We start from the raw sequence: 45,680 nt of genomic DNA, 5'->3' as shown, positions 1-45,680 counted from the left end.
TGGTCTTGGCTCAAAAGTCGAATTTGCAAGCAACTCGACCAATTTGATTGTCTACGTGATGCGATGGAGTATGTCTTGCACCTGGCGTCCTAACCCTATTGGCGGTTGCTATACAAAGAGGAAGATATGCAATTTTTGGAACAAGAAGTCACTCTTCAATTAAATTCACGTCCCCTCCGCCTCGTTTATTTGGTTCGCAGTAGAGAAGATTTAATCAACGCAGTAACTCTCTACACTCACGTATGGGGAGGTGCTGCGAACGCTATACTGCCCATACCTGAAAACGATGTAGAAGCCGATACTTTCAACCTTGCTCTAAGGTGGATAGATCCTGATTATATTTTTATCCCAAGGCAAGGAATTCCTCCCTATATAGACCAAGTTCTACATCAGTTACCAGCCTTGCAGCGTCCTATTTCGCTTGAAGAAATTCAAGAACATATTCATGGATATAATTTGATTTATTTGCATAAGGGAACACTTTCTCACATAGGTCTAATACTTGAAAGTTTATACCCCAATTCTTTGGAAAACAGTAATATTCGTCTTGTAGAGCCGAGTAACATTTTTAATTTAGAGCTTGCATTGCAAGGTGGCGTTCCGACTCAGCTTTACCGTAACTACCTTGTACAAAACCTAGCGGCAGATGTTTTTTCTCCACCCCACACTATTGAACAGCTAATTAAACTGAGCTTGCTATTATCACAAGGAAACAACCCAATTTCTCTAACAATGAGTAAGACTAGACGGAAATGGGATGCTTTCGAGCCTTATAATATGTGGACAAATGATGCAGAAACCCTTTGTCTCTTTTTGGACGACGATCAAAATATTGGTATAGCTACCGCTTTTTGGAACTGTAGCTGGCTCTTTCCAAAAAATAAACTTTTTCTTCCAAGAGAAGCGTTTTTGAAAGATATTGAGCATCATGCTTCCCTAATTGTAGAAGTCCTTCCTACCATCCGCGCATTATTTGTTACAAGTCCGATTGACCCTGAAGGCGCACTTGCTTTGTGCAGTCACCTTAAAAATGCCTTTGCAGCAGCGGGTCGGGAAGTTTTAGTAAAGGTATCATATCGTGATTTCCGTTTTGATTGGATCAAGGGTGCTGTTTCTTTTGGGAACGTGGTCAATTTTACTCGGATAAGGAATCCAGATGGCTCCATTCGTTTTGATCTACCTGTGCCTTTCGGACATGAAAATACAGAGTTCGCGTTTGGTTACAATGCGGAAGTGAAGTTTGCATCAGGTAAACTATTTTCTATCCCAGCTACCCCAGCCGCATCTGTTTTACTCAGAAATGAGCTATGGCGGATTGAGCGTGCAGAGAATAATCAAGACGGTATAGGTGAGCTGTGGTTAAGACAAGACTCACCTGTACGAGCAGCAGCTAAGGGGATTACTGGAACAGCACTGGCAGGAAAGGAGTGCCATTTTTACGTTCACCCAGATGATGTAGTAATCATCCGACAACTTAAAGACGCTGGCTTTAAGATTAACCCTAACAAACATACCCGGTATGCACAAGGTTTTGTTAAGCGCTTTGGGGGATTTGAAAAGACCAGACATCTTGTCAATCAGGGTGGATTAAATATTATTTCAGTTTTGAGACATCCTCAAGCAAAAGAGGGAGGTCTGAATTTTCAGCAAACAGTTGAGTTTATGAGTCAGCGTGGCATAAGTAAGGACGAAGCACGAAATTTACTTGAGCAGCAACTACCACTTTTGCTATCATCCAGGCTTGTGCGTCGTGGTTATTCCTTGCGCTGCTGCCATTGCGATCTTACTGAATGGTATTCAATTGAGGATGCAGGGGAATTTGTTGAGTGCATGGGATGCGCTGAACCTTTCCAGCTAAGCTTGAAAAATCCTGTGTTTGCCTATAAACCTAACGAACTAGCTGCCCGCTTTGTGGAGGAAGGGGGACAGGCGGTACTGATGACTGCTGCCCTTCTTTATCAGATAGAACCTTCAGCCTTCATTAAATTTGGGGGGATCTTCTACATAATGGTGACAAAAAGAATTTTTCAGAAGTTGATTTGTTGTGGCTTACTGGACGTGCTTTCATGATTGCAGAGTGCAAATCTTATCATAAGATTGACAAGGAAGGGATTGCGCGGATTAAAGACTCGTTAGACAAGAATGTACAAGCGGCTATCTTAATTGATGCACAGGTAGTTGTGCTAGGCGTAGTCACTAACTCATCTAATCTATCTGAGCTATTTGCTACCGTAGCTGAGGTTGCAAATAGGGCTAAAGATAAAAAAATCGGTGTGCATCTAGCCATTAACGGAAAACTTCACCTCTGGGGAAGTGTGACGGGGACTGAGCCTCACAAAGCGAGTCTTGAAGAGCTACAGGTTGATAACCCCCCTCCACAAGAGGAATGGAGCCTTGGAGAGTCGCCTACCCAGTATGGTGGTTTTATTAGGGGTTCAAGAGAATCTTTCAATAACGAAGTTTTGCGCCGTTGGCAAGAGGAAATGGGCATTGGAAGACGCTGACACCTGGTAATCAAATAATTTTTGGTAACAATAGGCACAATCAGTAAGCCTACGATTTTGTAGTTTTCTTGGCTACAGGATCAGCGGCGGGTGGCACCGGATCGTAACCGCCAGGATGGAAGGGATGGCAGCGCAAGATGCGCCGAATCGCCATCCAGCCGCCGCGCCAAGGGCCAAATCTCTCTACCGCCTCTAAAGCATATTTGGAACAAGTCGGCTGAAACCGACACGCTGGGGGAAAAAGGGGAGAAATTAGCACTCGGTATCCCCGAATTAGCCAAATTAGTAATATTTTCATTACTGTGCCCTGGATCTAATAGATTGGTAAGGAGAGCTTTTTTTTATAATTCAATCTTTGCGTAAATCCGTGTTGTGGTTAGAATCAATTCCGGATCTATGGCTCCACATTGGGTTAGTTGGGGCTTGCCTGGGCATTCTTGTGTTACTGGCAGAAGGGCTGCATCGCTACACTTCTACCGAACCGGAAAAGGTGCGGAAGGTGGTTCACATTGGCACGGGCAATGTGATTTTGCTTGCCTGGTGGCTGAACCTTCCCGCTTGGGTGGGGATTACGGCTTCGATTTTCGCGAGTGCAGTGGCTCTTTTGTCATACAAATTTCCGATCCTTCCAGGCATTAACAGCGTTGGGCGCAAGAGCTGGGGGACATTTTGCTATGCCCTCAGTATTGGCATTTTAATCGGTTGGTTCTGGCCTCTAAACCAACCCCAATATGCAGCACTGGGAATTTTGGTGATGACTTGGGGGGATGGCTTAGCTGCCCTCATTGGTCAACGATTTGGTAAGCATCGCTATGAATTTTGGGGCATCCGTAAAAGTTGGGAAGGCTCGCTGACGATGTTCCTGGTTAGCTATGGGGTTAGTAGCTTGATTTTTCTGGGAGTCCAGGGCAATATCTGGCAAACGTGGGTAGTGCCGATTTTCGTTGCTTTCTTTGCTACTCTCTTAGAAGCTTTCTCCTGGTTCGGCATCGACAATCTGACGGTTCCTGTAGGCAGTGCCGCGATCGCTTTTTTCTTGACTCAGATGCTTTTACTTAGCTAACACTTTCGATAACTAGCAAACAGTTAGTTTGGTTGCAATATCCGTAGAATCCCAGATTACAAATTTTCTGCTTCCATTAAGATAGTTGAAGAAGCCTATCTAGCGACATACTCCCGCTTTATTCAATTTATCTCCAAAGATGGATGTCAATGACTTTTTTTAATCCTGCTGAACCGCTTGTCCGTAGCAAACAGGAAGCCCTTGATTTTCAGGATCGTCAGGGGCTTTTACGTATTCACTTGCAAGTTGGAAATAAAACGCTGATTTCGAGCTTTTATTCTCGAATCGATCAGGCGTTTATTGTTTGGGGTTGGATTACCGCTGCAATTTTTATCAATGCTCAGTTTTTACCTGTTAGCTGGTACGTGCAAGCGATGTTTTGGTCAGCACTTACCTTAGTCGGTACGGTGGGGATGGTGGTGTTGACTCACTTTTGGGTGAAAGTAGAACGCCTGCGCTGGCTGCTTTATAGCTGGGTTGCACTGATGTTATTCGGGATGGTGCTAACTGACTTGGGTATTTTTCTGGGTTGGGGGTTGGTGCTGATGAACCTGTGTCAGTTTTGGCTGGGTTTAAGTACCATTGGCTACTTTTTTACGGGGATGGGAATGCGATCGCGTACTTTCCTGATTAACGGGTTCGTTCATCTATTGGGGATTGCGATCTTGCCTTATGTCGGTGGCTGGCAATTTCTCACCACGGGTCTTGTGATGGCGGGGACTTTACTGCTATTGGCAGAAGTGCAGTGGGATATGCGATCGCCCATTGATTATGACGTATTAACCCCCGAACAAAAGCAGTTTAACCAGGAACAACATCAGCTACGTCAAATGAGTATTTAGAACTTTAAATAAGCTCTAACTTTTGTATTAAATTCCATACAATTTTATAGAACGCTTGTCACTATAGAACTATGCAATATTCGGTGCGTGAATTTTCCTCATCCACCGAATATTGCCCGACCATAGCAGGCGTTTTGCTGTTTGTCCTGCGAATTGCCCCACTTAGGAGAACGGCGTCTAGGCGGCGAGTGGTCATTCATTGCCCATTCTCAGGATATGGGCTAACCAAGCCAGTTGAGCGCCAGTTGAGCGTTAAGTAGTGGTACAGGGTTTTTGTCGTTTCCCCTGCTTTGCAGCCACCAAAGGGATGTTAAACCATCCAACAGAGCAGTCTGAGGTGACTGACACATTAAAAGACGTTCTGGCGGGACTTTTTAGCCATATCAGAAGAATAATTTTTAAAATCATTTCATAAAATTTGGTGGAGAAAGAGCCTCTTTCTCCACCAAATTTCTTATTTTTGACTCCAACGATATAGAAAAAAGCATTTAGGCTGACTACCAATCTTCTCCGCGATGTTCTCTGAACGGTTCCCCTGTAAAGGGCTGCACGCCAGTTACCGGATACGCATCGTCACTTAGTCCAAAGATGCGAGCGATCGCGCCAGAAAAATATTGGATGATATTGTCAAACGTTCGGGTAAGACTCATATCTTTACTCTCCAGATTCCTTTGGGGATTCGATGAAATGTATATTAGTCTTTGATACTTTTATTATGAATATGGCTGGATAGTTTGAGGTAATTTGCAATACTTGTTTGATTAGGTTTGCAATACTTTGCTTAGACTTGAGTTGGCGGTCAGTTCACTTAAGATTTCTACATACTTTAAAATTTATTTAGATTTTGCACAATTAACTCTAAAAACTGATGGTGAGTGGTTAATCACTAATGAGTAACGCCGCCCCTCTCCCTTTTTCACTCTCCTGTGTCCTTCTGACATTAATTGCCCTTTTCTGTAGCTTTTAAGTCAAAATACTATTAAGAATAATGTATATAACCTAAGAATGACCTGAAGATGGCAGTACAGCTCTTTTCAACAGCCCTCTTCTTCAAGCAATCATCAAAATGCCTTGACACTATTATGGTAAATCTTACTATAATTGAAAAGCCCACTCTCTCTGGCTAGGAAGCAAGATGATGAGAACTTCCGTGGACGGACTTGTAAAGCATCCTGCTAACCTGCTTCAGGAGCCGGTTAGGGTAGAAGATCGAGAATTGGCGATCGCTTCTGAAGATTACAGTCTCTTGACCGACCTGTATCAGCTGACAATGGCAGCTTGTTACACCGGCGAAGGTTTAGATCAAACACGGGCAAGCTTTGAGCTATTTGCGCGGCGTCTACCCGCTGGCTTTGGCTATTTGATTGCGATGGGGTTGGAACAGGCGCTGGACTATCTGGAGAAATTTCGCTTCAGTCCCAGCCAGATAGCGGCTTTGCAAGCGACCGGAATTTTCGATCGGGCACCAGAGCGTTTTTGGTCGCTCTTAGGAGATGCTCGGTTCACCGGTGATGTTTGGGCAGTTCCAGAGGGAACCGCCGTATTCGCTAACGAACCGCTGCTGCGGGTGGAAGCGCCGCTTTGGCAAGCTCAGCTGGTGGAAACCTACCTGCTGAATACAATTAATTATCAAACTTTAGTTGCCACACGAGCGGCGCGGATACGGGATGTCGCGGGGACAGAAGCGACGCTGCTGGAATTTGGCACCCGGCGCGCTTTTAGCCCCCAAGCGTCTCTGTGGGCAGCCAGGGCGGCATTGGCGGCTGGATTGGACGCGACTTCTAATGTACTGGCAGCGATCAAGTTGGGTCAAAAGCCCAGCGGGACGATGGCTCATGCTTTGGTGATGGCGCTGACAGCAACGGCTGGGAGTGAGGGAGAGGCTTTTACCGCCTTCCATCGATATTTTCCGGGTGCGCCGTTGTTGATTGATACCTACGACACAGTTGCCGCTGCCCAAATGCTGGCAGAAAAGATTGACGCCGGAAAAATGCAATTGTCTGGGGTGCGGTTAGATTCTGGTGATTTGGTAGGGTTATCCAAACAAGTGCGATCGCGCTTACCGGATGTTCCCATCTTTGCGAGTGGCGATTTGGATGAGTGGGAAATTGCCCGATTGCAAGCAGAGGGTGCTTGCATTGACGGTTATGGATTGGGAACTCGATTGGTTACAGGAACTCCAGTCAATGGAGTGTATAAACTGGTTGAAATTGATGGCATTCCTGTGATGAAACAGTCGAGTGGCAAGTTAACTTATCCCGGTCGCAAGCAGATTTTTCGCTGCTTTGAAGGGAGTTTGATGAAAGGAGATCGATTGGGATTGGTGACGGAAAGTCCGCAGTTTGAGCAGCCTTTGTTGCAGCCGATGTTTAAGCAAGGCGAACGGGTGTTTCTACCAGAATCTTTAACCCAAATTCGAGAACGGACTGCGATTTCGGTCGCTAGTTTACCAGCGGAGACTCGCCAATTGGATTCGCCTGTGTCGCCGTCGGTGGAGGTTTCAGATGCACTGCTGGAGTTGATGGAAAAAACTCGTCGCGCTGCTTAAGGGATTTGGGAACGAACCGCAAAGACGCCCTAGCGAAGCCATGCGCGTTAGCGCTATAGAGCGCGAAGAAAGAGGAAAGAAGAGGAAGTAAGAGGAAGTAAGAAAATAATGAGAATTGCTTTGTTTGGTACGAGTGCTGACCCGCCAACTTCTGGGCATCAAGCGATTTTGAAATGGCTGTCGCAACACTATGATTGGGTGGCGGTTTGGGCTTCAAATAATCCGTTTAAATCGCATCAAACGCCGCTAGAACATCGCTCAACAATGCTACGGTTGCTGATTGAGGAAATTCATCCGAGTTGCCACAATATTGGGCTGTATCCGGAATTCAGTAGCCCTAGAACTCTGGAGACGGTGCAGAAGGCTAGGCAATGCTGGGGGATGTCGGCAGATTTTACCGTCGTCATTGGTTCGGATTTAGTAAACCAGATGCCGCGTTGGTATAGAGTTGAAGATTTATTGCAGCAAGTGCATCTACTTGTGGTGCCTAGACCAGGATATGCGATAGATGACTCTGATTTGGAAGCGCTGAGGCAACTAGGGGCGCAGATTGCGATCGCTGACATCAAACCACCGGCGGTTTCTTCCACAGCTTATCGTGAGAATGGCAACAGACAAGCCTTGACGACGACCGTTGAGGATTATATTCACAGAGAACGTTTATACGAATGCGAGGACGCAGCTCGAAAAAGATAGGAGATTCGGTAAAAAAACCGGCATTAGCGGATTTTAAAGTCGGAGTCGATAACGTGATTTTCTCAGTTGATACGGCGCAAAACCGACTATTAGTTTTGTTAGTAATGCGGCAGGACGAACCTTTTTCCGATCGGTGGAGTTTGCCCGGTACTTTAGTGCGGCAAGGGGAATCTTTAGAAGATGCCGCCTATCGGATTTTGGCTGAAAAGATTCGCGTGAAAAATCTGTACCTAGAGCAGTTATACACCTTTGGCGGGCCTGGACGAGATCCGAGGGAATGCGAAGAAAGCTACGCAGTTCGTTATCTGTCGGTCAGTTATTTTGCTTTAGTGCGATTTGAAGAAGCTGAATTAATTGCCGATGGGGTTAGTGGAATTGCCTGGTATCCTTTAGAGCAAGTGCCACAATTAGCCTTTGACCATCATAAAATCTTAGAGTATGGTCATCGGCGTCTGCGAAATAAATTGGAATATAGCCCAGTCGCCTTTGAAGTGTTGCCGGAGTTGTTTACTTTGAGTGACTTGTATCAGCTTTACACGACCGTTTTAGGTGAAAATTTCTCGGATTATTCTAATTTTCGCGCCCGACTCTTGAAGCTGGGTTTTCTTTACGATACCAAAGTCAAAGTCTCGCGAGGGGCGGGGCGTCCGGCGAGTTTATATCGATTTGATGCTGAAGCGTTTGCTCCGTTTAAGGATAAACCGTTGGTATTTATTTAAACGCAAAGGTAGCGCTGTCGCGCCGCTTCGCTAACGCAAAGGTTCGCCAAGTTAAAAAAAATAATTTAATTTTATCTTTCTTTGCGTTACTCTGCGTTACCCTTTGCGAACCTTTGCGTTAATAATAAAAAATTAGATAAGGAAAGCCAATTATGAAACAAACCAAAGGTTGTTCAAATATTGAAGAAATTCGTCTGGAGATTGATGAACTTGACCGCCAAATTATTACCGCTTTTGGTAAACGATTTGAATATGTAAAAGCGGCGGCAAAGTTTAAAACAAACGAAACTAGTGTAAAAGCCCCGGAAAGGGTTCAGTCGATGTTGCAGCAAAGACGTCTTTGGGCTGAAGAACAAGGTTTAAATCCAGATGTAATTGAAAAGCTATATCAAGATTTGATTAATTATTTTATGACTGAAGAATTAAAACATTGGCAATCTAAATCCTAATTGCTGCGATTGAAAAATTAGTTTAAATAATCAGAACGACGCAGGTGATAACTGAATATGAAAATTGCGATCGCTCAACTCAACCCCACAATTGGCAACCTCACCAGCAATGCCCAACACATTCTGGAGGCGGCAAGACAGGCAACTCAGCAAGGTGCCCGTTTGTTGCTGACGCCGGAACTCTCTTTGTGCGGCTATCCGCCACGAGATTTGCTGCTGAATCCCGGCTTCGTCGAGTCTATGGCAACGGTGTTGCAGCAGCTAGCAGAGGATTTGCCACCCAATTTAGCGGTGTTGGTGGGTACGGTAGACCCAAATCCGGAGGCGCACGCCGCTGGAGGTAAACCGTTATTTAATAGTATTGCCTGCTTAGAACAGGGCAAAATACAGCAAATTTTTCACAAGCGACTGTTGCCCAGCTACGATGTTTTTGACGAATATCGATATTTTGAACCGGGACTTCAGCCAAATTCTTTTACGCTCGATAATCTCCGCATTGGCGTCACAATCTGCGAAGATTTGTGGAACGATGAGGAATTTTGGGGAAAGCGTAGCTATGCAGTGAATCCGATTGCTGACTTAGCTCAATTGGGTGTAGATTTGGTGGTGAATTTGTCAGCTTCTCCCTATAGTGTTGGCAAGCATCACTTGCGAGAAGCAATGTTGCGTCATAGTACTGTCCGTTACCGCCAACCAAGCATTTACATCAATCAGGTTGGAGGAAATGATGACTTAATTTTTGATGGTAGCAGTTTCGCTTTGAATCACGCCGGGGAAGTCGTGTGTCGTGCCCTTCGTTTTGAGACGGATTTGGTACTGCTGGAATTTGATGAGGAAAAGCGGGATTTGATCTCCCCCTCAGCAACCGGGGATAACGGGGGAGCCGCACCGCTTGCAGCTAGTGAAGACGAAGAAATTTGGGCGGCGTTGGTGTTGGGAGTGAGAGACTATGCCCGCAAGTGTGGCTTTTCCAAAGTTACGCTTGGCTTGAGTGGTGGAGTGGATTCGGCGTTGGTAGCAGCGATCGCATCCGCCGCATTAGGGGCAGAAAATGTATTCGGCGTCCTTATGCCTTCGCCCTACAGTTCCGATCATTCTGTCGAAGATGCGCTGAAATTAGCCCAAAAGCTGGGGATTGCTACTCAAACCTTAGCGATTGGGCAGCTGATGCAGGGTTACGACCAAACTTTAGAACATCTGTTTGCTGGAACAGCTTTTGGACTTGCGGAAGAGAATATTCAATCGCGGATTCGGGGCAATTTATTGATGGCGATCGCGAACAAGTTTGGCTATCTCCTCCTTTCTACGGGTAACAAGTCAGAAATGGCGGTTGGTTACTGTACGCTTTATGGCGATATGAATGGGGGATTAGCGGTGATTGCTGATGTGCCGAAAACTCGCGTTTATTCTCTATGCAATTGGCTGAATCGTAACGGTGAAATTATTCCGACGAATATCCTCACCAAACCGCCAAGTGCCGAACTAAAACCCGGTCAAGTCGATCAAGATTCTCTGCCCTCTTATGACATTCTGGATGATATTTTGCAGCGGCTAATTCACGAACATCAATCAACCGCTCAAATTATCGAAGCTGGTCACGATCCAGTCGTTGTCAATAAAGTGATGCAATTAGTCGCGCGTGCCGAATTTAAGCGGCGACAAGCACCGCCTGGACTGAAAATTACCGATCGGGCTTTTGGCACCGGCTGGCGAATGCCGATTGCGAGTCGTTGGAGTGCGATCGCATGACGTGGAGTGGATTTTTAGAAACGGCAATGTTGGCTCGTTTTAGCGGCTGATATAGCCCCACTGACTGCCAATTCTTACGGGTGCCAGCCCCTCTTGAAAGGAACCAGCCGCATCAAATTGTGGCTGAATAACTGTTTTGCCAGTCTTGTCCATATATCCATACTTCCCACCAATTTCTACCGCGATTAGCCCTTCGGAAAAACCACCGTGATCGCGTACTTCATTAAACTGCGGCGGAATCACAATTTTTCCGGTTTTGTCCATATAACCATATTTACCCCCCATTGAGATGAGTGCCACTCCATCCTCGAAACTCCCCGTATAATGAGACTGTGGCGGGAGAACTAGCTTGCCAGTTTGATCGATATAGCCAATCTTTTTGTCAACTGTTACTGCTGCTAGGTCTTCGTTTGGGTAAAAGGGAGAAGCATACTCAAATTGCGCCTGGATGACAAACTTCCCAGTTTTGTCAATATAACCCCAACGCTGAGGAATTTTACTGCCCATTGCTACGGGTGCTAGCCCTTGGGAAAAACCATCATTTATCCCATCGAATTGTGGCTTGATGAATAGACTTCCGTTTGTGTCAATAAAGCCTATCTTTAACTTATTATCAAATACTGCTGCCCGCCCTTCTTTAAAGGGATAAGCTTGTTTATACTGCGGTTTAATAACTATCTTGCCCGTCTTATCAATATAGCCTTCTTGATTGCCAATTCTGACGGATGCCAACCCTTCTGAAAAGTTATGAGCAGCGGCAAACTGCGGTTTAATAACCAGATTGCGGTTCGTGTCGATATAGCCCCACTTGCCGCCAATACTGGTTGGCGCAAGTCCTTCTGAAAATTGTAAAACTTGCTCAAATGGTGGATTGATAATGACCATTTTTCCAGTCTTATCAATATAGCCGAACTGATTGCCGATTTTTGCGGCTGCCATCCCTTGTTCAAATTTTTCAGCAAAATCAAACTGCGGCTTAATGACAATATTGCCAGTCTTATCGATATAACCTTTTTTTCCGTTACTCGTGACGACTGCTAGACCTTCTGAGAAGTTTTCAGCAGCCTCAAATTGCGGCTTAATAACGCGATCGCCTGTTTTGTCATTTTGGGGCGCTAAAGACGGTGAAGAAGCTTGAGAGGATTGCTGGGTGGATTTTAGGGAACTGACACAGGCGGTAAGAGGAACGATGCCCAAGGCGATCGCGATTAATCCCAGTCTAATTAACTGACTAAAATTCTTATCTTCTAACTTTTTAAATAGCATAGGGTTTCTAGTAGGTAAATATTGGCGTTAATCTCAACCAAGTTTATTTGGTATTTATTTGGTACTCAAGAAATTTAAGCTGAGTACGGCTCGCTCGAATATGGCGCTGGATTTAGGGGAGTGTGGAGATGGCTGGATGAATCTCTCGCAGAGATTGAAATCATTTCCCGACCGAGAGCCAAGAGTAACCTTGAATCCTTATCAGAAATTGAAATACAGTAGACTGGTTGGCTATAGCTGCTACGGCTCCTCATCAAAAATGTTTACTGGATCGGAAACTACGGCGACAGTTTTAATTGTGCTGGTGGCTTTAGGCATCCTGGGTTGGGGCTTCTACCGTGCCAAGTCATTCGGCAAACTCGGCATCTTAGCTTGGTTGCAGTCAGTGGTGTTGATGTCTCCCTGGCTGTTGTTTTTTGGATTGTTCGCGGCGGGGATTTATCTCAACCTGGTGAGCATCTTGTTTATGTTGATAGCCTCCGCTGGGTTGTACATCTTCATCGGAAATAAACTGCGAGCAGCCGGTCAGGATGCCATACTGCGGGAGCGAGTCTTGAAAATGGTGCAAGAATCCAACCCGATAGAAGATACTGCTGAGGAAAATGGGGGAGAGACAGCAGCGGCGACGCCAAAAGAGGCGAAAAATGCCGTTACCCAAGAAGTGGTTCCCATTCCAGATGAAGACTTAAAAAACATCCAAGGAATTTTTGGCATCGATACCTTCTTTGCCACCGAAAGCATTCCTTATCAGGAAGGAGCCATCTTCAAGGGCAATCTGCGGGGAGAACCTGCGGCGGTTCATTCCCGCTTGTCTGCGAGTTTGCACGAGAGATTGGGCGATCGCTATCGGCTATTTTTAGTAGAAAATCCGGAAGAGAAGCCGGTGGTGATTGTTCTCCCCAGCACCAACGATCCGAAACCAGCAACCTTACCGCAGAACATCTTGGCAGGCGTTCTCGTCGTCGCTACCATTGCCGCTAGCTTAGAGACGGCGGGAATTTTCCTCGGCTTTGATTTCTTCAGCAATCCAAGCCGCTTTGGAGAAGTTCTGCCCATCAGTGCCGGAATCTGGGTGATTTTAGTGACTCACGAACTCGGTCACTGGTTCCTAGCTCGTCGTCACAATATTCGCCTAAGTTTTCCTTTTTTCATCCCATCCGCACAGATTGGCTCGTTTGGGGCGATTACTCGGTTTGAATCGCTATTACCCAATCGCACAGTGCTGTTTGATATCGCTTTAGCTGGCCCTGCTGCTGGTGGCATTGTTTCCCTATTGATGCTAATCGTCGGTTTAATTCTTTCCCACGAAGGCAGTCTATTTAAGGTGCCATCGGAGTTTTTCCAGGGATCAATTTTGGTGGGTACTCTAGCACGGGTTGTCCTTGGTTCTAGTCTTCAGCAAACCCTGGTTGATGTCCACCCCCTGACGATTATCGGTTGGCTGGGTTTGGTGGTAACAGCGTTCAACTTGATGCCAGCGGGAATGCTCGATGGGGGTCGAATCGTCCAGGCAATCTACGGACGCCAAATTGCTCGACGCGCTACCGTTGCCACGTTAGTTTTGCTAGGAATTGTCTCTCTAGTAAATCCGACGAATCCTTTGCTGCTGTACTGGGCGATTGTAATTCTGTTCTTGCAACGGGGTCTAGAACGCCCTAGCTTGAATGAGATTTCCGAACCCGATGATGCGCGAGCTGCTTTGGGGCTGTTGGCTCTGTTTTTAACAGTGGCAACTCTCCTCCCTCTCACTCCAGGCTTAGCGGGACGCTTGGGCATTGGGGGATAGGCATTGGGAATGAGCGAATGGGGAATTGGGAATTGGGAATGGGGGAATATTCTCTCCTCACCTATTCCCTGTCTCCCACTCAGTCCTATCTGGAGGAATGCAAAGAAGTTTAAACAGTCCTAGAGGGGATTTAACATTTCTTAAAGAATTTCCCTAAAAACGATTAAACTTCATTGCAAAATTAGAAGAGACTAGGAACGGTGTGATAACTTCGTTAAGGTTGACAAACGGCTGAGAGATAACGATGGAGAACACAATAAACGTGCCTTTACAGCAATCCTCAACTCCTTCATTTCGTGAAGATTTTAGTGAGTACGTGGCGCATCTACAGCTTCACATGGCGTTACAAGCGCGCAACCTAGTTCCCACTCTCACCAAGGCTGTTGATAGCCGCGAGCAGCTATTGCAGCAAACTCAGGCGGATATTGAAAAGCTGATTTCTCGTCAAGGCATCTAATTCGGCTAATTTTGATTGATTGGCTGATAAATTGATAGCCGCGCAATTATTTCTAACAATTTTTTGAAACTCCACTGAACTTAGTTTGACAATCAGAGCTTTATCGCTCTGATTTTTTTATGGATTAAATTGCTAAGTAGAGGCATGGCAGGCATGATAGGTATGCCTTTAGGGGCGTGTTTGTGCCATGCCCCTACAAAACGTAAATTTTTTACCAGTTAATTTAATCCAGATAAATCAGAGAGACGCGATCGCTTTACTGAGTTATCAGCACGCACATTATTCCGATTCAGCGCAATTACCGATTCTGCCTGTTGGAGTGCCGATTGCCAAACTTCATATCCTCGACCGCTCAAATGTAGCCCATCCGTCGTTAAGTCCACACGCAAATTTCCTTCAACATCGCTAAAGCGAGAGTGAATATCTAGATAGCCTGCACCCTGTTGTTGAGCAAGGATAGCCAGTTGTTGGTTAAGGTTACGAATTCGGCGGTTTGGGATGGTGTTGATCCGGGTGGGAAGAATGGATTGCACGATGACTGAGCTGCGAGGATGCTCTTGTCGTAAGCGGCGAACAATTTGGCGAAGATTATCGAGAATTGTTTCATCCGTTGCACCTTGGCGTAAATCGTTGATGCCAGCTAAAACGTAAATAACATCGGGACGAGTTTGGGAAAAAGCAGACAATCTTTTCAAGATGCCACGGGAATTATCCCCAGAAATTCCCTGATTCAGCCACAAACTCCCCCCAGGAAGACGTTCTTGGGGAAACCACAATGAGAGAGAATCTCCCACTAATACGGAAAGACGGTTGGAACCTTGACCTTGAGAAACTGCTCTCGCTTCCTTTGCCAGTAGGCGTTTCCACTGTTCATAGCTAGGTTTTTGTAAAGCCAGTGCTTTAGTACCTGCTTGGTTCGCCCAGTATGACTGAAAGCTATCAACAGGTAGACGAGTATAAATCTTGCCTGCTTTCAGAGCAGCTAATCTTTGGTAAAAAAGTTGACTGCCAGATGCCGGTTTTGTCGTTGCTGTATCCGGTTTCAGCTTCGCTTGTAGGGAGGGTTTCAGTTCTGTCGCGGCTTGAGCTGCTGTCGGTGCTAAGGCTGTAGTAATGGTTAGTGTGTCAGTCCCCTGGAAAGGATTAGTCTGCGAAATCAACTGCTGGCTAAATTCCGGAGAGGTGATTTCAATGGTCGGGACGATTTTCTGAGCCACCAGTGGCTCAAAGGTACTCGACTCACTGGAATGCCATAACGCTAACAGGTTGTCAGGCTGTGGAGGTAGCACGGGTGGGGGCGGGGCGGCTATTTGCCCGCCGCTTAACAAACTTACCGCCAACAGATAAGGATCGCCCATTGTGTCTCTACTCCTTCACTTGTGCCTTCCTTTCCCTTTGACAGGGATTATTGGTTGGAGTCAGGAATTTTTAAAAGAAGCGATCGCTTTCTGTTGGCAAGACGCAGGAGCGATCGCGTTTAAACTCCTCTAAAGTGACGGCATACACGAGTCATTTGTCAAGGGCATTCAAAAATAAGCCAAAAAAATAAGTCAAAAGTGGATTTGTGCGTCCTAGGAATCCACGTTTGACTATCTACTTGCAAGCAAGCCAGACTGGGGAATGCGATCGCATTCCGGTTACGAATACTGCGATATCATTGGCAGTTCCTGATTGAGAACCCAATTGCCAATATCTCGCAGCTTGTAGTCCACTGGGTCATGCAGGGTAAACGTCCGCAAATCGCGCCAGTAGCGGTCGAAGCCGTATTTCGCAGCAGTCGAACGAGCGCCCATGACTTCAAAGATGCGGGTGGTGATATCCAAGCCAACTTTAGTGGTAAAAGCTTTAGCAGTATAAACAGCGATCGCAACTTCACCCCGTTCCTCATGAGTGAGCGCCTGTCCCTTTTCCCATGCCGTCTGTACTTGCTGCGCTGCCTGACGGCAGAGCGCGATCGCTGCCTTTAGCTCAGTCCATAGCTCACCATAGTGCTGCAAAATGTAGGGATCTTTCGATGCCCGATCGACGCCTGAGGTCATCCAGGGTCGAGTCATCGTCGTCGTGTAATCCCTTGCCGCTTCCAAGGCACCCTCGGCAATTCCTAGATAGACATGGGTTTTCGCCAACTGATTCACCACGAATAGCAAGGTGGAAAAGGCACCCTCTGGAGATGGCGACGGGCCGAGAATTTCATCCGGGTTCACCAGGACATTGTGGAAGGTGAAACTACCGCTAGCAGTGCAGCGTTGTCCCATATTGTCCCAGTCGTTGTTGTAGACAATACCTTCTCGATCCTTGGGAAGGATGAAGACAATTGGATGATCGACCCCGTCTTGCACCGCGGCGAATACACGGATATCCGCTGCTGCCACTCCGGTGCCAAAAGTCTTAGTTCCATTTACCCGGAAGCGATCGCCTTCTGGCTCAATTTTGAGGCGAGTGTCCCGCGTGTTAAATGCATTGCCCCAAAACAAGTGATTCTGGGCAGTGGCTCGATAGTAGTGTTCGGCTTGAGCAGGGGTGCCGCTCACCTGACCCACCACTGATAAGATTAGCTGATTGCAGTAGAGTTGCCCCGTAGAACCATCTGCTTTAGCAATTTCCTGAAGAACCTTGTAAGCTTCTACCCAGGTTGCGCCAATACCGCCATATTCTCGCGGTACAACCAGAGGTAACAGTCCCGATTCCCGCAACCGTCGTACTTCTTCATGGGGAATAGCGGCTTGGCGATCGCGCTCAACGGCACTCGCTGCCAATTCTTGGGAGAGAGCAGTTGCGATCGCTGCATAATCTTTCAATTCGATGCGGTTTAGTAATGTAGTCATGGTTTTTTCTCCTTTTTACTTGTCTTTTGTAGTAGATAATTTCTGAACTGGTTGCGAGGCTTGATTTAAAACAACCAGTGAAGAGAACTGTTTCGTAGTTAGCAATAGCGAGTCACTGCTACCAGGTTTTTGGTAACGCCAAGCAAATGCACAGAGTTTGCACATAGGATTTTCTAGCTTTCAATGGTTTTCAGAAGTGAAGGTTGGTGTTACATAGTTTTTTAGCGATTCACTTTCTGGCCGCTACATTTGTGATTTTTTCTGTATCCCCCCAATTGATGGCAGGGATTTAATCCAGACAATTCGTAAAACGGGTTTAATTCTTCCGCACAATGTAGTAATTGTTCTGAAAATCATGAGCGAGTTGCTTGATTTCCACGCTAGTGAAACCGGCATCTTCCAGCATTTCCAATGCTTTCTCCTGACCCCACATGGCACCAAGCCCCATGCCTCCTGCGGCAAGCGATACAGTCATGCAGTGCATACAAGAAATGGTGTAAAGTAACGGCCCTGCCGGATGATCGAGATTGCCATCAACATAACCGGAGGCACGAATATCCTGCATCAAATAAATGCCATCCGGACGCAGTGCTTGGGCAATTCCTCGCAACACTAGATCGGGCTGAGCTTGGTCGTGAATGGCGTCAAAGGTAGCGATGAAATCGTAGTTTTCAACTTCATCCAGGGTGGCAGCATCTTTTACTTGAAAGCGGATATTCGCAAGATTGAGGCGTTGGACTTCGGTTTGCGCGATCGCGATCGCTTCTTCTGAGAAGTCGTAGCCTGTAAACCGACTATTCGGAAATTCTTTCGCCATTTTAGTGATAGCACGACCGCTACCACACCCTACATCCAGCACATTAATTCCCTCCTCAAGTGCCTCAATCAGTCCGGGAATTAAGGGCAGAATGTGGTCATTGAGCGCCGAAACCACCGTTTGACCGCTGTCTTCCGCCATCACTTGATGAAAACGCTTGAAAGCAGAATAGGGAACCCCACCACCCTTGTAAAAGCAGTCGATGATTTGCTCCTCAACACTTCCTAACAAAGGGATGTATTGGGAAAATGCCGCAATGTTGTCAGGACTGGAAGCCCGCGTTAAGAATGCGGCGTGTTCTAGAGGCAAATCGTAGGTATTCTTAGCTGGATTGTATTCCACAAAGCCACCCGTAACCATTGCTCCCAACCATTCGCGCACGTACCGCTCATTCAACCCCGCTGCGTCTGCAATCTGTTGGCTTGTAGAAGGCGGTAGTTCAGCCATCCTGTCAAATAGCCCAGTTCTGTGACCGATAGACGTCATCAGAGCGATCGCGCCACTGTTGAGAATGTTAAGCATCCGTTCGGCAAATGCTTCTGCTTTGGTTTGGTCTAGGGTAAGTGTTGTCATAAAATCCTCGTCATGATTTTCAAGTTTGAATGTGTTATTCAGAGTGCGATCGCAAAAACTTAGATTTCTGTTGCACTCTTAAGCGGAGTTAGAGGAGCTGATAGGTAGCATTCCGAAGAGAAATAGATATAAGAAAAACGGAGGGTATTCGCAGGAATTCAACCCAAGCTGTGTGTCTCTTCAGGATTTATTCGATATCCTCTATGAATGTTTTTTGGTATATGAACAAGCTATCAAGGCAAGCGTTCCGATAGCGTTCTGGAAGCGTTCGCTCCCCCCAAACCCTTACCTAGGCTATGTATGCATATAACCACTGTGAAATAGATGCGCTCGCGTACAGCCCTTTGGGCATGAAAACAGCGTCAGCGTAGCGAAGGCTAACACTACTAGGTAGTTGTTCGTTCGTCGTTCCTGATAACGGATTGCGGCTCGTATACACTGCTTGAGACGGTTAATACAAGATCGGAAAAATAGACTTATGCTGTTGCTTGCTGCACAATCCTAGAAAAATTTATATAGAATTTGCGAGTTACCAAAAAGATTGTTATCGGGCATCTTCGCTTTAACACGAGCGCCAGTGATTTGAGTCACAAAAATGTAAGTTTCCGATCGCATTTAATTGAACGCTTCGCGAACGCTGCTTTGAATAACTTGGTATTTAGGTGAAGCAATTCACTAATTAACAACGCAAATACCAAGGAGCAACTTCTATGACGTCCAACATGAAACGTACAAAAGTAGCGATCGCATTTTCTGCCACTCTATTATCCACTGCTGCCATTCCCACCGCAGCATTAGCTGGAGATAATAAAGTCTACGCTGGAAGTATGTGTCAGCCTGAGACTTCCGCTTCTAATCAGCAATTTAGTCGTGCAGCTGGACAGTTTTCAGTTCAAGGTACCACATCCATTAATCTACATTGTCCTGTTGTTCGGGACATTACATCAGGGACTGAAAATGGCAGCGCAGGACCTCTTGCTTTTGTGCATGTATTCAGTAGAAACGCTCAGTCTACAACCCTACAGTGCGAGCTGCGGGCTAACCAGCCGAACTCTCTAAGTTTTCAATTCCAGAAATTAACAATCGCACTTAGCGGTGGTGCTACAGGTACTCCGAAGAAGCATGTGTTCAACTTCACGGGACCTGTAGCTCAAACTGCTAACGGAGCTTATGAGGTTGTTTGCTCACTACCACCAGGTACTGGAGTTGCGAGTTACTCCATTGCTGAGTAACTGGGTACATTTGCGAGTCGATTTCCAATGCTCTAATACCATTTTGTTTTCTGTTTGCAACATATAGACTTCTTGCCCCCCGATAAATTGGGGGGCTGGAAGGATCGTTAATGTAGCACCTCACTAGCACCTCACAACCCAAATGAGATAACTAGTAACCTGGGTTAGCAAGGCATTGGAATTTTCTCAACTGCCTTAGCCAAGAGATTACTTTTTATTCCCTCACTATGGCTAGGGATTTAACACCGGGCGAGCCAATACTGGGTGTTTGGAAAAGCCCAACACTCAAGCTCTGAACTTAGAATTTAGCCTTGAATACTGCCTTGAATTAAATTCAGGCCATCACTCAAATCTGTTGAGACAGGTTGAAATTTTGTTATGTTTTTACCAACTGTTAACACTATGCAAAAAAACCTTACTTTAACAATTTCCTTCTGGATTGCTTCGATTTTCTTTGGCAATCATCAATCTTCTGGCAATTCATGGATTACCAATTTACAAGCTGCGAGTGCCTCATCTTCCGAGATCGATATGCCCTTTTGCTATATGCAGACATCAGATGGCAGAACCTTAGACCTCACCCAACTATGCGGTCAAAAACCACAAGTCATCATCGCAGACCAAACATCTGATGGAGATATTTTGACAGGTCGCATCATCAACGAAACCCAAAAAACAGTTCATTCGATTGAAATCACCTATAACGTTGTTGGATTAGATGGCAAGGTGATTAAAAGTAGTTCTGTCAATGCAGAACCCTCTACCCTCAGTCCAGGACAAAGCGGCTCTTTCAAAGTTCACACGATTATCGGTGATGGCAAATTGAGAGCAACATCTGTTAATTGGAAAGAGTAACAAGAATGGTGGTGTGCAAATGAAACCACGCAGTTATTTAACCTCAGCGATTGATTGGGTTGAAAACAACAATGCAGGCAAAACTCAGAAATCAGAAAATTTCTGATAGGTTTGCTCTAAAAGTAGTCAATAAGCAAGGGATAGTAAAACTAAATGGTCTGGACGCAGATATCAGCGATCGCTTTTTCGGGTATTCTCTGAATCCAAGACTTTACTTTTACTGATTCTGTTGTTGCTGTGGTGCAACTGTTACTAAGAGGGTAGTCCAGTTGCACTTTCTTCCCCAAGCCATCATAGAGTTGAGCGATCGCATAAGCACCACCAATATCAGAAGACTCTCTAGGAGGTAGGGTAAACCTACGGAATGGAGGGTCTTATCGTTATCTCCTCGTGGTTGTCTAAATGGGGATGGCTGTTATTGTGCATTCTGTAGCTCAGAACTAGGAAAATCTGTCCGAGTCAGTCTTAGAGATCCCTTAAGCTTGTCGCAGACAGCGCCAGGAGGCTGGTCTTGTCAAGAGAGCCGAAATGATGACTAAATACTTACAGGAGAATGGTCAGTAGTTTGTCAGCTTTCAAGCATCGAATTTTTCAATTTTTTATGCCATCTTGGGGTAATTACAGATGAGCTAACCGATAGGTCGGCGCTAGGCTAACGCCTCGCTTCGCTGTTTTCATGCCCAAAGGGCTGTACGCGATCGCAGCAGGATTCCATCTGCATATTGCCAAGCCTGGAGAATCGGAAAAACTGGTTGAAGCGATTGCTACTCTAGTTAAATCTAGCAGATGAGTCTGAAGCACCATTGGCCTCTGACTATTCTGACGAAGCACGGCTATAGGATCTGTTGACATGACCTTGAAGTTACCCGGATTTACGATTGTCACTTTGCTCAAAGAAGGGATAAAAGCCGTCCTATACCGTGGAATCAGAGTCGAAGATCGGCGTCCGGTGATTATTAAAGAGCTACGTCCAGAGTGCTGTACGCCCAACAATATTGAGCAACTCAGACATGAGTATGCGATCGCCCAACGGTTGAACACCCCCGGAGCAGTTAAAGCCTACGCCTTAGAGGTGCATCAGGGCATTCCTTATCTGATTTTGGAGGATTTTGGCGGGCGATCGCTCGATCGGCTTCTAGACCACTTTCGGGAGCCGATTCCGTTTTTAAAAATTGCCATTCAAATCAGCAATGCGATCGCCCAAATTCATAGCCATAGCATTGTCCATAAAAATATTAAGCCGCAGAACATTCTCATTAATCTGGAAACGCATCAGGTCAAAATCGCTGACTTCGGGATTGCTGCTTTTATCCCCTACGAACAGCAAATGGTCAGCAGTTCCAGCCAGATTGCAGGCAGTTTGGCTTATCTGTCGCCAGAGCAAACTGGGCGAATGAATCGCGGGATTGACCATCGCAGCGATTTATATTCCTTGGGAGTCACCTTCTATGAAATGCTGACCCGTCAGCTACCGTTTCAGGGCAAAGACCCTTTAGAGTGGGTGCATTGTCATATTGCCCAATCGCCACCACCACTTACAAAGGTAAGACCGGAGATTGGGCGATCGCTATCTGACATCATCATGAAACTGCTCTCAAAGGTTGCAGAAGATCGCTACCAGAGTGCCTTGGGTTTGCAGTTCGATCTGGAACGATGCCTAAAACAGTTGGAGACAATTGGACAAATTCAATCTTTCCCTTTAGGCGAACAAGATATCTCAGAGCGGTTTCAAATTCCCCAAAAATTGTATGGGCGAGAGCGAGAAATTACACAGCTTTTACAAGCATTTGAGCGAGTTGTTAGCCAAGGTACGCCAGAACTTATATTCGTCGCTGGATATGCTGGGATTGGTAAATCTTCTCTCGTGAACGAGATCCAAAAACCCATCGTAAGAGAACGTGGGATTTTTATCTCTGGTAAGTTCGATCAGTACAAACGAGATATTCCTTATTCCACCCTTGTTCAAGCTTTTCAGACGCTCGTTCGGCAAATTTTGACGGAACCTGAAGATAAACTTGCCACTTGGAGAAAGCGAATCCAAGCCGCATTCGGGAACAATGGCAGACTGATTACCGATGTGATTCCAGAAGTTGAACTCATCGTCGGCGAACAACCTCCTGTACCAGACTTGGGACCCGCTGAATCCCAAAATCGATTCAATCTGGTGTTTCAAAACTTTATCAGTATCTTTGCTCAAAAAGAGCATCCATTGGCTGTCTTTTTGGATGATATGCAGTGGGCAGATAGCGCCACTTTGAATTTGATTCAAACCATCGTCACGGGATCAAGTCTCCAGCATCTTTGCTTTATTCTGGCTTTTCGAGATAATGAAGTCGATTTGCTCCATCCCTTCAGTCTGATGATGGAGCAGATTCGTCAAGGTGGGGCAAAAATAACCGAAATTGTTCTCACTCCTCTCAACCTTACTTATGTGAATCAGCTCATTGCTGAAACCCTACATTGTGAGCCGGGACGGTCAGAATCTCTTGCCAAATTAATCGTCCAGAAAACCGATGGCAATCCCTTTTTTGTCAACGAATTTCTCAAAACGCTGTACCAAGAAAATCTGCTGACGTTCGAGCGCAACCATCGCGTCTGGCAATGGGATCAAGCCCAAATTGAAGCCCAAGGCATTACGGATAATATTGTCAATCTGATGATTGGGCGGATGCAAAAACTGCCGCCCGAAACTCAACAGTTGCTCAAGTTAGCTTCCTGTATCGGGAATCGTTTTGATTTAGAAGTTTTAGCAATCGTCGGTGAAATATCTCCTCAGCAAACAGCCAACACACTTTTGGAAGCGGTTCTGAGAGGATTCATCATCCCAACAGAGGCAACTGAAAGCATTGAGAAAAGCTATCGCTTTTACCACGATCGCATTCAACAAGCTGCCTATGCCTTGATCGATGATGAACAAAAGCAAGCGGTTCACCTCACGATTGGGCGACTTTTACTTAAAAGTTTCAATTCTGATCAACTGGAAGAACAGATTTTTGATTTAGTGAATCAACTTAATCTAGCTGTTGGTTTGATTACTGAGCGGACAGAAAAAGACGAATTAATTCGCCTAAATCTAAGTGCTGCTAAGAAGGCAAAAGCCTCCACTGCGTACACACCTGCAAAAAAAATGCTTACTGTCGCTGCAAATCTTTTAAATGAAGATTCTTGGCTTGACCATTATGAACAAACATTTACTCTAGTTAAAGAACGAGCTGAATGCGAATTTTTAACGGGTAATTTAGAGGAGGCGGAAGCTCTATTTAAGCTTCTATTTATCAAAGCCAAATCTTATATAGACAAAGCGAATATTTATATACTTCAGCTCAGACTTTATCAAGTTGCAGGTAGGTATGAGGAGGCACTAGCACTCGGATTAGAAGCTTTAAAAATTTTTGGGGTGACTTTCCCGGATTCAGAGGAGCAAGTGCAGGTTGCGATCGCTATCGAAAAAAGCCAGGTATTGGGAAATTTAGGTGACAGACAAGTCTCCGATCTACTCAACGCCCCAACGCTCCAAGATCCAAATCTTAAGACACTCATCGGTCTGCTGACAACTGTAGGGCCGCCTGCTTATCTCGGCAGACCCAGTATTTTTCCGCTAGTTGTACTCAAAGCAGTCAATTATTCCCTGAAGTATGGTAATACGGAAGATTCCTGTTTTGCTTATAGTATGTATGCGATGTTGTTGGTTTCGATCTTTCGGGATATTCCTACGGGCTATGCATTTTCTGAGATGACGATTCAACTGAATGAGAAGTTGAATGACTCAAAACTCAGAGGAACAGTTCTACACATTCATGGCAGTCATATCAACGTTTGGCGGAACCATATTGCTACCGACATTCCATTTTTAGAGCGAGGATTTATCGGCTGTGTGGAAGCAGGCGATGTGACGATGGCTAACTACAACGGCTATCAAGGCTCTTGGCAGATTATTCAGGTAGGAAGTCCACTTCCCGAAACGTACAATTTAATTCAAAAGTACGTTAACTTTGCCCAGCAATCTAAGCATGAGGCGGCCTATCAGACGATTAGATTGCAGCAGCAGTTTCTCATAAATTTACGCGGACTTACCTACCACAGCCTGACCCTAAGTGATGATAATTTCGATGAGTCGCACGCCTTTTCCATCCTTATGGATGCAGGCTTCGTAAGTGGAATTATCTTTTATCAAATCATCAAATTAATTTTGTATTTCACCTACGAACAGTATGAAGAGGCGCTGAATTCTGCCTTACAAGTGTCCGTGTTTCCAGTTACAACCCTGGCATTACCAATCGAAACCGATTATGTTCTGTATCACTCGCTGACCTTAGCGGCTCTTTATCCAACTGCATCTTGTGAAGAGCAGGAAGGGTTTTTAGAAACCTTGGAAATCCATCAGCGACAATTACAGGATTGGGCGAGCCACTGCCCTGCTAACTTCTTACATAAGTCTCAATTAGTGGGGGCGGAGATAGCTCGAATTGAGGGTCGGGACATGGAAGCAATGCGCCTGTATGAGCAATCAATTCGCTGTGCCCGCGAGCAGAAATTTGTGCATTATGAAGCCTTGGCGTATGAGTTAGCAGCTAAGTTTTACTTAGAGCGGGAGTTTGAAGCGATCGCTAAAACCTATCTGCAAGAAGCCAGGAATGCCTATCGGCGCTGGGAGGCGCTCGGCAAAGTCAAGCAGCTTGAGCAGCTCTATCCGACCTTATTGCCGCAACCGTTGCCGCAACAGCCCCCTGCCTCCAACGAAACGTTTTTAAGCACGGGGGAGCAACTTGACTTTCTATCGGTTGTTAAGGCGTCTCAAACTATTTCTAGCGAAATAGTCTTCTCTCGACTTTTGAAGACATTGATGCAGATTGCGCTTGAGCAAGCAGGAGCCGAACTGGGTTATTTGCTGCTTTTTCACGAGCAGAATCTAGTGATAGAAGTCGAAGCGAAAATAAATTCCCAAGCAGAAAAACTTAATGTTTTTCGACCTGAATTGGCGGGTGAAATTGCATTGCCTCAGTCAGTGCTGAATTATGTGCAGCGAACTCAATCAACTGTGATTTTGCCCGATGCCACAGAGCAGAATCTATTTTCGGAAGACGAGTATGTGATTCAAAAGCAACCGAAGTCTGTACTTTGCTTACCAATCGCCCGTCAGTCAAACTTGCTGGGAATTTTATATTTAGAAAACAACTTTATCCCAGGCGCTTTTACACACGACAAGCTTTCCGTGCTGGAAATTTTAGCAGCTCAAATTGCCATTTCCCTGGAGAATGCTCGTCTCTATCAAGGGTTAGCACAAAGTCAAGAACAACTTAACCTAGCGTTGAAATCCGCCCAAATCGGTGTTTGGATTTGGGACATTCTCAACGATCGGTTTGACTGGGATGAGCAGGTTTATCAACTATTTGGAGTCACTCCTGCAACGTTTGTTGCCACCTCAGAAGCCGTGTTGGCTCGTCTGCACCCAGAGGATCGGGAATCGCTCGCCCAATCTTTGAGCCGAGCGATTCACGAAGGCGTGGAACACGATCTGGAATATCGAATTATCCGGGATGACGGCAGCATTCGCTACGCTGCTTGCCGGGGAAGAGCCTTTTTCAACGAAGCGGGCACAGCGACTCGCATGAGTGGTGTTGTAATTGACATCACGGAGCGCAAACAAACTGAAGAATCTCTGCTGATTTCTAAGGCTGCTTTGGAGCAAATGCCCGATGCTGTTGTGTTAACCGATCTGGAGGGAAATATTCAACGTTGGCTGGGCAACGCGGAACAGATTTTCGGCTATACAGCGTCCGAAGCGATCGCTAAACCCCTGAATTTCTTACATCACCCTGACATTGCAGCAACGATGACCGCCCAAATGATCCAGTCTATTCAGGAAACCGGAGGATTTTGTGGTGAAGTTCCCTGTGTGAGAAAAGATGGGTTGAAAGTGTTGATTGAAACAACATCAAAGCTTGTTTACGACAAGGCTGGCAAGCCGCTCTTTTTTGTGGGCATCAACAAAGATATTAGCGATCGCAAACAGGCTGAAGCGAAACTTGCCCAACTGTACGCAGAGCAAACCGCCCGCCAGGAAGCAGAAGCCGACCGACAGCGAGCCGCGTTTTTGGCTCAAGTCAGTGCCACCCTCGCCTCTTCCCTCGATTACGAAAGCACGCTCTCCAGCGTGGCAAACCTAGTTGTGCCCTACTTCGCCGACTGGTGCGGCGTTGACCTCCTGCAAGACAACCAATCAATTAATCGGGTCGCCGTTGCCCACCGAGATCCGGAGAAAGTGAAACTCGCCTGGGAACTCCATCAGCGTTATCCTAGACCGTTGAATGCACCGGAAGGTGTACCAAAGGTGCTGCGTACTGGGCAAACAGAAATGGTGACGGAAATTTCAGATGCAGTCCTGGCAGAAGCAGTCAAAGATACCGAACATCTGCGAATTCTGCGGGAACTGGGTTTAAAGTCCTATATTATCTCACCGTTGATGGCACGGGGGCGGATTCTCGGTGCCATTTCGTTTGTCACGGCTGAATCTGCTCATCGTTTCAACACCGGCGACCTCTCGCTGGCGGAAGATATTGCTCATCGGGCAGCGATCGCTATCGATAATGCCCGCCTCTATCGGGAAGCGCAGCAGGCGCAACAGACGGCGGAGCGGGCAGCAGAGCGAATTGCCCGTCTCCAGTCCATTACCGCTGCCCTTTCAGAATCGCTCACACCCACCCAAGTGTCTGAAGTCATCGTCGAACAGGGCATGGCTGCCTTGGGTGCCAACTATGCTCTAGTGGCATTGCTCAATGAAAGGGGTACTGAACTGGAAATTGTGCGGGCGGTTGGCTATGAAGTGAATCAAATCGATGGCTGGCAACGTTTTTCCATCGATACCGCAGTCCCTCTAGCAGAGGCGGTACGGACTGGGCAACCTGTTTGGGGTGAAACGTCACAAAAACGAGCTGCTCGTTACCCTCACCTGGCTGAAGCCTATAGTCAATTTAACTTTGGGACGTGGGTTTCGATTCCGCTGATGGTAGAGGGTCGGGCAGTTGGAGGGTTGTCTTTGGGCTTTACTGAGCCACAAGAACTTAACGAGGATGACCAAGCTTTTATCTTGGCGCTTGCCCAACAATGCGCCCAAGCAATCGCTCGTTCCCATCTCTACGAAGCAGAACGAACCGCGCGAAGTGCGGCGGAAGCGGCAAACCGCGTCAAAGATGAATTCTTAGCCGTTCTCTCTCACGAACTGAGAACGCCGCTTAATCCGATTCTGGGTTGGGCAAAACTCCTGCGTAGCCGCAAGTTCGATCCGGCAACCAGCGATCGCGCCTTAGAAACTATTGAGCGCAACGCCAAGTTACAAACCCAATTAATTGAAGATTTGCTTGATGTCTCCCGCATCCTGCAAGGGAAGCTGAGCCTCAACGTCTACCCGGTTGACTTGGTATCGACGATTGAAGCCGCAATCGAGACGGTGCGTTTAGCAGCCGAAGCCAAGTCTATCCAGATTCAGACCATCCTCGAACCGGGCGTAGGACAGGTTTCTGGTGATGCCAATCGATTGCAGCAAGTCGTTTGGAATCTCCTTGCCAATGCGGTTAAGTTTACTCCGGCTGGGGGACAGGTCGCGATCGCATTAGAGCAGGTCGAAGCGCAGGCTCAAATCCGCGTAACTGACACAGGCAAGGGGATTGCACCTGAGTTCTTACCTTATGTCTTTGATTATTTCCGTCAGGAAGATGGTACCACCACCCGAACCTTTGGGGGATTGGGTCTAGGGCTGGCAATCGTCCGCCATCTCGTAGAACTTCACGGCGGCACCGTAAGTGTATCAAGTCTGGGGGAAGGACAAGGTGCAACTTTCCTAATTAAGCTTCCCTGTTTGCAGAATGATAGAGAAAGGCAGTCGGATGAAAAAGACAACCTCTCAGTTCTGACTTTTGACTCCTTACCTTTGTCTGGCTTACAAATTCTCGTGGTGGATGATGATGCAGATATGCGAGAGTTTTTGTGCTTCCTGTTGGAGCAATATGGTGCAACTGTGACCTCCGTAGCCTCAGCCGTTGCAGCGCTGACAACACTAAGCCAATCCCAGCCAAATGTCATCATCAGCGATATTGGAATGCCAGAAATCAATGGCTATATGTTGATGCGACAGGTGAGGAGTCTGAAACCAGACCAAGGAGGAAACATTCCAGCGATCGCGCTGACTGCCTATGCTGCCGAGATGGATTACCAACAAGCAATCGCCGCAGGATTTCAACAGCACATTTCTAAGCCTGTGGAACCAGAGGCATTGGTGAAGGCGATCGCATCATTACTGTTTCTTCAACCTGAAAGTGAGACTACAAAGGTTTTTTGATTAAGAGCAATTAGACAGGGTTGATACATTTGATCCAACAGATGGTTCTAAAATATCAACTGTCCAGATCCGGGCGAAGGGTAAGCCAGCTTTCCGAAAAGACTTCCGCACAGTCTCAGCATCAGGTGCCTCAAATTCGCAAATTACTTTAGCGCGATCGCGTGCCATCATTGAGCGAATCCAATGAACATTGTGTGCCCTGTGACAAGGTATTCCGATCTCAAGATCGTGGTTCCACTTCTGTTCGGTGATCGGTGGCTCAAATATCTTTTCTACAAGGACACGAACCATATTTTCCTCCTGATTGATTGAGCAATTTAGGTTTTTAAATACAGGACTTACCCACTGAAAACTTGAAGCCTAGATTCCTCTAACCCCCCGATAAATTGGGAGGAACTGGAAAATTCCCCTTTTTTAAGGGGGACGCAAGGGGGATCTCTGCGTTAGTCCTCAGCTCCTGCGGTAAGCGATTGATGGCAGTTTGGGCACGAACGCTCAAGACGCGAGGGTCAATTTGGTACTGTAAGCTTTGAAATAGCTCTGCTGCACGCTTTTGTTCGCCTAAAGCTAACTTTCCCCGAATGAGTGCAGCCCAAGCTAGGGCAATTTCACTGGGATGATCTACAATTTGCGCGGCATGAAGTGCTTCTTGAGCGCGGGCGATCGCTAATTCAACGCGACCCCTTTCCAAATCCCTTGCCGCTGCAAAGCTCAGGATATAAGCTAGCATTCGGTTCGCATCGATCCGACGCAGGGTGGATAATGCTGGCTCAAGTGCATCTTCAGCGCCCATTTCTCCGATAACATAACGGGCGAGCGAACTCAGGGCAACGGCGAATGGGCCTTCGCTGCCTTCACCACTAATTTTTGTGGCAACTGCTGCCAGTTCTTCGGAGTAAGCGATCGCCTCTGTCGGATTGCCCGCTTCTAACTCGGTCATCGCCAGATAAGTCAAACAAGCAGACTCTCGCCAGCGATCTTGTTCCGCCTGCGCCATTCGCCATGCTTGTTCCAAAAGAGAACGCGCCGCCGGGAAATCTGCTGCATGACGGCGCACGCATCCCAGACCACAGGGAATATCGATAATTTCTAGCCCCACTCTCGCGGCAAGCGGCTGTGCTTCTAGCAACAGCGCCTCAGCACGGGGCATCTCGCGTTCGGTTTCGGCGAGGCACCAACCGCTGTGAGCTAGCATTCGGGCGGTGGTCGCCGGACTTGCCAATCGTCCTCGTTCCACTGCTTGGAGGGAGTGTTCGCGAACACCCATGAGATTACCTCGCTCGTAGTTCAGCACGATCAAAGCTTCTAGCGCGATCGCTTCTTCATCCTTCAAACCAAGGGCGCTGGCTTCGGCAATCAATTGATGCAGGTTATTTTCGAGTTGGGGGATTTGATTTCTGGTAACTCCTGCCAGAACGTAGACCTTTAGCAGTCCGATGTGAAGCCGCACCCGTAAAGTCTTCTCAAGGTTCCGGCAATGCTGAATTCCCCGTTGAGCCAGTTCCGATGCTTCTGAGTAGGCGAACTGGCGCAAGCAACGTTCGGCAGATGCCTGGAAAGCTGAGGCGGCTAAGGAATCATGACCGCCCAATGATGCATGATGCGCGACATCGCTGGCTAGGGCGTTGTCAGGAACCGAGAGACGATTCAAAGCCTGGGCAATCTGCAAATGCACTAATTTACGGCGGGGTTCTGACAACTGGTGATAAGCGACTTTCCGCACAACATCATGAGCAAAGTCATAGCCAGTTTCGTTATTTAATAAAGCTCCTGGACGGATAATCCCCTGCCGCTCCAGTTCTTCCACGGCTAAAAGTAATTTAGAGAGCGGATAGTCGGCAACCCGTGCCACGATTGTCGGATTGAAACTTCGTCCCAATGCAGCTGCCCAAGGTAAAAGTTCTCGCGCCGGTTCGTCGAGTTGCCGCAATCGGTCTTGAATCAAGGCTTCCAGATTGTCGGAGTAAGCCGTGTCATGCTGGGCTAGGGCACGAGCCACTTCTAGAGCGAATAGGGGATTCCCGCCACTATCCACAAAGACGCGGTTGCCATCAACATCGATATTCACCGAGCGAGTCAGCTGAACCACTTGCGCTTGATTTAATAGTGGCAGTGAGATGGTTTGCACCCGCTCCTCCCGCCGTAGCGCTTGCACCAGCTTACACACAGGCACATTATCTGATAACTCGCGTTGACGAGCCGAGAGGGCAAACCGAACGGAGGAATGACCCAGCAGGCGGATTGCATAATGCAGGAGTGCCGTAGATGCCTCGTCCAGCCACTGAATATCATCTAGGATGATAACGATTCGTTTGCCATTACTCGAAAGTTGGGAGAGCAGGTTCACCACCGCATCAAATAGCTGAGAGCGATCGCCCGGATCTCTTCTTCCCTCCATTTCTGGAAATAGGGAACTCAGTTCTGCTGGCAATTGCGATCCTGAATCACGAGCGATCGCCCGCAGTGCATCGATCCAGACTCCATAAGGTCGCAGCATTTCCGCCTCAAATCCGCGTCCCCAGAGTACGCGACCGTTGCTCGTGACAACGGCAGCAAGTTCTTCCAGCAGGCGCGTCTTCCCAATTCCCGATTCGCCAACCAGTAAAAGGATTTCTGAAACGACCATCCGGGTATCGGATGCCATCCAATTACAGATGGTCGCCCATTCCCGCTCTCGCCCGATTAGGGGAGCCAAGAATCGGGGCTGATTCTCTCCTTGGCTCCCCTTTTCCACTGCTCCCAGCGCCTTCAAAGCAGCCTTTTGGGCTTCTGTTAATCCGGTGACTCCGGTGATGTTCATTCCCTCATAAGGTCGATCCGCCCTTAAGGTTTTTACACACTCACCCGTCTGCACATCCCAAAGCTTAATCGTTTCATCCTGGCTGCCACTCGCGACCCTGCGGCTATCCTGGCTGAAGATAACTGACCAGACTAAATTGGTGTGTCCCTGCAAGGTATGAAGACAAGAACCGTTTTGGACATCCCAAAGCTTTACTGTCTGGTCGCTACTGGCACTAGCAAGGATTTGACCATCTGGACTAAAGGCAACTGACCACACTCGGCTGGTATGTCCTGCCAAGGTGCGTCGGCACTCTCCTGTCCGCACGTCCCATAACTTAATACTGTGGTCGCCACTTCCACTCGCCAAGGTTTGACCATCTGGGCTAAAGACAACTGACCAAACCCAATTGGTATGTCCCTGGAATGTCTGAGCGCATTGTCCCGTCTGGACATCCCAAAGTTTCACTGTTTGGTCGTAACTGCCACTCGCCAGAGTCTGACCATCCGGACTGAAAGCGATCGCGCAAACCCAACTGGCGTGTCCCTGCAAGGTACGTTGGCATTGTCCCGTCTGCACGTCCCAAAGCTTCACCGTCTGGTCATCGCTGCCACTGGCAAGGGTTCGACCATCGGGGCTGAAGGCAACTGACCAAATCCCGCAAGTATGCTCTTGCAAGGTTTGGCGACAACGTCCGGTGTCAAGATCCCAAAGCTTCACCATTTGGTCGCCGCTCCCACTAGCGAGAGTCTGACCATCTGGGCTAAAAGCAACAGCCGAAACTGAGCTAGTGTGACCTTGCAAGGTTTGAACGCATTTCCCGGTGCCCAGATCCCACAATTTAACGGTGCGATCGTCGTTCCCACTTGCCAAAATGCGACCATCCGGACTCAACGCCAGCGATCGCACTCGGTTCGCATAACCCTGTAGCGTTCTGCGACATTTACCTGTAGGGGCGTGCCACAACTTAACGGTATGATCGCCGCTACCGCTTGCGAGGATTTCTCCATTCGGGCTGAACGCCACCGACCGCACCCAATTTTGGTGCCCCCATAATGTTTGGTAGCATTCCCCAGTCCGAACTCGCCACAGCTTCACACTGCGGTCTTCGCTGCCACTGGCTACCGTTTGACCATCCGGACTGAAAGAAAGCGATCGCACCCAGTTTCCATGCCCTTTGAGAGTTCGGCTGCATTCACCCGTCTTAAAATTCCAAAGTTTAATGGTGCGATCGCTACTACTGCTGGCTAAGGTTTGACTATCCGGGCTAAAGGCGACCGACCAAACTCGCTCAGCGTGTCCTTGCAGGGTTTGATAACATTGACTCGTTTTTAGATCCCACAGTTTAATCGTCCGATCGTCGCTGCCAGTTGCCAGGGTTTTTCCGTCAGGGCTGAATGCTACCGATCGCACCCAATTTTCGTGACCCTGAAGCGTTTGGCAGCACTGTCCTGACTGGACATCCCACAACTTGACCGTTCGATCCTCACTCCCACTGGCTAAGGTTTGACCATCCGGACTAAAGGCGACCGACCAGACCTGATGGGCGTGTTCTTGCAAAGTCTGGAGACATTGTCCTGTCTTGAGATCCCACAATTTAATAGTCTTATCATCGCTACCACTCGCCAGGATATTCCCTTGAGGACTAAAAGCGACCGACCAAACCCAATTGGTATGTCCTTGGCAGGTCAGTAAATTTTTCCCATCTGCTACTCTCCACACCCGCACCTCGCGGTTAGTATCCCCAGTCGCCAGAAGTTCTCCGTCTGGACTAAAAGCAACGGCGAGGGCGAAGCTCAAGGGTTCTGTAAACACTGTTTTAGAGAGGTCGGCATCAGCAAGATTCACCTGATGTAAATTCACTTCTCGTAAATCAGCCTGCCAGAGGGTGAGATGGGAGAAGTCATAACCTGTTAAGTCTTTTTGCAATTGAACCAGCAGATTGAGGATATTGCCACCTGCATATCCGGGTTGTCGTGACCATTCATTTCGCAGTTTTGAAAGCAGTTGAGTCAGCTGCCGCTCAACGTTGTACTGCCCATACAATCGGGTAATTAAAGTGTTTAAAACGGGTTTAACAATTTGTTGGCGCTGAATCTCTCTGATGTAATCTTTGCCCTGAGGCTTGAGCAAGGCGTGGCTGTGCAGGATGGAAATTAGGGGTGCCTGGTTTTCGGCTAGCAATTCCCCATTTCCGACTTCTAAGTGTTGAATTTCTTCACAGACTTGGGCAATCAATCGCTCAGTCATGTACTCCATCACCACAGGTTGCTGAGTATAGCTGCCCGACTGCTTTTCGATCAGCGATCGCCAACTGAGCGAACCCAACGCTTCCAGTAGGTCTGCACGAGAAACGGTGGGAACGATATCCTCTGCAAATTCCGAGAAGGTTGTCCATTCTCGATTGATGGCAAGCCAAAACATAATTGTTTTTTCTAGGGGAGAACATCGCTGACACTGCTGGTCTAGTAGTCTGTGAATCCCATTAAAAATCGTGGTATTTTGAGCGAGAAAATCTTGGATCTTGCCATCAAAAACATCTTGAATGGAAGTGGCAACAATCTTCAATGCCAAAGGATTACAGCCGTAGAACTGACACAAATGCTGTTGCTGTGCCTCAGAACCGATTAATCCTTTTGCTTGAATGAGTGCTTGCGCTGCCTCTGGCGAGCCGCTCAGTTGCAAGGTTCGCACAGGTAAAGCTGAATTCCCATCAACTACACCTTCTAAGATGCCCACCTCAGCAGGCTTCTCCCGACTGGTCAGCACCAGGCAACTTTGATGAGCGGTTTCTGCGATCGCTCGCAGCAGTTCCCCGTAGCCTTCATATCCCGGACGATACTGCCCCGGACAACTGACCTGAAAAAGGGTTTCTGCATTGTCTAGAACGATTAGGCAGCGAGAATTTCGCAGCCAATATATCAGTCGTTCAAGCTCACTGCCTGTCTCTTGTTGTTCCGACAGAAAAGAGATCGAGTCGTGCAAAAGAGTTTCTAGGGTGGGAGCATTTCGTAGCGATCGCCAAATTACAAAGTCAAATTCGCTCTGGATTTCCTGCGCTAGTTTGGCGGACAAGGCAGTTTTCCCAATTCCACCCATGCCTAATAAGACAACTAACCGACAGCGATTCTGTAAGATGCACTGCTTGAGCGTGTTTAGCTCTTCTGTCCGTCCGTAAAATAGGCTTACATCGATGATTTCACCCCAGTCGCAACGAGGTTGCCTGTCGTTTTGAGGGGGTGTATTTAATTCAGAATTTGTATTGAGTAATTCAGAGCTTTTTTCTCGACTGATTATCCCTTCAGAATCTTCATTCAGCAGGCGATCGTAGAGGTCGCGGGTAATCGGACTAGGATCGATTCCTAACTCTTCCCGTAAAAGCGTCATGCAGCGGTGGTAGATTCGCAAGGCACTCGCGCGATCGCCATTAAGCGCGTGCAGTTGCATCAAGTCACCATAAGTTGCTTCGTTGAGCGAGTCAACTTCTAACAACTGCTGGGCATAGCGCATCGCCGTCCGGATATCCCGTTGCTCCTTTAACAGGCGAACCAACCATTCCAATCCTTGGATAAAAATTTGTCGCAGTCGTTCCTGTTCCGGAAAAATCCATTCGTCGTAACAGTTGGGCAGTAAATCCCCCTGATAGAGGGCTACCGCCTGTTCTAACAAGGTTCGGACGGTTTTCCGGTCAGCCGCTCGTTCTGCCTCCTCCGCTTGAGCTACTGTCCGCTCAAACTCTGCAACATCTAACGTAAAAGGTGCATCTGAGCGCCACTGTAGCGTTTTTGTATCTACTTCAATGAATCGATCCGCGTCCGGCAAAACCCGCCGTAAGTGGTGCAGTTCTCTTCTTAGGTTCGTTCGGGCTTGCTCGTCTGTTGAGTCAGCCCAAAACAGGGAAGCCAGCCGCTGACGAGGCTGAGGCGTGCCCCTGTGCAGCACCAGATATGCCAGCAACGATTGCGATCGCTCCCCGCTCACGTCTGTCACCGGCTTTTCGTCATAAGTTAGGCGAAAGCCACCTAGCAATACGATCTCTAAAGTAGGCAGCATCATATTTTTACTCTGCCCGTCCATTTGGTACTCAGTCTATAACTTTTCGCAGTTTACTGACAGCTGCTTGCGATCGCGGTTAATATTCATCAACTTATAACTGCTATTTGTCAGTGTTGTTAGAAATAAATTATTAAATTCCGAGAAAAAGCCGTTTGGGGCAGTCTTGTCTTAAACCTCAACTTTCCAGTAAGGGTTGCTATTTACCTAAAAATAATTGACCGCTCCCTTCATTGATTATTGTTGGGATATCCTCTTTTGATACTTTTGTGTTCATACATAATACAATATCTGAAAAATTTAAGTTATTTTTTATCTAAGTTTATTTTACCTATATTTAAATAGTGAGGCTGTGTTAGTTATCCCTAAAACATTCATCGTAGACATTTGTATTTACTAAAATCAAAAAATTAACAAACAACTTTATTTTCACTTTACAGATTCGGAGATTTTAGCAACTAACTCCGAGGCTCGACCTATTAAAGATTTCTCAATATCAACGCTATAATTTGGATGATTAATAATTGCATTTACGACTTCTCCCAAATCAGCATTACCTTTCCTTGTTCCCAGTCCATTAATCGAGCATTCAATTTGCTTGACACCCCAACTGAAAGCTGCGATTGAGTTTTCTACTGCTAATCCCATATCATCATGACAGTGGACAGAAATCGTAGCCCGATCGATATTTGACACCCGATTAAAGAGCATATTTAGCAACCCTGAGAATTCTATTGGCGACGATAAACCAAGGCTGTCAGGGATACTGATTGTTCTGGCACCGCTTTTGATGGCTGTTTCAATTGCTTTGCAAAGAAAATCCGGCTGGCTTCGAGGAGCGTCAAAGGCACTCCACTCTACATCCGCGCAGTAATTTCTGGCAAGTCCAATAGAATCGTGTATCGCTTCTAAAGTTTGTTCTTCAGCCCAAGTTGATTGATGCTTCAAATTAACTTGGGTGTAAATGTGAATTCTGCCTCGTCCCGCTAGTTTAATTGCTAAGGCAACGTCCATCACTTCATTCGGTTTAGAATTTGCTAATCCGCAAATGGTAGACTGTTTAATTTGCTGGGAAACCAGAAAAATCTCATCAAAGCCTTTCTGGATAGCCCCTGGATATCCCACTTCAATGACATCAACCCGCATCTCCTCTAGAAGCTTGGCAAGCCGGAGTTTTTGATGAATATTCATTTTGACACCGGGCGTAAGTTCTCCATCTCGCATGGTGGTGTCGAAAATGATAATTTTTGGTAAAGATGGTTGTGCCATAGCCGATTTTTCTCTGCATTTTTAGGTAAGCAGCTAGTAATTTTGACCAATCATTTGCTGCCAATCACTTTTCAAGATGCCGTATTGTTCGATATCTTCAAAGGTTTCTCCTTTCCGTAAATGTTGACGGCGACATCCCTCATACTGCATCCCAAGTTTTTGCATGACTCGTCCCGAGCCTGGATTGCGCGAAAAGTGCGCCCCATGAATGCGGTGCAATTTAAGTACCTCGAAGCCATATTGCAGTAGAGCTTTTGCTGCTTCAGTACAGTAGCCTTGTCCCCAGTAGGGCTTGCCAATCCAGTAACCGATCTCCGCATTGTTCTGTTTGGCATCAATCATCAGATTAACCGTCCCACAGAGTTCTCCAGTTTCCCGGAGTGCGATCGCTTGCGTGATGGCTTTCTTTTCCTTAAATGCTGCCAAATGAGCCTTAATCCACGCTTGAGCCATCCCATCTTCGTAAGGATGAGGAATTAGTGTTGTATCAGCAATTTCGCGAGCGCTGGCGAAGCGTTGCACATCAGGAGCATCTGCCAAGGTGAAAGGACGGAGCGTTAACCGTTGTGTTTGAATTGTGGGTGGTTGTATCTCTAACTCCGACTCAGCAGAACGAGATCCACCAAACACGGCAAAGCTGTAATGCTTATACCAGCAGTCTACATTCTGAAAACCGGCTGCTTCCAACCATTGGATTTGAGCGTCGAGAGGTGCTAGACGATCGTAGGTCATCCGATGTTGAGCGGCGTGGAGATGCTCCTCGGAGATCCCGCGATCGCGCACGGTATTCAGCCATTGTTGTTGATAAAATTGCTCCAGTTGGGGTGTTCTGCCTAAAACTTGATCGGCGTTGATAAACATCCCTCCAGGTTTGAGCGCATCATAAATCCGCTGATAAAGATGCTGCTTCTCGGAATCAGACAGATGATGAATCGATAAACCGGAGATAATCAGGTCATAGGAATCGCTCAAATCTGTCTTAACGTAGTCTTCAATCCAGATTTTGGGAGATTTTCCCATCTGCTGGAATCGAGCCTTTGCCTGCTCTAACATCTCAGTCGCGAGATCCATCAGTGTAAATTCAGCATTCGGAAACACTGCCTGAACCATGCCTGAGTAAAGTCCCGTCCCTGCACCTAAATCGAGAACGTTTAGGGCTGCTGTGCGGTCAAATGGGATCACCTGAATGGCTGTTTGGTAAAAGTCATCAAAACAGGGAATCAGGGTGCGTCGGAGCTTGTCGTACTCAGTTGCTGCTGTGTTAAATGCCTGTTGAATACTCATATCCTTGACGTTTACTTGGTTGTTACTGATACCATTTCACTTGATATCTGCAATAGATTCCGTCTGTTGCCCGCCTCAAAAGCCAGTCCTCGCTAAGGATACAAGCCAATGAGCCAAGCACAATGGTAGCCAGCCGATTAAGCTAATTTTATGGGTCTTAAAACATTTGCAATTTTGATGGTGGCAACGCTGGGAATCTGGGAAACAAAAGGAGCGATCGCATCCTCCCCACCCCCTGCCCAGACGACTTCGGGCGATATGGCGACATCGGCACCCATTGAGGATGCTGCGACTCCAGCCGTAACCCAGGTGACGCCAGGATTGGCTCAGACAGCAAATCCCATTCCTGTTGTTGAATATGATGCCAAATACGGTGATTATCTGCCACAAACGATACCGCCAGTGTCCAGTGGGGAGGGCGTCCAGACTGCTGAGGTTGCCTCCAGAATTGTCAAAGATGTGCAGATCCGCTTTGTTAATAACAAAGGGGAGTCAGTCGATAACCAGAATCGACCGATACCCAGTCGCACCAAAAAAGATTTTATTATTGGCGAACTGAAACTCAAGCCGGGTGAGGTATTTCGTGAGGATTTGCTTCAGGAAGACTTGCAGCGATTGAGGCGATTAGAGTCTTTTGAGGATGTCAATGTTGTTGTGGAGGAAGCCACCGACGGGGTTAACATCATCTATGACATCCAGGAGAATCGCTTTCCTTCTATCACATTAGGGGGTGGCAATAGCGGTGACATCGGGCTTTACGGTTCGGTAAGCTATCGAGATGCCAATATCAACGGTGTCAACGATCGCTTAGCTGCCAAACTTCAGGTGAGTGGTAAGGATGTCCAGTTTAATACCCAGTTTACCAGCCCTTATCGGGCTGGGGAGCCAAACCGCTTGGGATATAGCGTTAGAGCGTTTCGCAATCGGGATTATTCCCGCACCTTCACCGATGAAATCGAGTTGCCCAATGGCGATAGTACACGGGAAGGACGATTTGGCGGCGGTGTGGCGGTGTTGCGTTCTTTCAATGGCTGGGATGGATCGTTGGGTTTGAACTACACCCGGATTAGTACCCGCGATGCTGATTTCAATATTGCACGGGTGGATGAATTGGGAAATCCGCTATCTGTCAGCAAAACTGGCATTGATGACTTGGTAACGGTGTCGTTCGGTGTAGCGAGAGATCGGCGCGATCGCCGTTCCAATCCGACTCAGGGTTCCCTGCTAACCCTCACCACGGAACAGTCGATTCCGATTGGGTTGGGCAGTATTTTGAGTAACCGAGTGCGAGCAAACTACATCCAATATGTCCCAGTCAGATGGATTGGCAAGGGTAGGGAAACCGAAAATCCAGAAATGGTGGCTTTCAATTTGCAAACTGGGACGATACTTGGCGAATTTCCTCCGACTGAGGCGTTTAATCTTGGCGGATTCAATTCTGTGCGCGGCTATGGTTCTGGTAAAGTCGCTAGCGGTCGCAGTTATGCCTTGGCTTCAATAGAATATCGCTTCCCGATTTTGCAGTGGCTGGGAGGGGTTGTCTTTGCTGACTACGGCTCAGATTTGGGGTCTGGTGACACGGTGCTTGGGCAACCGGGTTTGCTGCGCGGCAAACCGGGGAGTGGTTTTGGTTACGGATTAGGATTGCGGATCAAGTCCCCGTTTGGTTTAATTCGCAGCGATTTAGGCATTAGCGACCAGGGAGAAGTCCGACTTGAAGTAACCACGGGTCAGCGCTTTTGATGGAAAGGGGATATTTGGGCGATCGCGTTTAAGTCACCCTAAAAGAGCGATCGCTTTGTACGCTGCTACCAAAGGCTTGCGATCATCATTCAGAGGATTTTGCCAAGGGTTTCCTAGCGACAAACAAGTAGTTTTGACAGACTACAGAGAAAGGATATGCCAAAATGTCATCTAAAAAATCCCAACTCCATGCCAGCAGTGGGAAATTTCCGATTGCTTTGGGAAATACGCCCCACATATTTCTGGGTAGAAAACCATAACGCTGGACTTCTAGAACCTCAAATCCGGTTTCTTGGCAGAGAGTTGTGATTGACTGGCGAGTATAACGATATTGATGATGATATTTGTTAGGCAACCGGGAAGCGATCGCTTCAATCAGACTAAACTGATTCGGAAAATGGTAACAGATAAAAACGCCACCTGGTTGGAGCAAACGGAAGATTTCCCGTAAGCTGGTAATTTCATTTCCTCCAGTCTCTCTGACATGCTCTAAAACCCCTACAGATACGATTGCATTGAATTTATTATCTGGATAGGGAATGGCTGTTGGATCTTCAGCACTCCCTTTTCTAAATTCATAAGTTGAGCTGTTTAGAGTTTCCCGAACACAAAAGTCCTCAAAAGCAAATCCAGAGGTTTTATAGCCAGCCTTTACTAAGAAATAAGAAAAATGACCGTTCCCACAACCCCAATCTAATACTTCACTTCCTTTAGAAACATATTTTAAAAAAATTTTATATAGCCGAAGATATTGATTAGCGCTGACTAAGCTTCTAAATTGCCATAAACTACAATTACTATTTTGCTCTTGAATCTTTATTAGCTCATGGGTGATGCCATTAATGTTTAAGTTACTCACAGTTGCTATTTTATTAGACATTTTATATAAAAAACTTCGCCATTTTAAGCTACATTTTCCTTGAGAGTTTTAGCCAAAACAACCTTATAAAAAAATCCCCTACCAGAAGGCAGGGGATTTTGTTTTAATTACCTAAAATGCATTGATTCAGCGAACTACAGGAGATCAACCAAATTTACCAGCAGTAGAGGCAATCAGGAAGGCGGCGTAGGTCAAGACATAGCCAACTGCAAAGTGAGCTAGACCAACCACGCGACCTTGGACGATGGACATAGCAACCGGCTTGTCCTTCCAACGAACTAAGTTCGCCAGAGGAGTGCGCTCGTGTGCCCAGACAAGGGTTTCGATCAACTCTTGCCAGTAACCACGCCAAGAGATCAGGAACATGAAACCAGTAGCCCAAACTAGGTGTCCGAACAGGAACATCCAGTCCCAAACCGCCAGGTTATTCATGCCGTAGGGGTTATACCCGTTGATCAACTGAGCGGAGTACAGCCAGAGGTAGTCGCGCAGCCAGCCCATGAGGTAAGTAGAAGACTCATTGAACTGAGCCACGTTGCCTTGCCAAATGCCCAGATGCTTCCAGTGCCAGTAGAAGGTTACCCAACCAATGGTGTTCAGCATCCAGAACGCAGCGAGGTAGAAGGAATCCCACGCGGAGAGTTCGCAAGTACCGCCACGACCGGGGCCGTCGCAAGGGAAGGCGTAGCCGAAGTCCTTTTTATCGGGCATCAGCTTGGAGCCACGAGCATCCAACGCACCCTTGACCAAAACCAGGGTGGTGGTGTGGATGGCGAGGGCGAATGCGTGGTGAACCAAGAAATCGCCAGGGCCAATTGTCAAGAACAGAGAGTTCGTACCGTTGTTGATAGCATCGAGCCAACCGGGAAGCCAAGGGCCACCAGCCATTGAGGCAACGCTATCAGGATTAGACAGGAGAGTATCCAAGCCGTAGAGGACTTTTCCGTGAGAAGCCTGAATGAACTGGGCAAATACCGGCTCAATCAGAATCTGCTTTTCGGGAGTCCCGAAGGCAACCACAACATCGTTGTGGACGTACAGACCTAGGGTGTGGAAGCCTAGGAATAGGGAGACCCAGCTCAGGTGCGAGATGATCGCTTCTTTGTGCTGGAGTACTCGATCGAGGACGTTACCTCTATTTTGTTCTGGGTCGTAGTCACGTACCCAGAAGATACCTGCGTGGGCAAATGCTCCCAGCATCAGGAAACCAGCAATGTACTGGTGGTGTGTGTAGAGCGCTGCTTGAGTTGTGAAGTCCTTCCCAATGAATGCATAGGGAGGCATCGCATACATGTGCTGCGCTACCAGGGAAGTAGCAGTTCCCAGCGCTGCCAGGTGTATAGACAACTGGAAGTGCAAAGAGTTGTTGTAGGTGTCGTACAACCCTTGGTGAGGCAGGTTGAATTGACCTTCAGTCTTGGTGCCAAAGAAGTTTTTGGCGTTCAGCATATCTCTGATGCTGTGACCAATCCCAAAGTTAGTCCGGTACATATGACCGGCGATGATGAAGATGACTGCGATCGCCAAGTGGTGATGAGCCATATCCGTCAGCCACAGCGATTGTGTCTGGGGATGGAAGCCACCCAAGAACGTCAGAATCGCTGTTCCTGCACCTTGAGAGGTACCGAACACATGACCAGCAGCCTCTGGGTTCTCAGCGTAGACGCCCCAGTTGCCGGTGAAGAACGGTCCCAAGCCTGCGGGGTGAGGCAGCGTTGTCAGGAAGTTATCCCAACCTACGTGCTGACCGCGAGATTCGGGAATCGCAACGTGAATCAAGTGACCTGCCCAAGCCAAGGAGCTAACGCCAAACAGACCTGCCAGGTGGTGGTTCAGCCGAGGCTCGGCACTCTTGAACCAAGAAAGGCTAGGACTGAACTTGGGCTGTAGGTGCAGCCAGCCTGCAAACAAGAAGACTGCAGACAGGACAATTAGGAACACTGCACCTTGGTACAGATCATTATTTGACCGCATACCGATGGTGTACCACCAGTGGTAAACACCTGAGTAGGCAATATTCACTGGAAAAGTCGCACCACCTTGAGTAAAGGCATCTACTGCCGGTTGACCAAAGTGGGGGTCCCAAATCGCGTGAGCGATAGGACGCACATTCAACGGATCTTTAATCCACTGTTCAAAATTACCTTGCCAGGCGACGTGGAACAGGAGGCTAGAGGCCCACAGGAAGATAATTGCCACATGACCGAAGTGAGTAGCGAAAATCTTTTGATAAAGATTTTCTTCCGTCATGCCATCATGGCTTTCAAAGTCGTGAGCCGTTGCAATCCCGTACCAGATCCGACGTGTAGTCGGGTCCTGAGCGAGGTCTTGGCTAAATTTGGGGAATTTTGTCGCCATAGTCTCCTCAATTATCAGTGCTGAGTGCTGAGGACTCAGAGCATCATACTCTTTACTCAGCACTCGTTACTCAGGCTTAAATCATCCTATTGAAAGGATTCGCGCCTCGAAGAACGCCCATATCGTGACGATCGCGCCCAGGAGGAAGTGAGCTACCCCAACGGCCCGACCCTGAATGATGCTCAGAGCGCGAGGCTGAATAGAAGGGGCAACCTTCAACTTATTGTGAGCCCAAACAATCGACTCAATCAACTCCTGCCAGTAGCCACGACCGCTGAATAGGAACATCAGGCTGAATGCCCACACAAAGTGAGCGCCCAGGAACAGCAGACCGTAGGCTGAGAGGGCTGTACCGTAAGACTGAATTACTTGAGCAGCTTGTGCCCATTGAAAATCACGCAACCAGCCATTGATAGTGATGGCACTCATCGCAAAGTTGCCTGCGGTGATATGATCCACCGTTCCATCAGCATTGACTGTGCCCCACACATCGGATTGCATTTTCCAGCTGAAGTGGTAAACCGCGATCGCAATGGTGTTGAACATCCAGAACAGACCCAGGAATACATGGTCCCAACCAGAGACCTGGCAGGTACCACCACGACCGGGACCGTCGCAAGGGAAGCGGAAGCCCAAATTCATCTTGTCTGGAATCAGACGAGAGCTACGGGCAAACAAGAAGCCTTTCAGCAGAATTAGAACAGTGACGTGAATTTGGAAAGCGTGAATATGGTGGATCATGAAGTCCGCCGTACCCAGCGCGATTGGCATCATCGCCACCTTACCGCCTACAGCAACGATCCCGCCGCCGAAGGCATAACTTACTGGTTCTAGCTGGTTAGGAGCTGTGCCACCAGGAGCCAGAGTGTGCAGGTTTTGCACCCACTGAGCAAACACCGGCTGCAACTGAATCGCCGTATCCGAGAACATATCTTGGGGGCGACCCAAAGCACTCATCGTGTCGTTGTGGATGTACAAGCCAAAGCTGTGGAAGCCTAGGAAGATACAAACCCAGTTGAGGTGGGAAATAATTGCATCCCGGTGACGAATCACCCGATCCAGCACGTTGTTCTGGTTCACTACCGGATCGTAATCCCGCACCATAAAGATGGTAGCGTGAGCCGCTCCGCCAACGATCAAGAATGCCCCAATCCACATGTGGTGGGTGAATATGGACAACTGAGTAGCGTAGTCAGTGGCAAGGTACGGATACGGAGGCATCGCGTACATATGGTGAGCCACGATGATGGTCACAGAACCCAGCATGGCAAGGTTGGTTCCCAACTGCGCGTGCCAGGATGTGGTCATGTTTTCATAGAGACCCTTATGACCGTCGCCTGTGAAGGGACCTTTGTGGTTCTCTAGAATTTCCTTAATGCTGTGACCAATCCCCCAGTTCGTCCGATACATATGACCGGCGATCAGGAAGAGTACTGCCAAGGCTAGGTGATGGTGTGCCGTATCTGACAGCCACAATCCACCTGTTTGGGGATTTAAACCGCCTTTGAACGTCAGGAAGTCAGCATACTGGCCCCAATTCAAAGTCCAGAATGGCGTCAACCCTTGGTTAAAGCTGGGATACAGTTGGGCCATCAAGTCACGGTTCAAGATGAACTCATGAGGCAGCGGAATATCTTTGATGGCAACTCCTGCATCCAGGAGCTTGTTGGTGGGCAGCGCCACGTGAATTTGGTGAGCGGCCCAAGACAAGCACCCCAGACCCAGCAACCCAGCTAGGTGGTGGTTTAGCATTGACTCTACATTCTGGAACCATTCCAGTTTGGGAGCCCGCTTGTGATAGTGGAACCAGCCAGCAAACAGCATCAGAGCTGCTGCTACCAAGCCACCGATGGCAGTGCAGTACAGCTGGAATGTGTTTGTGAAGCCAGCTGCCCGCCAAACCTGGAACAAGCCGGAGGTGATTTGAATCCCGTGGAAGCCACCGCCCACATCGGCATTCAAAATATCTTGACCAACGATAGGCCAAACGACTTGAGCGCTAGGCTTGACGCCTAAAGGATTAGCTAGCCAAGCTTCGTAGTTTGAAAACTTAGCGCCATGAAAATACATACCGCTTAGCCAGATGAAGATCACGGCTAAGTGACCAAAGTGCGCGGCAAAAATTTTCCGAGATACGTCTTCTAAGTCACTGGTATGACTATCGAAATCATGCGAGAGGGCGTGAAGGTTCCAAATCCACGTGGTGGTTTTTGGACCTCTAGCAAGGGTGCGGTCAAAATGACCCGGCTGCGACCACTTCTCAAAGGAAGTAGGCACTGGATCTTTATCGACAACAACCCTTACTTTTTTCTCCTCTCGCTCCGGAGGACTGATTGTCATGAGGACTCTCCTCTCTCTAGACAAGGAACGAGTTCTGTCCCATTAGAAAATTAGATTTTAATGGGTAGGAAAGCAGGCTCTTTGAAGAACTACTTTCCCCAATTTATGGAATACCCGTTTTAAAGGGTTCGCTGAGAGGGAAGGGTTGTAAAACCACACCCTCTATCTTTGTAGATGATAGGACTAGGTTTACTGGGTATTTCGAGCCACTTAACAATAATTCAAATTTGGTCAAGTATTGATGCAACTTAGCTTGCA

The 45,680-nt window shown here is 47.4% G+C and carries 30 protein-coding genes and 1 pseudogene; 18 read left to right on the top strand and 13 right to left on the bottom strand.

Features of this window, described 5'->3' with window-relative positions; translation table 11 throughout:
* The 3 genes and pseudogenes from NC994_RS18010 to NC994_RS18000 form a co-directional block, all read left to right on the top strand.
* Positions 1-93 (top strand): annotated as a pseudogene (locus NC994_RS18010) (IS630 family transposase); the annotation flags it as partial.
* A 33-nt stretch (positions 94-126) separates the two neighbouring features.
* Positions 127-2,070: a hypothetical protein gene (locus NC994_RS18005; protein ID WP_190437846.1), complete on the top strand. Its 1,944-nt coding sequence runs from the start codon at positions 127-129 to the stop codon at positions 2,068-2,070.
* Positions 2,067-2,504 (top strand): hypothetical protein, encoded by a 438-nt coding sequence (locus tag NC994_RS18000; protein WP_190437844.1) that lies wholly within the window; start codon positions 2,067-2,069, stop codon positions 2,502-2,504. Before NC994_RS18005 ends, NC994_RS18000 begins: the two co-directional genes overlap by 4 nt.
* Positions 2,505-2,553: 49 nt before the next feature.
* On the opposite strand, the gene yidD is transcribed toward NC994_RS18000, so the two are convergent.
* Positions 2,554-2,802, bottom strand: coding sequence for a membrane protein insertion efficiency factor YidD (gene yidD / locus NC994_RS17995; RefSeq protein ID WP_190437841.1), 249 nt, complete (start codon positions 2,800-2,802; stop codon positions 2,554-2,556).
* Between the two features lie 57 nt (positions 2,803-2,859).
* Here yidD and NC994_RS17990 point away from each other — a divergent pair, with 57 nt between their 5' ends.
* The 3 genes from NC994_RS17990 (at position 2,860) to NC994_RS17980 (ending at position 4,669) form a co-directional block, all read left to right on the top strand.
* A complete protein-coding gene (locus tag NC994_RS17990; protein WP_190437838.1) occupies positions 2,860-3,567 on the top strand; it encodes a diacylglycerol/polyprenol kinase family protein in 708 nt (235 codons plus the stop codon).
* A 149-nt stretch (positions 3,568-3,716) separates the two neighbouring features.
* Positions 3,717-4,409 (top strand): hypothetical protein, encoded by a 693-nt coding sequence (locus NC994_RS17985; RefSeq protein WP_190437835.1) that lies wholly within the window; start codon positions 3,717-3,719, stop codon positions 4,407-4,409.
* Between the two features lie 71 nt (positions 4,410-4,480).
* Positions 4,481-4,669 (top strand): hypothetical protein, encoded by a 189-nt coding sequence (locus NC994_RS17980; protein WP_190437832.1) that lies wholly within the window; start codon positions 4,481-4,483, stop codon positions 4,667-4,669.
* A 237-nt stretch (positions 4,670-4,906) separates the two neighbouring features.
* Here the strand turns inward: NC994_RS17980 and NC994_RS17975 are convergent, their stop codons facing one another.
* A complete protein-coding gene (locus NC994_RS17975; RefSeq protein WP_190437829.1) occupies positions 4,907-5,059 on the bottom strand; it encodes a hypothetical protein in 153 nt (50 codons plus the stop codon).
* Between the two features lie 488 nt (positions 5,060-5,547).
* Here NC994_RS17975 and NC994_RS17970 point away from each other — a divergent pair, with 488 nt between their 5' ends.
* The 5 genes from NC994_RS17970 to NC994_RS17950 all read left to right on the top strand — a co-directional run bounded on the left by NC994_RS17970 (position 5,548) and on the right by NC994_RS17950 (position 10,570).
* On the top strand, positions 5,548-6,957 hold the full coding sequence (locus NC994_RS17970; protein WP_190437860.1) for a nicotinate phosphoribosyltransferase: 1,410 nt from the start codon (positions 5,548-5,550) through the stop codon (positions 6,955-6,957).
* A gap of 108 nt (positions 6,958-7,065) precedes the next feature.
* Positions 7,066-7,653 carry a nicotinate-nucleotide adenylyltransferase gene (locus NC994_RS17965; protein ID WP_190437826.1) on the top strand — a complete coding sequence of 196 codons (588 nt, stop codon included), beginning with the start codon at positions 7,066-7,068 and terminating at the stop codon, positions 7,651-7,653.
* Positions 7,626-8,372 carry an NUDIX domain-containing protein gene (locus NC994_RS17960; protein ID WP_190437823.1) on the top strand — a complete coding sequence of 249 codons (747 nt, stop codon included), beginning with the start codon at positions 7,626-7,628 and terminating at the stop codon, positions 8,370-8,372. Before NC994_RS17965 ends, NC994_RS17960 begins: the two co-directional genes overlap by 28 nt.
* A 152-nt stretch (positions 8,373-8,524) precedes the next feature.
* On the top strand, positions 8,525-8,821 hold the full coding sequence (locus tag NC994_RS17955; protein ID WP_190437820.1) for an isochorismate lyase: 297 nt from the start codon (positions 8,525-8,527) through the stop codon (positions 8,819-8,821).
* A 57-nt stretch (positions 8,822-8,878) separates the two neighbouring features.
* On the top strand, positions 8,879-10,570 hold the full coding sequence (locus NC994_RS17950; protein WP_190437816.1) for an NAD+ synthase: 1,692 nt from the start codon (positions 8,879-8,881) through the stop codon (positions 10,568-10,570).
* 39 nt (positions 10,571-10,609) lie between these two features.
* On the opposite strand, the gene NC994_RS17945 is transcribed toward NC994_RS17950, so the two are convergent.
* Positions 10,610-11,836, bottom strand: coding sequence for a WG repeat-containing protein (locus tag NC994_RS17945; protein WP_190437814.1), 1,227 nt, complete (start codon positions 11,834-11,836; stop codon positions 10,610-10,612).
* A gap of 259 nt (positions 11,837-12,095) precedes the next feature.
* Here NC994_RS17945 and NC994_RS17940 point away from each other — a divergent pair, with 259 nt between their 5' ends.
* Entirely contained in the window at positions 12,096-13,622 is a 1,527-nt protein-coding gene (locus NC994_RS17940; RefSeq protein ID WP_190437811.1) for a site-2 protease family protein, read from the top strand.
* Positions 13,623-13,866: 244 nt separating this feature from the next.
* Positions 13,867-14,079, top strand: a complete 213-nt coding sequence (locus tag NC994_RS17935) for a hypothetical protein (RefSeq protein WP_190410320.1) — start codon at positions 13,867-13,869, stop codon at positions 14,077-14,079.
* A 218-nt stretch (positions 14,080-14,297) separates the two neighbouring features.
* Here the strand turns inward: NC994_RS17935 and NC994_RS17930 are convergent, their stop codons facing one another.
* A complete protein-coding gene (locus NC994_RS17930) occupies positions 14,298-15,437 on the bottom strand; it encodes a GDSL-type esterase/lipase family protein (RefSeq protein WP_190437808.1) in 1,140 nt (379 codons plus the stop codon).
* A gap of 1 nt (position 15,438) precedes the next feature.
* On the opposite strand from NC994_RS17930, the gene NC994_RS17925 reads away from it, so the two are divergent.
* Positions 15,439-15,570, top strand: coding sequence for a hypothetical protein (locus NC994_RS17925; protein ID WP_277879698.1), 132 nt, complete (start codon positions 15,439-15,441; stop codon positions 15,568-15,570).
* 146 nt (positions 15,571-15,716) lie between these two features.
* On the opposite strand, the gene NC994_RS17920 is transcribed toward NC994_RS17925, so the two are convergent.
* Both NC994_RS17920 and NC994_RS17915 read right to left on the bottom strand, forming a co-directional pair.
* Entirely contained in the window at positions 15,717-16,904 is a 1,188-nt protein-coding gene (locus NC994_RS17920) for an acyl-CoA dehydrogenase family protein (RefSeq protein WP_190437805.1), read from the bottom strand.
* A gap of 316 nt (positions 16,905-17,220) precedes the next feature.
* The gene (locus tag NC994_RS17915; RefSeq protein WP_190437802.1) at positions 17,221-18,294 is read right to left on the bottom strand and encodes a class I SAM-dependent methyltransferase; all 1,074 of its coding nucleotides are present in this window, start codon (positions 18,292-18,294) and stop codon (positions 17,221-17,223) included.
* Positions 18,295-19,016: 722 nt separating this feature from the next.
* On the opposite strand from NC994_RS17915, the gene NC994_RS17910 reads away from it, so the two are divergent.
* The 3 genes from NC994_RS17910 (at position 19,017) to NC994_RS17900 (ending at position 28,716) form a co-directional block, all read left to right on the top strand.
* Entirely contained in the window at positions 19,017-19,526 is a 510-nt protein-coding gene (locus tag NC994_RS17910) for a hypothetical protein (RefSeq protein WP_190668144.1), read from the top strand.
* A gap of 402 nt (positions 19,527-19,928) precedes the next feature.
* The gene (locus tag NC994_RS17905) at positions 19,929-20,381 is read left to right on the top strand and encodes an FxLYD domain-containing protein (RefSeq protein WP_190437795.1); all 453 of its coding nucleotides are present in this window, start codon (positions 19,929-19,931) and stop codon (positions 20,379-20,381) included.
* 850 nt (positions 20,382-21,231) lie between these two features.
* Positions 21,232-28,716 carry an AAA family ATPase gene (locus NC994_RS17900; protein ID WP_199299703.1) on the top strand — a complete coding sequence of 2,495 codons (7,485 nt, stop codon included), beginning with the start codon at positions 21,232-21,234 and terminating at the stop codon, positions 28,714-28,716.
* Here the strand turns inward: NC994_RS17900 and NC994_RS17895 are convergent, their stop codons facing one another.
* The 4 genes from NC994_RS17895 to NC994_RS17880 all read right to left on the bottom strand — a co-directional run bounded on the left by NC994_RS17895 (position 28,717) and on the right by NC994_RS17880 (position 38,101).
* Positions 28,717-29,007, bottom strand: coding sequence for a DUF4242 domain-containing protein (locus tag NC994_RS17895; RefSeq protein ID WP_190410329.1), 291 nt, complete (start codon positions 29,005-29,007; stop codon positions 28,717-28,719).
* A gap of 79 nt (positions 29,008-29,086) precedes the next feature.
* Positions 29,087-35,551 carry an AAA family ATPase gene (locus tag NC994_RS17890; protein WP_190437792.1) on the bottom strand — a complete coding sequence of 2,155 codons (6,465 nt, stop codon included), beginning with the start codon at positions 35,549-35,551 and terminating at the stop codon, positions 29,087-29,089.
* 426 nt (positions 35,552-35,977) lie between these two features.
* The gene (locus NC994_RS17885; protein ID WP_190437789.1) at positions 35,978-36,817 is read right to left on the bottom strand and encodes a 2-isopropylmalate synthase; all 840 of its coding nucleotides are present in this window, start codon (positions 36,815-36,817) and stop codon (positions 35,978-35,980) included.
* A gap of 33 nt (positions 36,818-36,850) precedes the next feature.
* Positions 36,851-38,101 (bottom strand): GNAT family N-acetyltransferase, encoded by a 1,251-nt coding sequence (locus NC994_RS17880; protein WP_199299702.1) that lies wholly within the window; start codon positions 38,099-38,101, stop codon positions 36,851-36,853.
* Between the two features lie 150 nt (positions 38,102-38,251).
* Between NC994_RS17880 and NC994_RS17875 the strand changes: the two genes are divergently transcribed.
* Entirely contained in the window at positions 38,252-39,844 is a 1,593-nt protein-coding gene (locus NC994_RS17875; protein ID WP_199299701.1) for a BamA/TamA family outer membrane protein, read from the top strand.
* Positions 39,845-39,929: 85 nt separating this feature from the next.
* On the opposite strand, the gene NC994_RS17870 is transcribed toward NC994_RS17875, so the two are convergent.
* The 3 genes from NC994_RS17870 to psaA form a co-directional block, all read right to left on the bottom strand.
* Positions 39,930-40,703, bottom strand: a complete 774-nt coding sequence (locus tag NC994_RS17870; protein ID WP_206753635.1) for a class I SAM-dependent methyltransferase — start codon at positions 40,701-40,703, stop codon at positions 39,930-39,932.
* A 165-nt stretch (positions 40,704-40,868) separates the two neighbouring features.
* On the bottom strand, positions 40,869-43,082 hold the full coding sequence (gene psaB / locus NC994_RS17865; protein ID WP_190410332.1) for a photosystem I core protein PsaB: 2,214 nt from the start codon (positions 43,080-43,082) through the stop codon (positions 40,869-40,871).
* 81 nt (positions 43,083-43,163) lie between these two features.
* Complete coding sequence (gene psaA / locus NC994_RS17860; RefSeq protein WP_190410333.1) at positions 43,164-45,422, bottom strand: photosystem I core protein PsaA; 2,259 nt, start codon at positions 45,420-45,422, stop codon at positions 43,164-43,166.
* Between the last annotated feature and the right edge of the window lie 258 nt (positions 45,423-45,680).

Origin of the sequence: Trichocoleus sp. AS-A1 (assembly GCF_039962015.1) — a bacterium.
In the GTDB taxonomy this organism is placed as follows: Bacteria; Cyanobacteriota; Cyanobacteriia; order Cyanobacteriales; family FACHB-T130; genus FACHB-T130.
Note: the sequence above shows the minus strand (reverse complement) of the source record. Positions and strands in the feature narration are given on the sequence as shown.

What these genes read in the sequence shown, in the direction of transcription:
- NC994_RS17890 (WP_190437792.1), bottom strand. Translation starts at nt 35,551, where the DNA reads ATGATGCTGCCTACTTTAGAGATCGTATTGCTAGGTGGCTTTCGCCTA.
- NC994_RS17955 (WP_190437820.1), top strand. Translation starts at nt 8,525, where the DNA reads ATGAAACAAACCAAAGGTTGTTCAAATATTGAAGAAATTCGTCTGGAG.
- NC994_RS17970 (WP_190437860.1), top strand. Translation starts at nt 5,548, where the DNA reads ATGAGAACTTCCGTGGACGGACTTGTAAAGCATCCTGCTAACCTGCTT.
- NC994_RS17885 (WP_190437789.1), bottom strand. Translation starts at nt 36,817, where the DNA reads ATGGCACAACCATCTTTACCAAAAATTATCATTTTCGACACCACCATG.
- NC994_RS17915 (WP_190437802.1), bottom strand. Translation starts at nt 18,294, where the DNA reads ATGACAACACTTACCCTAGACCAAACCAAAGCAGAAGCATTTGCCGAA.
- NC994_RS17965 (WP_190437826.1), top strand. Translation starts at nt 7,066, where the DNA reads ATGAGAATTGCTTTGTTTGGTACGAGTGCTGACCCGCCAACTTCTGGG.
- NC994_RS18005 (WP_190437846.1), top strand. Translation starts at nt 127, where the DNA reads ATGCAATTTTTGGAACAAGAAGTCACTCTTCAATTAAATTCACGTCCC.
- NC994_RS17875 (WP_199299701.1), top strand. Translation starts at nt 38,252, where the DNA reads ATGGGTCTTAAAACATTTGCAATTTTGATGGTGGCAACGCTGGGAATC.
- NC994_RS17940 (WP_190437811.1), top strand. Translation starts at nt 12,096, where the DNA reads ATGTTTACTGGATCGGAAACTACGGCGACAGTTTTAATTGTGCTGGTG.
- NC994_RS17945 (WP_190437814.1), bottom strand. Translation starts at nt 11,836, where the DNA reads ATGCTATTTAAAAAGTTAGAAGATAAGAATTTTAGTCAGTTAATTAGA.
- NC994_RS17975 (WP_190437829.1), bottom strand. Translation starts at nt 5,059, where the DNA reads ATGAGTCTTACCCGAACGTTTGACAATATCATCCAATATTTTTCTGGC.
- NC994_RS17920 (WP_190437805.1), bottom strand. Translation starts at nt 16,904, where the DNA reads ATGACTACATTACTAAACCGCATCGAATTGAAAGATTATGCAGCGATC.
- yidD (WP_190437841.1), bottom strand. Translation starts at nt 2,802, where the DNA reads ATGAAAATATTACTAATTTGGCTAATTCGGGGATACCGAGTGCTAATT.
- psaB (WP_190410332.1), bottom strand. Translation starts at nt 43,082, where the DNA reads ATGGCGACAAAATTCCCCAAATTTAGCCAAGACCTCGCTCAGGACCCG.
- NC994_RS17980 (WP_190437832.1), top strand. Translation starts at nt 4,481, where the DNA reads ATGCAATATTCGGTGCGTGAATTTTCCTCATCCACCGAATATTGCCCG.
- NC994_RS17895 (WP_190410329.1), bottom strand. Translation starts at nt 29,007, where the DNA reads ATGGTTCGTGTCCTTGTAGAAAAGATATTTGAGCCACCGATCACCGAA.
- NC994_RS17935 (WP_190410320.1), top strand. Translation starts at nt 13,867, where the DNA reads ATGGAGAACACAATAAACGTGCCTTTACAGCAATCCTCAACTCCTTCA.
- psaA (WP_190410333.1), bottom strand. Translation starts at nt 45,422, where the DNA reads ATGACAATCAGTCCTCCGGAGCGAGAGGAGAAAAAAGTAAGGGTTGTT.
- NC994_RS17960 (WP_190437823.1), top strand. Translation starts at nt 7,626, where the DNA reads ATGCGAGGACGCAGCTCGAAAAAGATAGGAGATTCGGTAAAAAAACCG.
- NC994_RS17930 (WP_190437808.1), bottom strand. Translation starts at nt 15,437, where the DNA reads ATGGGCGATCCTTATCTGTTGGCGGTAAGTTTGTTAAGCGGCGGGCAA.
- NC994_RS17910 (WP_190668144.1), top strand. Translation starts at nt 19,017, where the DNA reads ATGAAACGTACAAAAGTAGCGATCGCATTTTCTGCCACTCTATTATCC.
- NC994_RS17985 (WP_190437835.1), top strand. Translation starts at nt 3,717, where the DNA reads ATGACTTTTTTTAATCCTGCTGAACCGCTTGTCCGTAGCAAACAGGAA.
- NC994_RS18000 (WP_190437844.1), top strand. Translation starts at nt 2,067, where the DNA reads ATGATTGCAGAGTGCAAATCTTATCATAAGATTGACAAGGAAGGGATT.
- NC994_RS17950 (WP_190437816.1), top strand. Translation starts at nt 8,879, where the DNA reads ATGAAAATTGCGATCGCTCAACTCAACCCCACAATTGGCAACCTCACC.
- NC994_RS17905 (WP_190437795.1), top strand. Translation starts at nt 19,929, where the DNA reads ATGCAAAAAAACCTTACTTTAACAATTTCCTTCTGGATTGCTTCGATT.
- NC994_RS17880 (WP_199299702.1), bottom strand. Translation starts at nt 38,101, where the DNA reads ATGAGTATTCAACAGGCATTTAACACAGCAGCAACTGAGTACGACAAG.
- NC994_RS17900 (WP_199299703.1), top strand. Translation starts at nt 21,232, where the DNA reads ATGACCTTGAAGTTACCCGGATTTACGATTGTCACTTTGCTCAAAGAA.